53 protein-coding genes (1 of these 53 only partly in view) are annotated in these 57,671 nt (G+C 33.1%); 11 read left to right on the forward strand and 42 right to left on the reverse strand.

Annotation, left to right across the window (positions count from 1 at the left end; translation table 11 throughout):
* The first annotated feature begins 21 nt into the window (after window positions 1-21).
* On the forward strand, window positions 22-1,296 hold the full coding sequence (gene tyrS, locus OL234_RS05580; RefSeq protein ID WP_275468260.1) for a tyrosine--tRNA ligase: 1,275 nt from the start codon (window positions 22-24) through the stop codon (window positions 1,294-1,296).
* Between the two features lie 103 nt (window positions 1,297-1,399).
* Here tyrS and OL234_RS05585 read toward each other — a convergent pair whose 3' ends face one another.
* A complete protein-coding gene (locus tag OL234_RS05585) occupies window positions 1,400-1,924 on the reverse strand; it encodes a phosphoglycerate mutase family protein (RefSeq protein WP_275468261.1) in 525 nt (174 codons plus the stop codon).
* Window positions 1,925-2,126: 202 nt separating this feature from the next.
* On the opposite strand from OL234_RS05585, the gene OL234_RS05590 reads away from it, so the two are divergent.
* A complete protein-coding gene (locus tag OL234_RS05590; protein ID WP_275468262.1) occupies window positions 2,127-2,561 on the forward strand; it encodes a GNAT family N-acetyltransferase in 435 nt (144 codons plus the stop codon).
* 9 nt (window positions 2,562-2,570) lie between these two features.
* Here OL234_RS05590 and OL234_RS05595 read toward each other — a convergent pair whose 3' ends face one another.
* From OL234_RS05595 to OL234_RS05610, 4 genes are all read right to left on the reverse strand, one after another.
* On the reverse strand, window positions 2,571-3,476 hold the full coding sequence (locus OL234_RS05595) for an ROK family protein (RefSeq protein ID WP_275468263.1): 906 nt from the start codon (window positions 3,474-3,476) through the stop codon (window positions 2,571-2,573).
* A gap of 100 nt (window positions 3,477-3,576) precedes the next feature.
* A complete protein-coding gene (locus tag OL234_RS05600; protein ID WP_275468264.1) occupies window positions 3,577-4,299 on the reverse strand; it encodes a hypothetical protein in 723 nt (240 codons plus the stop codon).
* Window positions 4,271-5,164, reverse strand: a complete 894-nt coding sequence (locus OL234_RS05605; protein ID WP_275468265.1) for an ATP-binding cassette domain-containing protein — start codon at window positions 5,162-5,164, stop codon at window positions 4,271-4,273. Before OL234_RS05605 ends, OL234_RS05600 begins: the two co-directional genes overlap by 29 nt.
* Window positions 5,142-5,528, reverse strand: a complete 387-nt coding sequence (locus tag OL234_RS05610; protein WP_275468266.1) for a GntR family transcriptional regulator — start codon at window positions 5,526-5,528, stop codon at window positions 5,142-5,144. Before OL234_RS05610 ends, OL234_RS05605 begins: the two co-directional genes overlap by 23 nt.
* Before the next feature lie 219 nt (window positions 5,529-5,747).
* Between OL234_RS05610 and OL234_RS05615 the strand changes: the two genes are divergently transcribed.
* The 5 genes from OL234_RS05615 (at window position 5,748) to OL234_RS05635 (ending at window position 12,811) form a co-directional block, all read left to right on the forward strand.
* Window positions 5,748-6,593, forward strand: a complete 846-nt coding sequence (locus tag OL234_RS05615; protein WP_275468267.1) for a VOC family protein — start codon at window positions 5,748-5,750, stop codon at window positions 6,591-6,593.
* A 370-nt stretch (window positions 6,594-6,963) separates the two neighbouring features.
* The gene (locus OL234_RS05620; RefSeq protein WP_275468268.1) at window positions 6,964-9,828 is read left to right on the forward strand and encodes a collagen binding domain-containing protein; all 2,865 of its coding nucleotides are present in this window, start codon (window positions 6,964-6,966) and stop codon (window positions 9,826-9,828) included.
* A gap of 250 nt (window positions 9,829-10,078) precedes the next feature.
* Window positions 10,079-10,672 carry an MptD family putative ECF transporter S component gene (locus OL234_RS05625; protein ID WP_275468269.1) on the forward strand — a complete coding sequence of 198 codons (594 nt, stop codon included), beginning with the start codon at window positions 10,079-10,081 and terminating at the stop codon, window positions 10,670-10,672.
* Window positions 10,673-11,344, forward strand: a complete 672-nt coding sequence (locus tag OL234_RS05630) for an energy-coupling factor transporter transmembrane component T (protein WP_275468270.1) — start codon at window positions 10,673-10,675, stop codon at window positions 11,342-11,344.
* 12 nt (window positions 11,345-11,356) lie between these two features.
* Window positions 11,357-12,811 carry an ABC transporter ATP-binding protein gene (locus OL234_RS05635; protein ID WP_275468271.1) on the forward strand — a complete coding sequence of 485 codons (1,455 nt, stop codon included), beginning with the start codon at window positions 11,357-11,359 and terminating at the stop codon, window positions 12,809-12,811.
* A 42-nt stretch (window positions 12,812-12,853) separates the two neighbouring features.
* Here OL234_RS05635 and OL234_RS05640 read toward each other — a convergent pair whose 3' ends face one another.
* Window positions 12,854-13,057 carry a hypothetical protein gene (locus OL234_RS05640; protein ID WP_275468272.1) on the reverse strand — a complete coding sequence of 68 codons (204 nt, stop codon included), beginning with the start codon at window positions 13,055-13,057 and terminating at the stop codon, window positions 12,854-12,856.
* Between the two features lie 289 nt (window positions 13,058-13,346).
* Window positions 13,347-13,736, reverse strand: a complete 390-nt coding sequence (locus OL234_RS05645; RefSeq protein ID WP_275468273.1) for a hypothetical protein — start codon at window positions 13,734-13,736, stop codon at window positions 13,347-13,349.
* Window positions 13,737-14,015: 279 nt separating this feature from the next.
* On the opposite strand from OL234_RS05645, the gene OL234_RS05650 reads away from it, so the two are divergent.
* Window positions 14,016-14,990 (forward strand): FUSC family protein, encoded by a 975-nt coding sequence (locus OL234_RS05650; protein ID WP_275468274.1) that lies wholly within the window; start codon window positions 14,016-14,018, stop codon window positions 14,988-14,990.
* A 96-nt stretch (window positions 14,991-15,086) separates the two neighbouring features.
* Here OL234_RS05650 and OL234_RS05655 read toward each other — a convergent pair whose 3' ends face one another.
* The 4 genes from OL234_RS05655 to OL234_RS05670 all read right to left on the reverse strand — a co-directional run bounded on the left by OL234_RS05655 (window position 15,087) and on the right by OL234_RS05670 (window position 17,785).
* On the reverse strand, window positions 15,087-15,518 hold the full coding sequence (locus OL234_RS05655; RefSeq protein WP_275468275.1) for a hypothetical protein: 432 nt from the start codon (window positions 15,516-15,518) through the stop codon (window positions 15,087-15,089).
* 200 nt (window positions 15,519-15,718) lie between these two features.
* Window positions 15,719-16,606, reverse strand: a complete 888-nt coding sequence (locus tag OL234_RS05660; RefSeq protein WP_275468276.1) for a fructose bisphosphate aldolase — start codon at window positions 16,604-16,606, stop codon at window positions 15,719-15,721.
* A gap of 247 nt (window positions 16,607-16,853) precedes the next feature.
* Window positions 16,854-17,417, reverse strand: a complete 564-nt coding sequence (gene efp / locus OL234_RS05665) for an elongation factor P (RefSeq protein WP_275468277.1) — start codon at window positions 17,415-17,417, stop codon at window positions 16,854-16,856.
* A 167-nt stretch (window positions 17,418-17,584) separates the two neighbouring features.
* Window positions 17,585-17,785: a hypothetical protein gene (locus tag OL234_RS05670; protein ID WP_275468278.1), complete on the reverse strand. Its 201-nt coding sequence runs from the start codon at window positions 17,783-17,785 to the stop codon at window positions 17,585-17,587.
* A gap of 401 nt (window positions 17,786-18,186) precedes the next feature.
* Here OL234_RS05670 and OL234_RS05675 point away from each other — a divergent pair, with 401 nt between their 5' ends.
* On the forward strand, window positions 18,187-19,692 hold the full coding sequence (locus tag OL234_RS05675; RefSeq protein ID WP_275468279.1) for a helix-turn-helix domain-containing protein: 1,506 nt from the start codon (window positions 18,187-18,189) through the stop codon (window positions 19,690-19,692).
* Window positions 19,693-19,701: 9 nt separating this feature from the next.
* Here OL234_RS05675 and OL234_RS05680 read toward each other — a convergent pair whose 3' ends face one another.
* From OL234_RS05680 to OL234_RS05735, 12 genes are all read right to left on the reverse strand, one after another.
* Window positions 19,702-21,015, reverse strand: a complete 1,314-nt coding sequence (locus tag OL234_RS05680) for a hypothetical protein (protein ID WP_275468280.1) — start codon at window positions 21,013-21,015, stop codon at window positions 19,702-19,704.
* 118 nt (window positions 21,016-21,133) lie between these two features.
* Window positions 21,134-22,444, reverse strand: a complete 1,311-nt coding sequence (locus tag OL234_RS05685; RefSeq protein ID WP_275468281.1) for a hypothetical protein — start codon at window positions 22,442-22,444, stop codon at window positions 21,134-21,136.
* Between the two features lie 142 nt (window positions 22,445-22,586).
* Window positions 22,587-24,023, reverse strand: a complete 1,437-nt coding sequence (locus OL234_RS05690) for an MFS transporter (RefSeq protein WP_275468282.1) — start codon at window positions 24,021-24,023, stop codon at window positions 22,587-22,589.
* A 265-nt stretch (window positions 24,024-24,288) separates the two neighbouring features.
* Window positions 24,289-26,451 carry a Mur ligase family protein gene (locus OL234_RS05695; RefSeq protein ID WP_275468283.1) on the reverse strand — a complete coding sequence of 721 codons (2,163 nt, stop codon included), beginning with the start codon at window positions 26,449-26,451 and terminating at the stop codon, window positions 24,289-24,291.
* A gap of 135 nt (window positions 26,452-26,586) precedes the next feature.
* Window positions 26,587-27,480 carry an ABC transporter ATP-binding protein gene (locus OL234_RS05700; protein WP_275468284.1) on the reverse strand — a complete coding sequence of 298 codons (894 nt, stop codon included), beginning with the start codon at window positions 27,478-27,480 and terminating at the stop codon, window positions 26,587-26,589.
* Window positions 27,481-27,492: 12 nt separating this feature from the next.
* Window positions 27,493-28,371: an ABC transporter ATP-binding protein gene (locus OL234_RS05705; RefSeq protein ID WP_275468285.1), complete on the reverse strand. Its 879-nt coding sequence runs from the start codon at window positions 28,369-28,371 to the stop codon at window positions 27,493-27,495.
* Window positions 28,372-28,373: 2 nt separating this feature from the next.
* Entirely contained in the window at window positions 28,374-29,204 is an 831-nt protein-coding gene (locus OL234_RS05710) for an ABC transporter permease (protein WP_275468286.1), read from the reverse strand.
* Window positions 29,204-30,163 (reverse strand): ABC transporter permease, encoded by a 960-nt coding sequence (locus OL234_RS05715; RefSeq protein WP_275468287.1) that lies wholly within the window; start codon window positions 30,161-30,163, stop codon window positions 29,204-29,206. The genes OL234_RS05710 and OL234_RS05715 overlap by 1 nt, the downstream gene beginning before the upstream one ends.
* A gap of 98 nt (window positions 30,164-30,261) precedes the next feature.
* Complete coding sequence (locus OL234_RS05720) at window positions 30,262-31,827, reverse strand: ABC transporter substrate-binding protein (protein ID WP_275468288.1); 1,566 nt, start codon at window positions 31,825-31,827, stop codon at window positions 30,262-30,264.
* A gap of 347 nt (window positions 31,828-32,174) precedes the next feature.
* On the reverse strand, window positions 32,175-33,524 hold the full coding sequence (locus OL234_RS05725) for a gluconate:H+ symporter (RefSeq protein ID WP_275468289.1): 1,350 nt from the start codon (window positions 33,522-33,524) through the stop codon (window positions 32,175-32,177).
* A 17-nt stretch (window positions 33,525-33,541) separates the two neighbouring features.
* On the reverse strand, window positions 33,542-35,089 hold the full coding sequence (gene gntK, locus OL234_RS05730) for a gluconokinase (protein WP_275468290.1): 1,548 nt from the start codon (window positions 35,087-35,089) through the stop codon (window positions 33,542-33,544).
* 144 nt (window positions 35,090-35,233) lie between these two features.
* On the reverse strand, window positions 35,234-35,917 hold the full coding sequence (locus tag OL234_RS05735) for a FadR/GntR family transcriptional regulator (RefSeq protein ID WP_275468291.1): 684 nt from the start codon (window positions 35,915-35,917) through the stop codon (window positions 35,234-35,236).
* A gap of 345 nt (window positions 35,918-36,262) precedes the next feature.
* Between OL234_RS05735 and OL234_RS05740 the strand changes: the two genes are divergently transcribed.
* The gene (locus OL234_RS05740; protein ID WP_275468292.1) at window positions 36,263-37,786 is read left to right on the forward strand and encodes a helix-turn-helix domain-containing protein; all 1,524 of its coding nucleotides are present in this window, start codon (window positions 36,263-36,265) and stop codon (window positions 37,784-37,786) included.
* A gap of 130 nt (window positions 37,787-37,916) precedes the next feature.
* On the opposite strand, the gene OL234_RS05745 is transcribed toward OL234_RS05740, so the two are convergent.
* From OL234_RS05745 to OL234_RS05785, 9 genes are all read right to left on the reverse strand, one after another.
* Entirely contained in the window at window positions 37,917-39,335 is a 1,419-nt protein-coding gene (locus OL234_RS05745; protein ID WP_275468293.1) for a glycosyltransferase, read from the reverse strand.
* Between the two features lie 16 nt (window positions 39,336-39,351).
* Window positions 39,352-39,969: a hypothetical protein gene (locus tag OL234_RS05750; protein WP_275468294.1), complete on the reverse strand. Its 618-nt coding sequence runs from the start codon at window positions 39,967-39,969 to the stop codon at window positions 39,352-39,354.
* Window positions 39,970-40,104: 135 nt separating this feature from the next.
* On the reverse strand, window positions 40,105-41,304 hold the full coding sequence (locus OL234_RS05755; protein WP_275468295.1) for an ABC transporter permease subunit: 1,200 nt from the start codon (window positions 41,302-41,304) through the stop codon (window positions 40,105-40,107).
* Window positions 41,301-42,212, reverse strand: a complete 912-nt coding sequence (locus OL234_RS05760; protein WP_275468296.1) for an ATP-binding cassette domain-containing protein — start codon at window positions 42,210-42,212, stop codon at window positions 41,301-41,303. The genes OL234_RS05755 and OL234_RS05760 overlap by 4 nt, the downstream gene beginning before the upstream one ends.
* Complete coding sequence (locus OL234_RS05765) at window positions 42,181-42,594, reverse strand: GntR family transcriptional regulator (protein WP_275468297.1); 414 nt, start codon at window positions 42,592-42,594, stop codon at window positions 42,181-42,183. Before OL234_RS05765 ends, OL234_RS05760 begins: the two co-directional genes overlap by 32 nt.
* A gap of 123 nt (window positions 42,595-42,717) precedes the next feature.
* Window positions 42,718-43,035, reverse strand: coding sequence for a nitrous oxide-stimulated promoter family protein (locus OL234_RS05770; RefSeq protein WP_275468298.1), 318 nt, complete (start codon window positions 43,033-43,035; stop codon window positions 42,718-42,720).
* 105 nt (window positions 43,036-43,140) lie between these two features.
* Window positions 43,141-43,776 (reverse strand): YfbR-like 5'-deoxynucleotidase, encoded by a 636-nt coding sequence (locus OL234_RS05775; protein ID WP_275468299.1) that lies wholly within the window; start codon window positions 43,774-43,776, stop codon window positions 43,141-43,143.
* Between the two features lie 97 nt (window positions 43,777-43,873).
* Window positions 43,874-45,874 (reverse strand): penicillin-binding protein PBP4(5), encoded by a 2,001-nt coding sequence (gene pbp4, locus OL234_RS05780; protein WP_275468300.1) that lies wholly within the window; start codon window positions 45,872-45,874, stop codon window positions 43,874-43,876.
* A 231-nt stretch (window positions 45,875-46,105) separates the two neighbouring features.
* Window positions 46,106-46,915, reverse strand: a complete 810-nt coding sequence (locus OL234_RS05785) for a GNAT family N-acetyltransferase (protein ID WP_275468301.1) — start codon at window positions 46,913-46,915, stop codon at window positions 46,106-46,108.
* A 332-nt stretch (window positions 46,916-47,247) separates the two neighbouring features.
* Between OL234_RS05785 and OL234_RS05790 the strand changes: the two genes are divergently transcribed.
* On the forward strand, window positions 47,248-48,408 hold the full coding sequence (locus OL234_RS05790) for an iron-containing alcohol dehydrogenase (protein WP_437184418.1): 1,161 nt from the start codon (window positions 47,248-47,250) through the stop codon (window positions 48,406-48,408).
* Window positions 48,409-48,432: 24 nt separating this feature from the next.
* Here OL234_RS05790 and OL234_RS05795 read toward each other — a convergent pair whose 3' ends face one another.
* The 10 genes from OL234_RS05795 to OL234_RS05840 form a co-directional block, all read right to left on the reverse strand.
* Window positions 48,433-48,726 carry a hypothetical protein gene (locus tag OL234_RS05795; protein ID WP_275468302.1) on the reverse strand — a complete coding sequence of 98 codons (294 nt, stop codon included), beginning with the start codon at window positions 48,724-48,726 and terminating at the stop codon, window positions 48,433-48,435.
* A gap of 347 nt (window positions 48,727-49,073) precedes the next feature.
* Window positions 49,074-49,601, reverse strand: coding sequence for a lytic polysaccharide monooxygenase (locus OL234_RS05800; RefSeq protein ID WP_275468303.1), 528 nt, complete (start codon window positions 49,599-49,601; stop codon window positions 49,074-49,076).
* A gap of 381 nt (window positions 49,602-49,982) precedes the next feature.
* Window positions 49,983-50,543 (reverse strand): BMC domain-containing protein, encoded by a 561-nt coding sequence (locus OL234_RS05805; RefSeq protein WP_275468304.1) that lies wholly within the window; start codon window positions 50,541-50,543, stop codon window positions 49,983-49,985.
* Window positions 50,543-51,898: a 4Fe-4S dicluster domain-containing protein gene (locus OL234_RS05810; protein ID WP_275468305.1), complete on the reverse strand. Its 1,356-nt coding sequence runs from the start codon at window positions 51,896-51,898 to the stop codon at window positions 50,543-50,545. Before OL234_RS05810 ends, OL234_RS05805 begins: the two co-directional genes overlap by 1 nt.
* Before the next feature lie 369 nt (window positions 51,899-52,267).
* Window positions 52,268-53,443: an acetate/propionate family kinase gene (locus OL234_RS05815; protein ID WP_275470116.1), complete on the reverse strand. Its 1,176-nt coding sequence runs from the start codon at window positions 53,441-53,443 to the stop codon at window positions 52,268-52,270.
* Between the two features lie 27 nt (window positions 53,444-53,470).
* Window positions 53,471-54,172 (reverse strand): MIP/aquaporin family protein, encoded by a 702-nt coding sequence (locus OL234_RS05820; protein WP_275468306.1) that lies wholly within the window; start codon window positions 54,170-54,172, stop codon window positions 53,471-53,473.
* 14 nt (window positions 54,173-54,186) lie between these two features.
* Entirely contained in the window at window positions 54,187-55,311 is a 1,125-nt protein-coding gene (locus OL234_RS05825) for a 1-propanol dehydrogenase PduQ (protein WP_275468307.1), read from the reverse strand.
* 2 nt (window positions 55,312-55,313) lie between these two features.
* Window positions 55,314-56,717, reverse strand: a complete 1,404-nt coding sequence (locus OL234_RS05830) for an aldehyde dehydrogenase family protein (RefSeq protein ID WP_275468308.1) — start codon at window positions 56,715-56,717, stop codon at window positions 55,314-55,316.
* A gap of 4 nt (window positions 56,718-56,721) precedes the next feature.
* Complete coding sequence (locus OL234_RS05835) at window positions 56,722-57,192, reverse strand: GlcG/HbpS family heme-binding protein (protein ID WP_275468309.1); 471 nt, start codon at window positions 57,190-57,192, stop codon at window positions 56,722-56,724.
* Window positions 57,182-57,671 carry the 3' portion of a cob(I)yrinic acid a,c-diamide adenosyltransferase gene (locus OL234_RS05840; RefSeq protein ID WP_275468310.1) on the reverse strand. Its footprint extends 104 nt past the window's final position, so the window shows 490 of its 594 coding nt (coding positions 105-594); its start codon lies off the right edge, out of view — the gene reads right to left on this strand; it ends in the stop codon at window positions 57,182-57,184. Before OL234_RS05840 ends, OL234_RS05835 begins: the two co-directional genes overlap by 11 nt.

Here is a 57,671-nt window from a genome sequence, read left to right on the forward strand (position 1 = left end):
CTATTAAGGAGAGATTGTATAATGACTATTATTGAGGAATTAACTTGGCGTGATGCCATTAACCAACAAACAGATGCTGAGGGCTTAAAAGAATTGATTAACGAAAAGAAAATTGGCTTATATTGTGGAGTTGATCCTACTGGCGATAGTATGCATATCGGCCACTTAATTCCTTTTATGATGATGAAACGTTTCCAATTACATGGTCATCATCCGCATATCGTGATCGGTGGGGCAACTGGAACGATAGGCGATCCTAGCGGTCGTACATCTGAACGTCAATTACAAACTTTAGAGCAAGTTCAAGCGAATGTTGATGCCTTAACTGCTCAAATGCAACACTTATTTGATTTTGATGATGTGACTTCTCAAGGTAGCTTGACAATGGTTAACAACTACGATTGGACTCATGATATGAGTTTATTAGATTTTCTACGTGATTATGGTAAAAATTTTAATATTAATACTATGTTGGCTAAAGATATTGTTTCAAGTCGGTTGGATACGGGTATCTCATTTACTGAGTTTACTTACCAAATTTTACAATCTATGGATTTTTTACATTTATACCGTAAACATGATGTTCAATTACAAATTGGTGGTGCTGATCAGTGGGGAAATATTACAGCAGGACTAGATTTAATTCGTAAAAAAGAAGGAACAGAAGCAAAAGCCTTCGGTTTAACTATCCCATTAATGTTAAAAGCTGACGGAACTAAGTTTGGTAAAACGGCTGGGGGAGCCGTTTGGTTAGACCCAAATAAAACATCACCTTTTGAATTTTACCAATTCTGGTTAAATCAAGATGACCGTGATGTTGTAAAATACTTAAAATTCTTTACCTTTTTAACACAAGCGGAAATTCAAGCTCTAGCAGAAAAAGTTGAAAACGAGCCACATCTAAGAGCAGCTCAAAAAACTTTAGCCGCTGAGATGACACGTTTTGTTCACGGACAAGAAGCATTAGATGAATCTCTACTAATTACGCAAGCTTTATTTTCCGGTGAAGTTAAACAGCTGACTGCCGATCAAATTGGTGAAGGGTTTAAAAATATGCCTTCTGCTGAACTTACGCTGTCTGAAGACTTATCTTTAGTTGATTTCCTAATTGAAACAAAAATTGAACCTTCGAAACGTCAAGCTCGAGAAGATATTAAAAATGGTGCGATTACCGTCAATGGTGATAAGCAAACAGATGTAGACTTTATGATGACGCGTAGTAATTCATTTGATGAACGCTTTATCCTAGTTAGAAAAGGTAAAAAGAAATATACTTTAATACATTTAACTAAGTAAATAAAAAAGACAGCCTATTAGGTTGTCTTTTTATTTACTTTCGATAGACTCTAAAACTTTTGTGAGTATTCAGTAATGGGTGAGTTACCTGCTTTATCATCAGTTAAATCAGATAACTTAAATCATTTATTTTATGAATGATATGTTGACCTGTTTCAGTTATTTCTAAAAATGACACACCGCCTTCTACTCCAGAAAATGTTGCCTCTTTTAAACCGTGCAACTCTCTATCTAAAAACATAGCGTGAAAAAGTGATAGAATTTCTCCATGAGATACAATAATAATTGTTTTGTACTCGAAGGTTAATACTTTTTGGTAAAATGGCACGAGCTGATCCCAAGCCGAATCCACAATATTTTTGTCAGAAATATTAGTCCTCAGCCCTTTTTCATAACCGACTTTGACTATATTTAATAGATTATTTAAAGCAGCTGTGGTATTTTTAGCTCTTAATAAATCAGATGTATAAAGAACTATTTCCTCATCACCAAGTTCTTTCAACAAATTTTCAGCAATTTTATTAGCCTGTTCTTTACCAGTATCTGTTAAATCCCAGTCTATTAGTGATTCAACCTGATGATTATAATTATTTACTGCTTCTGGGTGTTGAACTGTTATGATTTTCATAGCCTTCCCTCATTTCAACCTAATTTTAACGTTTCTTTATTTTCAGATTATCACATCATTGAAATTACAACAAGCCTTACCCTCCCTTAAGAAAATATATCATTTATTCAGAAAAAGTTCCCTTGCTTTCTACTACTATAAAAACTATGATAAAATAGTAGTAGTGATGATTACGAGTTATTTTACAGGAGGTTATGTTCTCATGATTATTTTAAAAACAGACGATATAAACAGTCAAATTTATCAAGATGCGCTGGCTATCCGTAAACAAGTCTTTGTAGCCGAACAAAATATTCCTGAAACCATTGAAATTTCAGAAGAAAACCAAGCCGTTTATTTTGTCTCCTATAACCACCTTAAACAGCCCTTAGGAACATGTCGTATTAAATTGGTTGCCAATAATACTTATAAAATACAACGTTTTGCAGTCTTGAAAAGTGCTCGTAAACGACATATTGGCACACGTCTTTTAGAAGCTGTCGAATCATATGCAAAAAGTAAACATGTTACAGCCATCAAATTAGAAGCACAGTGTAGCGCTCAAGGCTTTTATGAACGATGTCATTACAATCCTACTAGTGATATTTTTTACGAAGCTGGGATTCCTCACCAAGAGATGAAAAAAGAACTAGTCTAATTTATTAGACTAGTTCTTTTTCTCTAAGTAGTTAAAATTAGCTACTGCGCCTAGTAAATTAGCACGATTTCCTAACTTAGACTGTTTAATTATAGGTTTTACCAAAGGTAATTCGGAAATTTCCATAATCCTATTTATTTCTTGTTCTAAGTAGTCAAACAATAAAGATTGCCTACTAATACCGCCACCGATAGAAATGATTTCTGGATCTATAATTGTTTGTAGGTTAAATAACTGCTTAACAAAAACTTTAATGTAGTTTTCAAATAATTTTACTGCATATTTATCGCCTTCAGTTAGTTTTTCAAAAAAGTAATAACCGTCGACTTCTGTTTTTTCTTTCCCTATTAAATCAGCGTAGTGATGACATAGCATTTTAGAACTACAAATCATAGCAAAAGAATCTTTCTTAGCGTCTGAATCTGCTTGTGTTTGAATCGATGAAAATTCACCTGCACTTAAATGATGACCTTTTAGCAACGTATTGTTAACGATAATTCCACCACCAATACCTGTTCCAATAACTAAAGCGATGCCAGTCTCTGTCCCTTGTAAAACTCCTAACCATTTCTCTCCTAAGGCTGCACATTTTCCATCATTTTCTAAAGCGACTTTTGTTTGACAAGCTTCTTCTAATAATTTTTTGACATTTTGTTGATGGAGAAATTTTAAAGCGCCACCATGTAGCATATAACCCGTTTTTGAGTTCACCACCCCAGGTAGACTAACAGCAAGTGGTAAAGGTTGATTGCCTGCCAATAATTGATAGATAGCGCTTATTTTTTCTAAAAACATCTGTTGATCTGTTGGTGTTGGACAATTATTTTCTTGCTTAATATTTCCTAAATCATCAATTAAAGCGTATTTAATTGCACTACCTCCAATATCAAGACAAACATAGTGTCTTACTCCCATAAATCACCCTCCTTTATTCATCATAATATTATAACATATATCCAGCCGTAAAAAATACCAGCCAACCAACTAAAAGATAGGTTGATTGGTTGGTATTTTTTTATCTAAGCGATAATTTTCGGGTAAGTAATTTTATTATGACAGTCAAAGCTAAACTAATGACTAGAGCTATAACCATCACAGACCATTGATTATTCTCAATAAAATACAGCATATCATTAATGATTGGATAAATTCTTTCCGCTACAAAATCTGCTGCAGCTATAATAATACCCAGTATCGTGATTATTAGGATAATAGATGTTATTATGACACTTTTAATTGAAAATCGCTTGATTAGTGCGACAAAAAACCAGGCTATAAGGCTAAAAATAAACAGTTTTAATGCTTCATAAACTATCTGTGCTATCGGATCAAGTAGTATACTATCAATAAATAACCATTTGTTACTAATTGGTTTGACAGCAACTATGAAATTTAGCAACCAGGGATACACTATCATCTGGATGATAGATACAGATATTGCTACAAAAATCATCATTAGCAAGTTACCAATAAATTGTGTTTTACGAGAAATATTAAACTGGGAAAAAATTGTCATACCTTGATTAATAACACTATACCATAGTAAAAATACCATTAAAATTATTGTATTTTGCATAGCTGATTCCGCGATAGAAATTGTTAGTGGCTTAGTGTCCCCAGTTAGGAAATTAAAAATAAGCGGTATGATAAGATCTAATAAAATCCACATTGTTAATGTCACTACTACCCAAGGACCTAGACTTTTAAGATTATACTTTAATACTTTGCTTAATTTCACGCCAATCACGCTCCTTCATTGAAGTTAATTCGATAAATATTTTTTGCAAGTCAACACTTTTAACTTGGATGGATGGCGGGATATCACCAACATTTCCGTAAACATAAATAGTTTGTTGATTCCCTATAGCTTCGCGACCCACAATTGATAAGCCTTTAGAGATTTCCTGGATATCACGAATCGCTCCTGTTAGTGCCCAAGACTTTTCTAAAATAGTTTCAGCCGTTTCATTTACTGAAATAACCCCTTCATTTAAAATTAGAACCGTATCAATCATATGTGATACCTCTTCAATTAAATGGGTCGAGATAACAAATGTTCTTGTTTTTTTTGAAAAATTATCTAATAATTCTTTATAAAAAAGCTCTCTGTGATTAGCATCTAAACCTAAGGTTGGCTCATCAAAAAAGATAAATTTAGCTGGAACACATAGACCCAAAATAACATTTAAGATAGAACGATACCCTGTAGATAGCTTGTCAATTCGTTGCTTAACATCTAATTCAAACACCTCAACTAAATGATCACATAAAGCCTCATCAAAATCTGGATAAAAACTTTTAGCTAGTTTAAAATATTTATTCACCTTCAAATGGTCACTATTATTAAATAGTAGCGTATCATTTATTAAAAATAGTTCTGCTAGTAAGTCATCCTTTTCAAAAATGACCTCGCCATCTAACTTAACTTCTCCTTTGTTTGGGAGAACACGATTATTAATTATATTTAATAAGGTACTCTTCCCTACCCCATTCCGCCCTAATAAGCCGTAAATATGCCCCTCTTCTAAGGTACATGAGATATTTTTTAACACATCTATCCCGCTATATTTTCTTTGAATATTACGAATTTCTAATTTGGTCATTATCAAATCCCCTTTCTATTAAGTTAATTAGCTCTTGTCTCTCCAAACCTAAACGTTTTGCTTCTGTTATTAATTTATTTATATCATGTTGAATAAATTGATTACGCCTTTTTTGATAAATGGTATCACTCCCAGAACTAGTGACAAACATTCCTATTCCACGTTTTTTTTCTAAAATATTATCTGCTACCAAAAGATTCATCCCTTTTAAAACTGTTGCTGGGTTGATATTGTATGCTTTTGATATTTCAGTTGTGGATGGTATCTGTTCACCTATTCCGAAACTGCCCCGTAAAATTCCTTCCTCAATCTGCGATGAAATTTGCTGGTACAAAGGGATATTACTATTAAAATCAAAATCCATTATTATGACACCTCTTTTCAAAAATAATCAGAAGTTACAAGCTTAAGTAGGTAATTAGTCAATTACTCATGTAACTAACATTACAACATCTACAAAATAAAGTAAACCATTTTTCTATTCTTTTTTTATAAAATTAAGTTAGTCAGTACAAAACTTATTTTTTGTAAGTTTGTTGTTTTAGAGGTATAATTTACTTACTAAAAGAAAGCAGGTGTTCTTATGAACTTAAATAATTTAAAAATAAAAGAAGTCACACTAAATGTTACTAGTATAGAAAGGATGATAACTTTTTATACTGAAAAAATAGGCTTACATATTGGGAAACAAACTATGAATACTGTAGAATTACTCCTACCTGGAGAAAAAGAACCCGCATTGATTTTAAAAGAAACAAAAAAAAAGAACCGACATGTCCCTGGTTTATATCACATAGCCTATTTATTACCAACACGTCCTGCTTTAGCCACTATTACTAAACACTTACTCGACCTAGATTATCCCCTAATTGGTGCAAGTGATCACGGTTATAGTGAAGCTATTTATTTAAATGACCCAGAAGAAAATGGAATTGAATTATATTGGGACAAACCTGAAAGCCTATGGAACAAACAGCCTGGAGGGAAGATAATCGGTACAACCAATTATCTAGATATTCAATCCTTACTTGAAGAAAGTCAGGATACTATCACTCCACTTCAGGTTGGAACAATAATGGGTCATATTCATCTTAGTGTATCTGACTTGAAATCAGAGTCTGATTTTTTTACAAAAGTATTAGGTTTTACCGTAACATCCAGCTTAAATCAGTCAGCTGATTTTTATGGTATAGACGGCTATCACCATCAATTTGCAGCAAACAATTGGCATTCTAACTATCCACGAACAGAAGAAGAAGAACAGAATCAAAATGTTGGACTGAATCAAATAACTGTCCTTGTATCTAAAACGATGTTTAATCAAACGAAAGCTAATTTAGAAAATAAGAATGTTAAATACAAATTTTATAATAACACCTTACAATTTAGCGATCCTAATAACATAGTATTTAATTATGTTACAAACTAATAAAAAAAGAACCTGACGTTCAAATTGTTCGTGAGGTTCTTTTTTTGTTTTTTGTTTAGAAAATAAAGTAACAAAAAAATGATGCTTAGACCAGACCGAACGATTGATAATATTATCATTTAAGTTAATTAATCATTCGATAAGTTAGTTTTATATGCTTTTTTACAAAAAAAATAAGTCAAACATTATTTTTTTTGTCAAATTTTATGTTTCAACAATTCATCTTATACTTCTAAAAAGGCGTTTACAAATCGATAGATAATGGCTTTGTTCATTTTTTTAATATCTATATGCAATAGTTGATTAGAATAATTATTATTAAACCATTAATATTAGATATAGTAAATATACTATTTTCAGGAGGAATTATATGAAACATATCGTAAAATCAACTATTTTTTTATTAATGGGGGTTATATTTTTTATCGTGTCCCCTCTTTCAATAAAAACTGAAGCGGCTGTTGACCTTACTAAAACTGATTTAATTGATTCATTTGATTTATCAAAAAATTATATTGAAGACGGAGAAAAATTAACTGCTTCTTTTAACTTTAGTGAAAAAAAAGATACTATTATTAAAGCAGGGGATTTTATAAAATTAGAAATCCCCTACTCTCAGCAAGTTTCACTTACTGGTTATCGTGCAACAATGTCATTGAAAAACTCAGAAGGGACCGTGCTAGGTGATGTCGTGGTCAACGAACATGACGTCCGTGTTACTTTTAATGAGACAGCTGAGAAACTAGAAAACGTGTATGGATTCTTCAGTTTTGAAGCTCAAGCTAGAAATTTTACTGGCGATATTAATCTTGAAAATATCACTACTATTTCAACAAATTTCGGGACAAATCTATCATCACACGATTTAGATATTCATCGTGGGCCATCAGGCGAAACAACTGATACCTTTTATTACAAAACAGGGGATATGCTCCCTTCTGATACTGAACATGTTCGGTGGTTTTTATCAGTAAATCCAAATAAAGAATATGTAGAACGAGAAATTGAGATTCAAGATCAAATTCAAACAGGCCATGAATTACTAGAAGATAGTTTTAATATTTCAATTTCAGGTCGTGTTTATAACGGTTCTTATTCTCTAAAAGAATTTAATGATTTAGGTATTGGTTATATTTCGGTTTCAGGAAAAAATTCATTTTACATTCGAATTTATCACGAATACACAGATCATACTCTTGGTTTCTTCTATCTAACAAAAATAATTAATAAAGATCAAAAATCTTTTGAAAACCATTCGCAAGCAACTTTCCAAACAGCTAAATCTAAATCAGAACAAGGAGATTTTAATTTTAGTGTAGATAATATTAGCCTAAATGCTGGTGCTGATGGAAATAATAAACCTAATAAAAAACCTGGTGAAATTGAAGAAAAACCTGTAACACCAGAAGAAGTTCCAGATGAAAATGAAACACCTCCAGTAAAACCTGGTGACAAACCAACAACTGATGGCGGTTCTCAAACTGATCCTGAAGAAGAAAACCCTTCTGTCGGTACAGAAACAGACGTACCTGAGAAAAAACCAACAACTGATGGCGGTTCTCAAACTGATCCTGAAGAAGAAAACCCTTCTGTTGGCACAGAAACTGACGAGCCTGAGAAAAAACCAACAACTGACGGCGGTTCTCAAACTGATCCTGAAGAAGAAAACCCTTCTGTTGGCACAGAAACTGACGTACCTGAGAAAAAACCAACAACTGATGGCGGTTCTCAAACTGATCCTGAAGAAGAAAACCCTTCTGTTGGCACAGAAACTGACGAGCCTGAGAAAAAACCAACAACTGACGGCGGTTCTCAAACTGATCCTGAAGAAGAAAACCCTTCTGTTGGCACAGAAACTGACGTACCTGAGAAAAAACCAACAACTGACGGCGGTTCTCAAACTGATCCTGAAGAAGAAAACCCTTCTGTTGGCACAGAAACTGACGTACCTGAGAAAAAACCAACAACTGACGGCGGTTCTCAAACTGATCCTGAAGAAGAAAACCCTTCTGTTGGCACAGAAACTGACGAGCCTGAGAAAAAACCAACAACTGACGGCGGTTCTCAAACTGATCCTGAAGAAGAAAACCCTTCTGTTGGCACAGAAACTGACGAGCCTGAGAAAAAACCAACAACTGATGGCGGTTCTCAAACTGATCCTGAAGAAGAAAACCCTTCTGTTGGCACAGAAACAGACGTACCTGAGAAAAAACCAACAACTGATGGCGGTTCTCAAACTGATCCTGAAGAAGAAAACCCTTCTGTTGGCACAGAAACTGACGAGCCTGAGAAAAAACCAACAACTGATGGCGGTTCTCAAACTGATCCTGAAGAAGAAAACCCTTCTGTTGGTACAGAAACAGACGTACCTGAGAAAAAACCAACAACTGATGGCGGTTCTCAAACTGATCCTGAAGAAGAAAACCCTTCTGTTGGCACAGAAACTGACGAGCCTGAGAAAAAACCAACAACTGATGGCGGTTCTCAAACTGATCCTGAAGAAGAAAACCCTTCTGTTGGCACAGAAACAGACGTACCTGAGAAAAAACCAACAACTGATGGCGGTTCTCAAACTGATCCTGAAGAAGAAAACCCTTCTGTCGGTACAGAAACAGACGTACCTGAGAAAAAACCAACAACTGATGGCGGTTCTCAAACTGATTCTGAAGAAGAAAACCCTTCTGTTGGCACAGAAACTGACGTACCTGAGAAAAAACCAACAACTGATGGCGGTTCTCAAACTGATCCTGAAGAAGAAAACCCTTCTGTCGGTACAGAAACAGACGTACCTGAGAAAAAACCAACAACTGATGGTGACTCTCAAATACATAAATTAAATTCAGATAAAAAAACTTTAGTTAATAACTATCTTCATAGCGCTAATAGAGAATCTGTTAAAGAAATAATTAATAAAAAAGCATCTGCAAACAATATCTCTGTAGCTAACGATGAGGATAAAGAAAAAACAATAACAGGTTTATTCAACCGAGCTAACGTATCTAATAGTCAAGATAGTCATACAGAGAAATTTCCTAGCCGAGCTACCTCTATTAATAATAAAGAAATAAAAGGAAATTCATCAAATAATATGAAACGAACAAAATCGGATAATAATATCACTAGTAACAAGAAATTACCGCAAACGGGTGAAGAAAATCAAAAAGATCTTCTTTTTGTAGGAGTACTACTCACTCTCTCTGCCTCAATTGCAGGTATGATACGTTATAAAAAATAAGTAAAAAGCTAATTGTCTATTTAAGATAATTAGCTTTTTTATTTATTAAACTAGCTAATTCACAAATAGCCTAAATTAGCTAACAAAAACTCAAAAAATAATCTTTTAATAGTAAAATTCTCAATAAAATAGTGTTATTATACGATTTTGACAAATTCACAAGCACTGATAATGATTTTCAATAAGCCTTTATGTTAGAATGAATTAGCTTTATATGTGTCATATTATTATTATTTGAGAGGAGTTCATTATGAAATTCACATTAAAAACAAAAGACTTAATTACTGCAGGTGTTTTTGCAGCTTTATATTTTGTTGTAGTCGCCCTTGTTACCTTCGCTTGTATGATTTTATTACCTGGATTAGGTAACTTAATTATTCCTACCGTCGTTGCCTTAATTGTTGGTCCTATATTTTATTTGCTAATCAACCGTGTCCCTAAATTTGGTGCTGTCACTATTTTAAGCTCAGTCATGGGAATATTTTTTATGTTTTCTGGTCATTTTCCATTATCTTTCATACCAAATTTTGTATTTGGAATCTTAGCAGATATTCTGTTATCTTCAGGTAAAAGGACAGCTAACCGTGAGCTAGCTGCTTTCACAGTCTTTAATTACGGTCTAATCGGTCCCCTGGTCACCTTATGGTTCATGAAAGCTAAATATGTCCAATCATTGGTAGATAGAGGGAAAGGCGCTGACTATATCAATGGTTTATTAAAATATGTTAACTGGAATATTTTCATTATCTTAATGATATCAATTTTAATCGCTTCTATTATTGGCGGGCTATATGGTAAAAAAATGATGGCTAAACACTTTTCTCACGCAAGGACTATTAATTAAATGATAAGTGACAAACTGAGTGCTTTCACAAAACTTTTTTTATTAGTAATTGCCAATTTTTTCTTTATCTTTCCTTTTGAATTATTAAATGAAATAATTTTCGTTATTTTATTAACGCTGTTGTTAAGTTTTAGCAACCATCTAAAAATCGCTTTTCGCTTTATACTTTTTTATATTTTCATGTTAGTAATCCATGAATTGGCTCTAGAGTATTATACAACTTTTGTGGGGGCAACTATTGCCGGATTTAGCCTAGGATTTACATTGATTGTTCCTTGCATGATGGCCGGTACTCTATTAATCAAAACCACTTCTATTTCTGATTTAATCAACGTTTTAGTTAAATTACATGTACCCAAATTTCTAATTATACCTTTTATTGTTATGATACGCTTTATCCCTCACTTTTTTGAAGATATAAAAAGTATTCATAGTGCCATGATTTTACGTTTGGCCAAACAAAAAAAAGGACCCGCTGCTATTTTAAATCGAATTGAATACTTTTTAATTCCATTATTAAACTCAGCCATCAATGCTGCTAATCAATTAGCCATTGCCGGTTTGTCGAAAGGAATAGATTATATCAAAACTAGAACCATCCTGACTCCTTTAAAGCTTGGATTAGCAGATATAATTATTTTAGTTATTAGTAGTATTATTATTTTGAGCTAAGGAGATTTAACGATGATCACATTTGAAAATTTTTCATTTACTTATCCCAATAGTTCCGCCGGTCTAAATGATATTAACTTATCAATAGAGAAAGGGGAATTTGTTGTCCTTTGTGGCCAAAGTGGCTGTGGCAAAACTACCCTATCACGCTGTATCAATGGTTTAATACTAGAAACAAACGAGGTCGACCTATCTGGTAAATGCCAAATTGGTGAAAACATCTTAGGGGACAGTCCCTTTAAAGAATTTACGAAACTAGTAGGCTCTGTTTTTCAAAATCCTCGAACGCAGTTTTTTACCAATACAGTAGCTGATGAACTAGTTTTCACTTCAGAAAATCTTGGGCTACCAGCCGATCTTATTAGGGACAGGTTTAATGAGACCGTTAGTTTATTCGATTTAACACATTTACTAAAACGAGATATGTTCTCCTTATCTGGTGGTGAAAAACAATTAGTAGCTTGTGCAGCAGCCTTTATTCATCGTCCACCCATCTTTGTTTTCGATGAACCAACTAGTAATCTTGATACTTTAGCTATCGCAAAATTAAAAAAAGCGCTCAGCACCTTAAAAAATAAAGGGTGTACAATTATCGTCTCCGAACACCGTTTAGCTTACTTAACCGATTTAGCAGACCGTTTTATTATAATGGACAATGGGACAATTGATACGATCATGTCAACTAAGGCTATACTGGCTCTAACAGAAAAACAACGTGAAACCTTAGCACTGCGACATACGTCTTACCATAATATCTATTTAGACACGTCTAGTGTCCCTAAAAAAAATAATTATTTGAAACCATTGATAGGAACTAACCTAACTTGCTCTTATAAAAGAAAGAAAGACTGTCTAAATATTTCAGAAATAGTATTTGACCGCGGTTGCGTCACGACCTTAGTCGGCCCTAATGGTGCAGGAAAAACAACACTTGCAAAAACTTTAACCGGTTTGAAAAAACTTACAACAGGTAACTATCGTTATGACGATCATGTTCTTAAAAAGCGAAAACTTAACCAACTAAGTGCAATGGTTATGCAGGATGTACAGCTCCAACTATTTTTTGAATCTGTACAAAAAGAACTAACTTTCCAAGTAAACGACGACATGTTAGTCACATCAATTGCTGATTTATTTGATTTAACTGACCTGCTTTTACAACATCCTAGTAGCTTATCCGGTGGTCAAATGCAACGAGTAGCATTAGCTACTGCATTTTTATCAGATAAAGAAATTATTGTGTTAGATGAACCTACTAGTGGTCTTGATTGGCTCCATATGGCCCAAGTTGCTCATGCTATTAATCAGCTAAAAGAAACGGGTAAAGTTGTTATTTTGATAACTCATGATCTGGAATTATTATCACTGACTACTGATAAAGTCATCTCTTTGGATCATGGCAAAGTAGTTAATACAACTACTCTTACACCTCAAACTTTTGAAACTATCAAAAAATACTATCTCTAAAAAGAGAAAAGCAGACGGATATAACCATCTGCTTTTTTCTTTTTATTTTTTTATCCAACCATAACGTGATATTTCGTGAACTTGGACTTCTGCTATCTCTCTATTTTTCATAAATAGATTAAAATAATTTGTTATTGTTTCAACCGTGTCATCTAATGTCCCAGAGATAAAACGTTTATTTTTACTTCCTTTAATAGTGAACTCAACTTCATATAATGACATGTCTTTCCAAAATTCTTCAACCATTTCAGATGCACTCCTTTTTTACTTGCTTTATTATATTAAAATATTAGCATATTAGTCTCAGAAAATCGTATCTAAATTCTTATGATTTTCTAGTATTAAATAAAACAAGAAATAAAAAGATTTTCATATCAAGATTCACTCTTTATTTTTAAAATCAATAAGGTAATCTTATATAATAATTTAATAAAAACATATTTTTATCAAATTAGTTTTTTTAGACAAAAAGAAAAAGACTGTTTCTCCATTTCAGTCTTTTTCTTTTTGTTTGTTAAGAATAGTTTTATAATAATTAGTCTGTTACTAAGGAAAATGAGCCTGTTTCTGCATCAACTGTTACATACGGTTTTACTCCTGTTTCCAATTCATTCACATAAATGCCATAGTAGTCGTGATCATTAAAATTCCCTGCAAAAACATATTTTTGCACGGTTACTTGATACATATTATATAGATTTTGTTCAAATAAAGGTTTCCAAGTCTCATCAGTACTTTTAGGTTCTTTCTTTTCTTCCTGTGGTTGTGGTTGTTTTTGTTTAGGTTCTTTTTTCTTTTGTTTAGGTTTACTTTCCTGACTTACTTCTTTTTTTTCTCCTAAAAATGAAGTTTCTGTCTTTAAATAGGCAATACCTGCCAAAACCAAAAACAATAACACAATTGTTGCTAATATTTTTTTATTCATCTCTAATTCCTTTCACCAATTCTAACTCATTAATTTTTACTCGGTTACTTGAGGATTTTATTCCATTATACCCTATAACCACCTTCAATTTACTTATAAAAACTATGATTTTTTAAATTTTTCAAGACAAACTTTTTTTATACAAGTTTACCATTTTTACTAACAGTCACTTTCGCTTGACCTGTATTATATATAGAAATATATGCTAATATTTTCTTTATTATTAACACACACTATGTTATATTGTTCAATGCTAATAATTTATAGGAGTGAGTCTTAATGAAAGAGATCAATCGTACCACAATGAAAAACAACTTTTTTATGATTGCAAAAATAATTTTATTCATCACAGCTATTACTTTTATTTTTACAAAGCAGGAGACACTCGATGCCGTGGCAGTAGTCACTGGTTTTCTGATGTTTAGTTATAGTCCTCTCCCTTTTAAATATAAACATGCGACAACTTTTCTTGCTCTTTCTTTTCCCTTGATCGGTTTCCTAACATTTCTGGCCTCATTAAATATCTGGTTTGGTCTACTTATTAATTTGATTGGTATATTTTTTGTTACATTACTGACCAGTCAACCATTTAATTATAAACTCTTTATGCCATTTATACTACTCGTTATTTTTTCTAACTCAGGTATTTATTCAGGTATCATTCTAAGTGTTAGAATGGTTTTTCTACTAATATCTGGTATTGTCATAGCTACTATTTACAAAAAGAAACATCCTAACACTGTCGATAAGCCTTCATTGGCAACATGCTTGATTGCTAATTTTAAAAAGGTTGAAATTAGAAAATTCAGTATTAAATTAACTTTAGCTTTAACAACCGCCTTATTCATTAGTCAGTATTTTCAGTTAGAGCGCGGAATGTGGCTATGTATGACTGTTTTATCTGTGACACAATTGACTCAAAATGATATGAAACGTCGAATTGGTGAGAGAGCTTTAGCAACGATAATTGGTTGTGCTGTTTATTTCTTACTCTTTCATTTATTAGTTCCCAGTGATTATACTATAATTTTAACCTTTAGTTTAGCCTATATTTATCAATTCCTAGATACTTATTTATTACAAACCACCTTCAATACTATGAATGCTCTCTCTGCTACAAGTCTTATGTGGCCGACTACTATAGCTATTGAAACGAGAGTGTTATTTCTCCTAGCAGGTATTTTATTAGTACTTATTGTCTATCTAATAATAGAACTACCTAAATGGGAAAGACTACAAAAACTTACAAATTAAAAACACCCAATCTCTTACTTATAAGAGATTGGGTGTTTTTAATGTTATTTCTGTACTATTCTACATTATCATTTTTAAAATAAGACGATCTCGATTTTAACGAATGTATCTGCCACTGTAGCTTTGATTGAACTCAGATTCAAATTGTTCCTTTATCCAATTCTCCCAATCTTCCATTGTTCGTTTAGCATATTTTCCTAAATTTGAAGATTCTGTATAAAAATAATCAATTTTTGCTTGATGCCAAATGATATTCTCTAAATAGGCTTCTTTATCATCCCAAGATTGGTAATGATCTAATTCAATCGGATCTAGCAAAATAAATAACTGCTCACCTGTTTGAAAATTTTCTGCCGCAATATATTCTCCCTCTTCATAGCCTTCACCATCATTTTCAATTTGACTAAAACGTGGTGGGCATTCTTTTAAGAAGAATTCTTTCATCTCATTTCTTTTAGTAATATAGGTCTCAGCTTCATCCACTGGAATATCCCAAACATCAACTAATACAGTTTTTTCTTGTGCCATATTATTGCCTCCTAAACGCGTACATAGATATCTAAAATCACATTGCTCCATACAGTATACACTATCCTAAAAAGATAAGTAAGTCCTCCTATTAGTGAAATAGAAGGACTTACTTATCACTACTATAAAAAAATTGTCTGTGAGTTTTTCAGTATACGCTTAGATGAAAATAATACTAGAGTTAGAAGGTTACTAATAAATTAGTTGATAGAGGCTTGATAAATACCCTCAATAGATTGTTTTAAGCTTTCATTGAAGCTATCCTCTGATTGATTAGCTGTCAGACCTTCTGTTAAGGCGCGAGAAAAACTAGCAATCACGCCTTGATTTTTAGCTAATACTTGATTTGCTTCTTCTCTTGCATAACCACCCGATAAAGCAACAATTCGAATAATATTCGGATGTGTTACTAACTCTTTATATAAATTAATTTGTGTTGGAAGGGTCAATTTTAACATAACTTTCACATTAGGTTCTAAGGCATCTAATTGTTTTTTTAATTCCTCGAATAAGATAGTTTCTGCTGCCTCTTTTTCAGGGCTATCAATAGCTACCTCAGGTTCAATAATCGGTATTAGGCCTGCTCTTACTACTTTTTTCCCCAAATCAAATTGCTGGGAAACGACTTCTGTTATTCCTTTTTTGTTGGCTAATTTAATAACTGAACGTTCTTTAGTACCAAATATATGATAATTTTTAGCTTTTTCTAACAGTTTATCTAAATCAGGAATTTCTTTTAATAATTGAACCCCATTTTGTTCTTCTTGTAATCCTTTATCTATTTTCAAAAATGGAACTATTCCTTTTTCTTTCCATAAATAGTCAGCAGCTGGCATATTGGAAACATTTCTCTCCATCGTACCTTCAAATAAGATGGCTCCTACCACTTTTTCGGAAGTAAAAGCTGGGCTAGTCATAATTCTAGTTCTCATCTTGTGAACTAAATCAAACATTTCTTCCTCATTTTTGTAGCTATCTTCGGATAATCCATAAGTTTTTAACGCTTTCGGTGTACTGCCACCACTTTGGTCTAATGCTGCAATGAAGCCTTTACCATTGGTCATTCTACTTAGTTGTTCGTTATTCATTATAATTCTCCTTTACACGATAGTCTTAATAAATAAGTTTATAATTACTTACAAAACAAATTGTACCTCATTTTTCACAAAAAAACACAAATAACGCTCACATTAAACTTATTAAGACGTCTTATTTAATCGAAAGTCTTCTATATCAGCATTACTAGGCTTTCTTTTTTATACTAAAGGAGCTATTTATAAACTATTAGTCCTGATTTCATCAAAAAAACCAACTCTATTTAGAGTTGGTTTTTTATTATTTAGAAATACGTTTAAGATAAGTACATTCTTGCGTATTAATTTCTAATTTTTCACCTGCTTCGATGAAATCTGGAACGTTTACAACAACACCAGTTTCCATAATAGCTGGTTTACCAGAACCTGACACCGTAGCGCCTTTGATAGAAGGTTGCGTTTCTTTTACTTCTAACACAACTGTTGATGGTAATGTGATCCCAATTACTTCAGTTCCATAAAATTGAATTTTAACTTCCATGTTTTCCAACATAAATTTCAATTCATCTTCAATGACTGATGTTGGAATTTCATATTGTTCATATGTCTCTAAATCCATAAAATTAGCCATATCATCTTGTGCATATAAATATTGAACATCTTTACCTTCAATATAAGCTTTTTTTACTTTATCATCAGGTCTCATTGTTGTATCTGTTGTAGAACCTGTACGTACATCTTTAAGTTTCATACGCATTACTGTATTACCTTTACCAGGTTTGTGATGACTAGCTTCCATAACGCGGATTAATTTTCCGTCTTGTTCGAATGTCATACCTGATTTAAGATCACTAATTGCAATCATTTTAAAATTCCCCTTTTCTTAATTAAATAGAGATTATGTTAAACTATTCCTACATCATTGTAGCAAATTACACTCCGTTATTCTAGGGAAAAACGTATGAACCTTTATTATTTTTCTTATATTTTTACTTTTTTAGAAAGAAATTTTCGCTCCCTACTCATTTACTACTAAATAAGCCAAGCCTCTTCTTCTCTCTCGATGCTTACTAAGACTATGAGTTCTTTTTCAAAGATTGGTATTAAGGAAGTCATAAGCTCTTCTTTTGTTACTTCATAATTAGTCAACATAAAACGGGTAGTCTGTCTTTTATTTTTTCCTTCTTGCCACACCACTTTATAAATAATTTTCTTTTTATCTAATTCAAACATTCTACTCACTCCTTTAATTAGTTTTATGATTTAAATTTATACAAGAAAAAAAACCTTACAAAAGGTTTTTTACTATCACTAGTTATTATGAAGTAACTTACTTCTCTCCCCTTAAATATAAGTTACTTCATAACATATCCCTCATAACCTTAACTAGTCTTTTATCTTGATAATGATAATCTTTCTTACCATTAAATAAAACACCTCTGAATACAATATCAGAGGTAGCTACTTATAATCTCTAGTAGTTGATTAAGAAATTATACTTACATCATAACAATTCATTCACTTTAAAACATGCTTTTTTTTTGGTTAAATCTAACCATTTAGTGGGATTCATTTCATTTGTTTTTTGTTCTCAAACTATGATAACATTACTCTATTAATCTCGATAAACAGGAGTGATAACTATTTTTGAACTATTTTTAAAAAAAAATGAGATCAAAACGATTACAACCCTATCAAAGTTACATGAAAGTCACTATATTTCTAAATATGATTTATGCCAAGAGTTATCAATACCTTTAACCACGCTCAATCGTTACCTAGATGAAATTGATTCTATTTTAAAAACAGGACCTAACCTCCCTTATATCGAACGTGAAGGTCATATGATTAAATTATCTAGAAAACCTCAATCAGGTTATCGAAACGAATTGTTGCTAATAGTATTACAAACCTACCTAACTAATTCTTATGCCTATCAAATTATCCAATTAGTCTTAGCACATCAACACAGTACTATTGATGACATGTGTCAAAATATCTTAATTTCTCAAACCCATTTGTTACGACTGGTCAATAAATTAAATAACTATCTAAAAACACATCGCTTGATGATACGGAGCCAAAATAATAAACTTTATCTTGATGGAAATAGCATGGATACTTTTTTATTTTCTTTTTTAATGCATGACTATCATACTAAAATTTTTAAAACTTCTCTTTCTTCAAATGAAATTAATTCTCATACCCTGTATCAGCACTATTTTTTACCAGAAAGAGTTCTATCCTTTAATTCTGCCAATCAGCGCCGAGCTAAAAATTTTAAATACCTTATTGAAAATCACCTATCTGAGTTAAACAAATTAAGTTTTCCAGATTCAGAAACAGAGATACTTTTACAAATAATTGGCAAATACTTACCTATCTATAATCCTTTGACTGTCTCTTTTAACAAAAATGAGGTCACCTTTAATTATTTATCCTTTATGACTAATGTCTTATTTACAGAACTTCGACCGAAAGAAATAACTATTATGGGATTTGAAAAAATTGTAACACATTCGAACTCTTTTATTAAAGATGTCATGGCAATAGCGAAGCAAATTGAATATTTACTTCCTAAGTTGACCAAAGAACAGAAAATCTTATTTAGAGGAGAGTTTTTACTTTATTTTATCTACTATAAACTGTACCCTAGCGATTTGAAGAAAATATTTACTGCTGATCACCTGATTCAACATGCGAGAAGTCCTAAAGATTGTTTTTCCTATTTATCACTTTCAAAAGAACTTAAAAAAAACAAGCTTGTATTGAAAAAAAATTGCTTAGCTTCTAATTTATTCGCAGCTAATATCGCCGTTTTTAATCATTTTATCAATATTTTTTACTATAGCATCCATCAACAAAAGCTTTTTATTACATTAGATTTTGAAAATAATCTGGCATTTGAAAATTCTCTAAAGACACAATTAAAGCAACTTTTTAATGAAGATACTATTATTATTAATAACAGTCTAGCTCCTGCTGACCTCATTATTTCTGACCAATTATATCACTCTCCTGAAACAACTAATTTTTTTTATTTGCCAGATCCTTTTTCTAAAACCTGGAATAGAAATTTGTTAGCTTATATTAGTACCATCTACTTTGAAAAAATCATGCCAGAAATAAAAGAGAACTAACAATAATTGTTAGTTCTCTTTTATTTCTCCTAAGGTGAATTCGCCCACATCTGAAAGACCATTAATTTTTAAAAGGAGCTGATAGCGTTTTTTCTCATTAGCAGTGTTCACATAATTTGTCTCGATATAGGTTAAATACTCTGCTAATGTAGTAGCCTTGCTCTCAATCATTGCGAGGTACATAATACCTTCAGCCAATTGACTTTTTTTTGCTAACGTTACTGTATCAAGTTTAAAACTTTGCGTGATATCGAATGTTTCATCAACATTACTTTTATCAAATAAATCCATTAAGATACCTCTAACGGTTTTGTTCGTAGAGCGGCCATATATGGGCATCCCATCATCATTTATCAACGTTTGAACTTGTAAATCATGCCGTTTAGCCCAATGATAACCGTTATTGTATCTTGTTGTTTGAAATAATGCCCAGCCTTCTTTATAAGAAACACCAGTTATATCATTATAAGTATTGTGTTTTTGATAACCTTGAGGGGCCATCTTATCTCCTAGTAAACAAAACATGTTCCAATGGGCCCATTCATGTAAGATTTCTTTCAGAAGGTAATCATCTTCAAAATTATCTCCATTTCTAACAACAATATTTGGTTTACCTGCTTTTTGATAGCCTTTTCTGTAAAAGCCATTCCCCCGCCCTTTCTCAAAATCATACTCCCAAACAATATCAATTGGTTTGAATCTGACATCTGTTTTATTATTTAAGATTTTCTTTGCCAAAGAAACGCTTGCCACTTGATCTTCATACACCTGCACATAATAATTCAAAGCACGATTTGCTGAATGATAACGAAAGGCTAGTTTTTTCTTTTCTGATTGTTTGAAAGAAGTGAGAAACTCATCATTTATTTCACTAGTCTTGTCTGTTATGGTATACGGTATGACAAAATTATAAGGAGAATTATTAGGCTGAGTAATGTAACCCATTTTTTTATTTCCTAATTTAATAGAAAAATAGAGTGTCTGAACTCCTTGAGGAACATCTTTTAATAGTTCATTTTTCAATTCTCCCTGTTGGTTAAATTGTGTGTGCAAAAGTGGTTTAAGGGCTTTTCCTACTTTATAGAAAATAGTGACCTCTGCTTGTGAAAAAGGATAGGTTCGTGTTTTATTTTGAAAATATTCTTTAGGTTTAAATTTTATAATAGTAACTGTTCTTGTCACATCATCTGTTATTTTATCTGTTTTAACAGTGCCCAGCTCTGCTATGTCACTAATAATCGGTAATTCTTTTTCCAACAGACCACAGGAACTCAAGCAAACTAAACTAAGAAACAGCACGATCATTCGTGTCACTCTTTTCATAAATGACCAACTTCCTTCTTTAATATGATATTATTTTATTTTAACACCTGTCTTCTATTGATAACAAAAGCGATAATTCTAATATTTACAATTTTTGGATAAAAAAACAGATCACATTCTAGTGATCTGTTTTACTATCATTAAAGGTTCCGTCTTCATTTAACCCATTAATTTTTAATAAGTTAACAAATTTCTTTTGTTGCTCAGGTGTTTTAATATACATTTTTTTTATAAAAACTAGTAGCTCGGATAAATCACTAGCTTGACTGTCAACCATAGCTAGATACAGTAAGCCTTCAGCAAGTTGATCTTGTTTTTTTAAATTAATTAAGCCTGACATAAACGGACTAGTTATTTCAAAAAGGGTGGTATCATTTTTTACGCCATACAAATCTAGTAATACCCCTCGAACAGTGTTATTGGTTGATAAGCCTAAGAGTGGTATCCCGTCTTCAGTTTTTTGGGTTTGTACCCACGTAATATTTTTTTTTGATAAGCCATATTGGTATAAGTAGCGCATAGTTTGGAACTGTGCCCACCCTTCTTTATAGGACACGCCAAAATCGCTATTGTAACTATCATGCGATTCATAAGAGCCTGTGGCCATTTTATGATGACCAATGGCTTGATACATAGTCCAATGCGCCCATTCGTGAACGATATTTCCCTTTAGATAGGTATTAGTGAAATTATCTTTATCTCTGATAACAATGTTAGGATTTTGAGCCTGTTTGTAACCTTTTCGATAAAACCCGTTTCCCTGATTTTTCTCAAACCCTTTTTCAAATACGATATTAATAGGAGAAAATCTTATTTCGCGTTGATCGTTTAGTAATTTTTGTGCCATTTCTATGCAATTTTTTTGATCCTCCACAACTTCTACATAATAATTTAATGCCCGTAAAGCTGCACGTTGGGCTAAAGCGACTTGCTTATTATAATGCAAACTAAACGAGGTTAAAAAAACTTGTTTGATTTTAATTGTTTTTGATTTAATCGGAATTCTTATCTTGTACGTATAGGGATAATTTTTAGAATTGGTAATATAACCCAATTCTTTATTTCCCAGTGTCACCAACAAATAAAGATAATCTGTTCGTCTAGGAATTTGTGATAACTGAATCCCTTCTAAATAACCATCTTGATTAAAACAGGTACTAGCTAGATGTTGGAAATGACCATTGTTATTATAGCCTATTTCAACATCACATTTTTTAAATAATAAAAAGTCTTTTTTATCTCGTTGATACTCTTTAATCATTAATTTTTGAATCAAAATATCACGCATGTCAGGATGAGGATTTAATTCTTTTTTATCTTGAGGGATAGTTAGATACAAATCAATTCTGACTTGCTTTTCAACAATAGAGTAACGAGAGAGTAAGATTAAAAAAATGAAACATAGCATTATAAAAAATAATTGGGTCATAAATGGCCTCTTTCTTAATTACTATTGATTTTAATACCTTTATCTTAACGTGAATGACAATATCTTTCAAAACAAAAAATATAAAACAACAATATTTTGGATAATGACTGCTAGGTTAAAGGTAGCATCTTGTCTATTTTCATTATAACTTATTTTCAGTTTTTTTAAAAAATAAAAAAACAAGTATCTGAGTTAACATAATAAAAATACAGACTACTAGAAGCGAGTAACTAAAACTTTTCTGTATCGCCATATTGTTACTTTTTTCTGAAACGGATAATAAATTTATACCATAATTAAAGATAATACCTATCAAACAGACACCTAACATATTTGCAAAGTACATAATGGTATTTAACAGACCTCCACCAATTCCAGAAAATTTAAAAGGCAAGCAATTCAAAACTAAACCAACTAGAGGCGTAGTGCTCATCCCTAATCCGATACCATAACCACTGAGTGCTAGGAGTCCAACAGGCGTTAATAGCTCCCCATAATAATAACTCCAAAAACTAAGAGCAAGCACACTAAACAGCATTAGTGTCACTCCTAAATAAAGTAATTTTTTTTGTAATAGCCTCAATAGTTTAGCTGACCATAGTGAGGATAAAATAAAACCAATCCCCAAAGGTAAGAATACGAGACTAGTTAAAAGAACATCATAGTTTAATCGCCACTGAGAATAATAAGTGATGAGGAAAAAATAACCAAACATATTTATATATACTGCTAAAATGGTCAATAATCCCCATGTAAACCCTACTTGTTTAAAAATAATCATGTCTAATAATACAGTTTTTTTTAATTTTACCATTCTTTTTTCATGCTTTATAAAGTAACCAATCATGCCTATTCCACATAAAATGATGAGAAGTGATGTGCTAGCCGATTGTCTAATTTTAAAATAAAATAATTCGTATGCGATTAACGTTACGCCAATCATCAAGATAATAGCTCCCGTATAATCAATCGCATCTTTTTTCAAATTTGTAGATTCAGAAACTAACCCTAGGCCTACTAATATTAAGAAACAAAAGGGAATATTTATTAAAAAAATATTACGCCAACTTAAATTCCATAAATTCAAGTGCATGATTAGCCCTCCTAATATTAGACCAAAAGTAAAGCCAATTCCTGTTAATGCACCATAGATAGCAAATACTAATGAATGCTCCTCTTTTTTGAAATTACTTCTCATCAATACTAATACTTGTGGCTGAATACACGCACCAAATATCCCTTGTAACAGTCTAATGAAAATTAACTGCCAAGCAGATTGAGCAATACTTCCAAGCACAGCGGTCAACATAAAGCCAATGACTCCCCATTTTAACAAGCGTTTTTGACCAAATAAATCACCGAGTTTCCCACAAACAATAAGTGTTGCAGATAAACCCAAAGCATAACCACTAAGAATCATTTGTGCCTCTGAAAAACTAGCTATTATTTCTTTTTGAATCATAGGTAGTGCAACTTGTAACATATATGTATTAAGAGAAATCATTAAATTGGGTAATAAAATAATAGCCAAACACAACCATTTTTTGATTTCTTCTACTTTTTTATTGTTTAGTGACATGGATAACAACCTTTCCCTATATACATTATTGATCTGGGCTCATTGATGACCTCAATTTATTTTCTAACTTTCAACCGTTAGAAAATCAACATAACCCTATCCAATTTTTTTATTAAATATTCCGCGCGCAAGACTATTTAATACAAAAATATAAATAAAAACGACAGTAATTGAGAACGATTCTCAATTACTGCTTTATTCTATCTCACTTACACTTATCAGTCAACAAAAAAAGCAAACGAGAGTCTCGTTTGCTTTTTTGTTATTATGTCATGTTTGCCAGTAATAAACGATTAGTATTATTGTACATTTCTTTGTCTATTTCCCGTATCATATCCATATAATTTTGATTATTAAATACAATAATTACCTCTAATTTACCCTGTATTATTCTAAATAACAAACCTGTACGTAATGTTTCTCCCCAAACAATAGAAGATAATGTATAGTTTATTTGATCAATTGGGGATTGAACAGAATACTCTTTATCATTAATTATTATGGGATTATTTTGAAGTAAACTTATGTTTGCAAGAGGTAATTTTTTAAATTCACTAGCGATAATCTGTAAGTCTACTAATCTTGTTTGTTGTTCCTCTTTACATTTCCTACCAGTAATATTTTTAACAGTTATTTGTCCTAGTCCTTTTTCAAGCGCCATTTTTTTCAAGCCATTTTTAGCTTGAGAACGCGACCCCCAAATAGATTCTGCTAAACAGATCAATGCATCGGGTGCATTTAAATTAGCTGAATATTTGAGTAATTCTAAAATAGAATAACTGCTTCCTTGAACCAAACCTACTGAACGTTTACTTTTACCTGATTTTGGTGGATTTTCACTACAGATAGTAACATCTGATAATTTTATTTTATTTAAATTAATTAACTCTAATGTTTTTAGTACGATTAAAATATTTCCCATACCTAACTGATTATGTTTTAAACATTCTTGTGGCGTCAAGCTATCGGTTTCTTTTTTGATAATCGAGATTTTCTTTTTAGAATCACTCAACTTTGTTACCAAATTTGGTCGTATTTTTTTTATATCACTGTTACGACTAGAACCTTTTAAAAGAATATATGAGTTTTCTTGACAATTATCAACTACATAACTCAACAACAATTCTTGATTTGTAAAATGACCACCTCTCATTTTTGGAGGCAGCTCATCTTGCAAACAATCTATCTCTGGACCATATGTATAAACACTGTCAAAACCAGCATCTATCAATAGTGGTGCTAACGAACGATGGACTTCTTCACTATATTCACGTAAATTAATAATTCGTCCTAAAATAGCTATTTTATTTCCTTTAAAATTTGATAACTCTTTTTTTGAATAAGAAATAGCATTTTTCATTGATAATTGTTCTGCATTATACGTATCATCAATCAAAAGTGAGTTGTTGGGTAGAAATTGTTTTTCCAAAACATGTTTTGGCAATTTAAACTGATTAAATAATGAGAGATAACTATTAACATCTTCATTCAAAGCATACAAGGTACTTATTGTAGCTAATACGTTTGAAATAAAACCATCATCTAAATAAGGAACACTGAAACAATACTTGGTATTTGCTAAATTATTTTTGACTGTTAAGGTATAGGTATCATCTGTTTTCTCACTTTTCTCTAAAACAATATCCCCTCCATGTAAGCCATATGTCATAATATTAGTTGTATATTGTGACACCTCTTTTAACAAGCAATCAATCACCTCAATGTCTTGATTGATAATTACTACGCCATTTTCTGTTAAGCCTGAAGCAATTCTTGCTTTATAACTAGCCGTTTTTTCTTCACTTGTTCCTCTTTGTCCGATTCCTATTTGCGTAATCAAAGCAATATCTGGTTTGATCTCTTTCGCAATACCTGTTTTTCCATACCATAATGCTGCCATAGCTACTTCCAAAACTCCAAATTGATAATCAGATGATAACTTTGCTAACCCTGTTCTAACGGCTGTGCGACTATTTCCATAACCCATAACCTTATACTTGCTACGCAACAACTTTAAAATGAAATTTTGTGTACTTGATTTTCCAACAGTTCCAGTGATGGCAATTATTTTGCCTTCAAATTCTTTTCTGCACTGTTCAGAAATTATTGTTAAGGCTTCATAGGTATTTTTCATAACAAATTGAGGAATTTCTTTTAATTCTTCAATAGGTTTCTGCACAATCAATAATGACACATTTTCCCTATAATTTAAAACTAGTTCATGAGAGTCTGTCCAACTATCGTAGATACTTCCTTTTTTATTTCCGCTCCCTTTTAACCATGTTTCATGATCCATTGCAATAAATAAACTATTCTTTAAGCTGGCTAACTTAGTGGCATCAATAATAGTTTGATTGATAATTTCATTTCCCTTAGGCTCAATATACCAATATCCTTCTAAAAGTTGTTCAATTAACTTGACTTTCATTTTTCATGTCCCTCCATTAATCAATCTATTTTACTTTTATAATATTATATATGTTGCTAAGAGGATTTAATAAATCTATTTTTTTAAAATAAATTGGATAATAAAAAAAGCTACCTTTAGGTAGCTTTTTTTATATCAAACCATCACGAAATGATTGGATTCAACCTCAACCCATTTAGGTTCTTTTGTTCGAGGAATATTAGTAGGTTGTACTTTTTTATTTTTTTGCTGCTCTCTAGCCTTTATTGGGTCTGCAATAGTCATGGCAGATAATAATTTTTTAGTATAAGGATGCTGAGGGTTATCAAACAACTGCTCGGTAGACCCTATCTCTACAATTTGTCCCAAATACATGACCGCGATTCTATCTGAAATGTAACGGACCATTGATAAATCGTGGGAGATGAATAAATAAGTCAAGCCTAAATCTTGTTGCAATTCTACTAATAAGTTGATGATTTGTGCTTGAATTGACACATCTAAAGCAGAAATTGGTTCATCACATAAGATAAATTCTGGCTCAACTGCCACAGCCCGTGCAATTCCAATTCTTTGACGCTGTCCCCCACTGAATTCTCGAGGGTATTTAGTAAAATCAGATTCTGTAAACCCTACTTTTTTTAAGATATCTTTTGCCTTTTCTTCAGCTTCCCTCTTATCAAACAATAAATTTAATGGTTCTTTAACTTGATCTAACGCAGTTCTTTGGGGGTTTAATGACGAATAGGGATCTTGAAAAATAATTTGCATGCGCTTATGATAAGTTTTTCTTTCTTTTTTTGATAAATGACGTAGTTCTTGGCCATTAAAGTAAAGTTCACCACTATCGAGTTCTTCTAATTGTAAAATACTTCTCCCTAAAGTCGTTTTTCCACTTCCCGACTCTCCTACTAACCCTAAAGTTTCCCCGCGATCAATTGTTAGTGAAATATTATCAACTGCTTTAACAATCGTTTCAGTTTGACCAATATTATTTTTTACTGAGAAATATTTCGTTGCATTTTCTAATTTGATTAATTCTCGTGTCAATTGACTCAGCTCCTAACTTAAATAACGATGGGTCTCAGATAATGTCTGAAACTCACCCTTTTGATTGATGGTATCACTGACTAATTCTTGATTAGAAACAGCATATAATTTCCCATTTTTATCCCCAGAAGGAATTGCTCTTAGTAATTCTTTAGTATAAGGATGGGCTGCTTCATAAAAAATTTCATCAGTCGTTCCTTCTTCAACAATCTGTCCTTGATACATTACCTTTATACTCTGACACATCCCTGCTACAATACCAAAATCATGAGTAACTAAGACAACGGTTAGCTTTTCTTCTTGTTGTAAGTGGCGAATCAAGTCTAAAATTTGTGCTTGAACAGTTACATCTAAAGCTGTTGTTGGTTCATCAGCAATTAATATTTTTGGCTTAGCTAACAACGCCATAGCAATTAGGACACGTTGACGCATCCCGCCAGAAAGTTCATGAGGGTACTGGGTCATACGTTTTTCTGGTAATGAAATGCCTACTTTAATGAGCTCTTTAACGGCTATTTTTTTGGCTTCTTGTTTCGTAACTGAGCTGTATCTTCTCACCACTTCAATCAAATGATAACCTATTGTTCTTAAAGGATTTAGAGCCGTCATTGGATCTTGAAAAATCATAGCACCAGGTAAACGTTCGTTGTTTAAATTTTTGCCATCAAAGCTAAAAGAATCGACAGTCATTTTTGCATCTTCTGGTAAAATTGACATTAAACTTTTCATCGTCATACTTTTACCACTACCTGACTCACCAACAATACCGATAATTTCTCCTTTAGGTAAAGCTAAATCAATTCCTTTAATAATACTGACTTCCGGTCGATTTTTTTTAGTGATAGTGACCTTTAAATTTTTAATATCTAACAAATTATTTTCTGTTGCCATAATTAATTCTCCTCTCGAACAATATCACGGAAAAAATTACCCAGATTATTAAATGAATAAACTGTCATAATGATGAATAAACCTGGTAAGATTGCCATGTACGGTGCTGTCTGCAAATTACTTTGAGCACTTTGTAATAAACTCCCCCACGACGCAACAGGTGGCTGAATCCCAATCCCTAAGAAACTCAATGCTGATTCGGTCATAATAGCACCTGAAATACTCCCAGTAGCTGCCACCAGTAAAGTTGGGATAACAGATGGCAAGATATGTCTCTTAATTATGTTAACGTTGGTTTCACCAATAAAATTAGCATAAATAACATACTCTCTTTCTTTAATTGATAAGGTCTCAGCACGAATTAAGCGAGATATACTCATCCAAGAAAAACAACCGATAACAAAAATAATTGTTGTTAACCCTGGCTTTAATAAAACACTTAAGACGATCACTAATACCATCCAAGGAATTGAAGATAAAATATCGACAACTCGCATTAGCAAGCTATCTAACCATCCTCCGTAATAACCTGATATCAACCCAACTAAGGTTCCGATTAAGGTTGAAGCTATCATGGCTAATATCCCTACTAACAATGAAATACGTCCCCCATAAATGACTCTTATAAAATAATCTCTACCAACTTCATCTGTTCCAAATATATGTTGCAAACTTGGTTGTGCTGATATATTTCCTACATCTGTCATGTTAGGATCAATTGGTATAAATGGTGCGAATAGAGCTAACAATAATAGCAGGCTCAAAAAAACAATTGAAATAAAGTATCTTGGTTGATTTTTTAATACACGACGCCACTTTGTGTCTTTCCACATTATTTAGTCCCCCTTTGATTGATTCTTGGGTCAATTATTGTATAAAGAACATCAGATAATAAGTTACCAAGAATAACTAAGGTTGCAGACAGTAACATAACTGCCATAATTACAGGATAGTCTAATCCTTTAGTAGCTGTCATTAAAAACGGTCCGATACCTGGCCAGCCAAAGATACTTTCTGTAATGATGGCGCCAGTTACTAGCATGGGTAACGCCAAACCAATTTGAGTGACGATTGGTAAAAGGACATTTTTACTGATATGTTTCATAAATATTTCTTTTTTACTTGCCCCAAAAGATTGTTGAACCATCACATAATCCTCAGATAATTGAGAAAATGTTGAGGAGCGGACGTATCTTGTTAGATCAGGAAAAAAAGCGACTACAAGAACAAAATAAGGCATAATAAAATGTTTGAAAAAATCAATAAATGACCCCTCTTGCCCTACTGTATGCATGCCAATAATTGGCAGTAAATTTAGACGATAACCAAATAAATAAATCATAAGCATAGCAAACCAAAAAGTTGGCATTGAGATACCAATGGAACAGATACCATCAATCAAGCGATCAATAACTTTGCCTTTATTTGCTCCTGCCAGTAGTCCTAAACTAACCGCAATGATTAGTGCGGTTAAATAAGCAGGTAAAATAAGTTTAATTGTGTTAGGAATACGGGTTAGTAACTCTGAGCTAATACTTTGTTGCGTTACTAATGAATAACCTAAATCTCCACTTAAAATATTTTTCAACCATAAAACATATTGCACCAAAAATGATTGATCCAAACCATAACGTTGCCGTAAAAGATCAATTGCTTCCTGGGACATATTTGGTGTCGTAATTGCATCAATAGCATCATATGGTGCTAAATGTATCATAAAAAAAACAATAAATGATACGATTAATAACATTGGAATCACTTGTAATATCCTTCTAGTAATATACTTTACCATGTTAACACATCCTTTTTTTAAATAAAAAAGCTTCACAAAATGCTCTAGGCTAAATTGTGAAGCTTAAATTTATTAACAGTTAAATCTTAAGTCACTGTTTATTTAATTTTGATTTTGGATAGGTCTTCAAAGGTATAAATTGGGACTAAACCTGATTCCTTAATGCCCTCTATCCGATTATTGACAGCTAAAACCTTCCGACTATCGACAATCGGATAGATAACTGCTTCATCCATTAGCTCTTTTTGTAAATTTTCATAAATGATATGGCGTTTTGCTTCATCTAACTCTATGGCGCCTTGGTTGAATAAGTCATCAACCTTTTTATTAGCATAATGGAAATAGTTTGCCGAACCATCTGATTTAAATAGTGAGGTATATAAATCTGGATCTGTTCCCATAATATAACCACCGATAAACAAGTCATATTTTGTTGTATCTGATTTTTTTAGCTCAGCAAACATTGCTGTCCCATCACCACCAGCTAATTCGACTGTAATACCCACTTGCTGTAATTGCTGTTGCATTAAAGTAGCTTGTAAAGTTTGAATAGGATCATCTGAAGCAAATGCTAAATTTAATTTTAAATCTTTTGCATCAGCTTCACCTAATAAAGTCTTAGCTTTAGTTATATCTGTTTCATACTTTTCAACTTTGTCAGAATAAAAAGGGTTGTTAGGTGGTAAAAATGAATAGGCATTTTCATAATATTTATCTGACAAGTAAGCAGCTTTATTTAAATCATCTTTATTTAGAGCATAAAAAATAGCTTGCCTTACTTTGACATCCTTTAATTTTTCTGAATTGTTATTTAAACCTAAGTAACCGACACGATTTTCACTATATTCATACGTATCTAGCTTAGTCCCATCTAGATCTTTAATATTGTTTGGAGAAATATATGAGGCATCTACCTCACCTTTTTGCAACGCGACTTTTGTAGTATCCGCACTACTGATGATTCTTAAATTCACCTTAGGAACGGTTGCTTTATTACCATAGTAAGTTTCATTAGCACTAAATTGTAAATATTCACCACGTTGATACTTATCTAATTTATAAGGTCCAGTTCCAACTGGTTCTCCTTTTAACTCGCTACCAGAAAAATCCCCTTCTTTTTTAAAAATATGCTCTGGAATAATATAAGTTTCTGTCGCTATATTATTGATAGCCGCAGCATTTGCTGAGGGTAAGTTAAATTTAACTGTATGTTCGTCAAGTTTCTCGGCTTTGATCGGCTTGTCATCAATCCATAGCGTATCAGCTCCGCCATTCTCTTTTTTCACTTTCTGTTCATAAGTAAAGACAACATCATCCGCTGTAAAGGGTTGCCCATCTGACCACTTAACATTTTCTTTTAATTCAACGACTAAAGCTTTACCTTTGTCTGTAGGTTCAAGCTTTTCTGCTAATTCCATCTTTTGTGTTCCGTCGCCTTCAACTCTCACTAACGGTGAATAAATCATGTTCGTCACAGTTAATCCCCAGCGATCACTTACATTGATTGGGTTTAGAGACGTTGGGTCTCCATTAATAGCATAGGTAAACGTATCTTTATCTGTTACCTGTGCTTTATCTGATTTCTCAGATTTCTGATTGGTAGAACACCCCCCCAACACCAAAGCTCCTAACATTAGTATAGGGATAATCTTTTTCTTTTCCATCAAATCTCCTACTTTCTAGATGATCAATTGATTTAAAGGATCTTTTAATCATTTTATTATAATAGACCTCAGTATAACTGACTCTTAATTGCTACGTCAATTAATTAGGTGCTATTTGCTTACAAAATGTCAGAAAAATTATATAAGAGCTATAAAGCACTCTTTTTATGATTAAACCAGAGGTTTAAAACGTTTTTATCAAGAGGACCGGCGATATTATCAGAGTTAATTTTCTTATAAATACAATTATTGCTTTTGAAAAAAACATTAAAAAATAATGAGTTAAATTACGAATAAAAAAGATAGCTATGCCACTTATCACGTTCAGTCGCATAACTATCTTTTTATTAAACAATTAGATTTAATATTAATGCTCCCGCTAAACCAACAACAGAAATAATTGATTCTAACATCGTCCAAGTGGCAAAAGTTTCTTTAATAGAGAGGTTGAAGTACTCCTTAAACATCCAAAATCCAGCATCATTAACATGGGAAGCAATTAAACTCCCAGCTCCTGTTGCAATAACCATTAAAGCTGGATTGGTCCCTGTAGCGGTCATTAAAGGTGCTACTAAACCAGCTGCTGTTAAAGCAGCTACTGTCGCTGAACCGAGACAGACACGTAAAACTGCTGCGATTAGCCAACCTAAAATCAATGGCGATAAGCTAGAACCAACAAATAAACCAGCTACATAGTCACCTACTCCACCATCGATTAGCACTTGTTTGAATGCTCCGCCACCGCCTATAATCAATAACATCATGGCGATTTGTTTGATTGCATCTTCAGCAGATTTCATAATCGTTGTCATTTTTTGCTGACGTCTAATTCCCATAGTATAAATAGCAAATAATAAGGAAAGCAACATGGCCATACCTGGCGTTCCAAGAAAAGCAATTACTTGATCTAACATCGGTGACTCTTCTGTTATTTTCCTACCAATTGCTAATTCGTAAGCGGTTGCAAGAGCCATTAAAATAACTGGAAATAAAGAAGTAAGCGTACTTATACCAAAACTAGGTGTCTCTTCTAATTTAAATACTTTTTGTTTGCCTAGCGCGGTGATATTTCCTTGTTGTGAAAAGGCAGCTGGAACCAACTTTTGAGCGATTTTTGTATAGAGTGGCCCGGCGATAATACTTGTGGGAACCGCTATCACAAATCCATAAACTAATACCATCCCAATATTAGCGTCATAAATTCCTGAAATTGCTGTTGGAGCAGGATGAGGTGGTAAAAAACCATGTGTTACTGATAAAGCCGCTGCCATAGGGATTCCTAAGTACAAAATAGAAACCCCTAACTCGCTAGCAATTGTGAAGATGATTGGTATCAACAAAACTAAGCCAACTTCAAAAAATAAAGCGATCCCAATAATAAACGATGCCACCAATACAGCTAGCTGTATTCGTTTTTTACCAAATTTACTGATTAAGGTTGTCGATATGCGATAAGCTCCACCCGCATCAGCTACCAACCGACCTAAAATAGCACCAAAACCAAAAACTAGTGCTAAATGTCCTAATTGACCGCCAATACCATTTTCAATCGTAGTGATTATTTGAGTCAAAGGCATTCCTAATCCTATAGCAACTACTAATGAGACAATAACTAGTGAAACAAAAGTATTTAATTTAACCTTCATAATTAAAAATAATAATAGCAATATACCTATACCAACAATGATTAACTCCATTTTATTGACCCTCCATTTTATTCATGACTTCCATGTTTTCGTTGAAATGCTGAGATGGCTGAAAATTCTTCCTGTAATAAGCGTGATGATCTAATGAAAATAGGAAATAATTCGCGATAAATCCCATAATTGTCCTCATTAGGGATATGTTTTTTTGTAACACCTACCATCTTGTCTACCTCAGTTAAATCGGCGATTAAACCTAAACTCTTCATCCCTATTACAGCTGCCCCTAGACAAGAACTCTCATAACTTTCAGGGATCGTTACTTCTTGTTCAAAAATATCTGCTAAAAGTTGTCTCCATAACGCTGAGCGTGCAAACCCACCTGTTGCTTGGATTTTTTCTGGTCGTCCTACTAATTCTTCGAGAATTAACATCACAGAATACAAGTTAAATACAATTCCTTCTAAGGAAGAACGTACCATATGTGCTCTAGTGTGACGTGTAGTTAATCCGATAAATGATCCCTTCGCATTGGCATCCCAAAGAGGTGCTCTTTCTCCACCTAAATAAGGATGGAAGAGTAAACCTTCCGATCCAGCCGGGATTTTTTCAGCAATTTGGGTCAAGATTTCATAACTATCTACTTGCATCTGTTCAGCTGTTATTTTTTCTGGAGCAAACAATTGATCTCTCACCCACCGGAAAACAATTCCACCATTATTAACAGGCCCACCGACTACCCATTTGTCACGTGTCAATGCATAACAGAAGGTTCTACCTTTAACATCTGTTACAGGTTTATCTGTCACCATTCGTACAGCCCCGCTTGTCCCAATTGTTAAAGCAAGTGTCTTACCATCAATAGCATTTACTCCTAAATTAGATAAACAGCCATCACTAGCTCCTATAACAAAAGGAACCGTTTCAGGCAAACCAATTACCTCAGCATATGATTTGTTTAAACCTCTTATTTGTTCAGTTGTATCAACTAATTCAGACAATTGATCCTCATGTAAACCGAGCTTTTCTAATATTTTATTATCCCATGATAATGTCTGATTATTAAATAAACCAGTTGCTGAGGCGATCGAAATATCCACCTTGAATTGGTTAAACAACTTAAAAAAGACATATTCTTTAATACCGATAAAATGCGCTGTTTGTGCATATAAATCTGGTTGTGTTTCTTTTAACCACAGCATCTTTGATAATGGAGACATAGGATGAATAGGCGTCCCTGTCCGATGATAGATGGCTAATCCTTCTGCGCTATCTTTTAAATTATCTGCTTGCTTGTAACTACGATTATCAGCCCATGTCAGACAACGTGTTAATAGTTGGTTCTGATCATCCAATAAAATCAAGCTATGCATCGCACTAGAAAAAGCAACACCTGAAATCAACTCTTTTTCTTCGCCTGATAGTCTGATAACTTCTGTTAAAACATCAATTACCGTTTCGAAAATTTCATCAGGATCTTGTTCTGCCATATCTGGTATCTCTTGATATAAGGGGTATCCTTTATTAGCAGATGCTTTCACCGTTCCTTTTACATCGTATAGTACAGCTTTAGTGCTAGTTGTTCCTATATCTACACCTATCATGAGCTTGTTCTTCATTAAATCCTTCCTCCTGTTACGTAATTAAATTTTATACTATCATACAGCAAGACGTATGACGTCGTATCTCTAAAGAGAATGATAACGCTTCCTAACTGATTAGTCAATATAAAAAACAGCCTCTTTATATAAAGAGGCTGTTTTTTATATTGATAGTTCTTTTTTATTATATTGTAAATGTTGATACATTGCTTCTTTTGCCGCTTCTGAATTCCCAGATTTTATCGCGTCAATTATTTTTCGATGCGTTTCAATTGTTTCTTCTTTCAAACTTCGATGAGTTAAATCAATAAATAAAGAGATAGCACTTTGAATAATGGGAATCAAACTAGGAACAACAAGATTTTTACTGGCCTTAGCAATCAACGTATGAAACTCAATATCCTTCTCCTCATGATTTTTATTATTTTGAATTAAATATTCAATCTCTAGACATAATTTCTCCATCTCAATAATCTCATCATTAGTCGCATACTGGGCAGCTAAGGCAGATATATTAGGTTCCACCATTAACCTAACTTCCATTAGATCATGACTCAATTTTTTTTTATCTGTTATAAAAGTTAAGCCTAAAGGATCCTCAGTTAAGCCAGGGTTATCTGAGACAAAAGTTCCTAAACCTCGTTTTATAACTACAACATTTCTAGCAGCCAATAGCTTGATTGCTTCACGAATCGTCCCTCTACCGACATCTAATTTACTAGCTAAGTCAAATTCATTAGGTAGCTGATCTCCTACTTGATATTCTTTAGTCATAATCAATTCTTCAAGTTGTTTCGCTACTTGTTGGGCTAATGATTGATTTAATTTTTCTTCTTGTTTCAACATTATAACTACTCACCTCATTTTTAGTACTCACGCTCTATAATAAAATAACCTCTGCAGTTGAGCGGACTACAGAGGAGATAGAAAAATCTTGGATTATTATGAATCTTACATATAGTTTAACAAAAATATAAAGCCCTTTCTATATAGATTGATGGTTGTAAACAATTTGTAATATATCTTAAAAACAAGCTAAGTATTTAACTGATTAGCTATTATGTGGTTATTTTTATTGAAATAATCGTTTTCATAAGACACTTGCTTTAGCTTTTATATATAGTATAATATTGTAATGATTACAATTATCAAAAAAGAAATCGAGGGTTTTTCATGCTGATTAACTTATTCTTGAAAAAAAATGAAATCCGGCTTATCTTAATTTTAGCTAACTTATCTTACGATAAACCAATGTCTAAAACTAAGCTTTGTACGATGTTAAAAATTAATCCATCTTCATTAAATAGAGATCTATTGGCCTTGCATGCTTTTTTAACCAATCAAGTTATTTACGACTTACCGAAATTAACTATTGTGGATAATCACATATTGTTAGAAAAAAAAGCAACCTATATTAATAAAAATACATTGCTCACCCTTTTATTAAAAGAGTTACTTCTCGACTCTTTTGTATTTCAGATTATTGACACCGTTGTTAGAAATAAGAGTGTTTCTGCACTTGAAGTTTCCGATAACATTTCTATTTCTTTAAGCTATTTAAATCAATCACTTACAAGCTTAAATAAATTTTTAAGTCCCTATAAAATCAGAATACGAAACAAACAAAACCAACTTGAAATCATAGGTGCTTTAGAACATGTCTTTTTTTTCTCTTACTTGTTTATTGAAATGAGTAACAAACTTTTTGAAGAAAAACGGGAAAAAATTATTTTTGAAAAAGTTCCAATAGCGACATTTTTACATAAACCTGAGATGATTAGCATGAATTCACGGGAAATGTATCAATTTAATACATTTATAAAATTAGTTCAGCTTTATGAACTAGAGTTCAATCAATTTACTTTAGACAATCCAGATATTGAACAAGCTATATCTGATTATACTGATAATGTCTATTTTTTTAACTCTAAAATGAATGATTCCATCAGAAATCAAGAGGCCTGTAATTTTCTGAATTTTCTATCTAGTATTTTATACGCACCTATCAATCATCGTCGTTTTCATTTGGAACCTTTTGAAAAAATGAAAGTAGAAAAAACAAATTTCATGGGTGAAACATTGAAACTTAGTGCCTTTCTCTTGACTTATGTTCCCTTTATTTCAGAGGAAGAAACAAAATTAATAGAGTATGCCACTTATCTATATGGGTTGTATCTATCTATTTTTGGTGTTAATATATATGAATTATTTGACCCTACTTTTTTAATTAAGCAATCAACTTCAGCCGCTCAAAAAACATTTCCAACTATTACGTTACCGGATACCTTTGAAAAAAATGCTGATCATTCTGAGCGATTTGATGAAAATAGTCTACTTTATCCTATCTACCTCAAGCATTCTCTTCTTTTTTCTGAATTAATTACTTATTTACATAGAAAAGAACTCGCTACCTCGCTCTCTATTGTCTTATATTTTCCTGACAATCCAGCATTTCAATATTATTTAACACAACGGTTGTCACAGATTTTTCAAGCTGATACATTTACGTTGACACAAGACACATCTCAAGCTGATATTATCGTCTCTGATCAATTTCATTTTAATAATACTTATCAATATTTTTATTATTTTCCAGATCCCAAATCGGAGACCTTACTAATTGATCTTTGTCACTTTATCTCTAAAACATATCTGACAATCATCTATGAAAAAGGGCATCAAAACATCGCCTTATTAAATCATTCTATGATCTAATAAAAAAAAACCTCCTTAATGAAATAAGGAGGCTTTTTTTTATTAAACTATTTTTGAAATTTCTATTTGTTAAAATTAACCTTTTTATCCCGAGAATTTTGGTCATTTCCATGTTTGAATCAGGATATCTTTAAGTTAATCCCGCTAGTAATTTTTGCCACTTTGCTAGAATCAACTCTTCTGAATAATTTTCAGCTTGTTTAAGACATGCTTCCTCAACAACTTGATAAGCAGCTGGACAATCTTTATAAATAGAAATAAATTCCACCATAGCCCGACCGATTAATTCATAATTCCCTTCTGGAGCTAGAAAACCAGTTTCACCACTTTTAATAATTTCACTCGGTCCATACTTAATAGCATAGGCAAATGCTGGACAACCATTTTGAAGACTCTCCAAATAAGTCAAACCAAAGCCTTCGCGATTACTCAAGTTAATACAACATAAAGCAGACCTAAATATCTCACTGATGTTAGTAATAAAGCCATGAAAAAAGACCCGATTTTCTAAGCCTAACTCCTTGACTAAGGCTACTAATTGATGATAATAATTACAATTTTTATTCGTTCCATAAATATTCAAATTAACGTCGTCATAATACAAAGTTACTTTATGAAATGCCTTGATCGCGTCCTCTAAATTTTTATCAGGATCTGTTCTGCTCAACATAACAATATCCTGACGGTTTCGCCCATAAATAAAAGGGGTACTAACTGGTAGAAGGAAGTGCCCGATTGTTTCTAATGGGAGTTCATATGGCAAACGTTCTTGAATATCTGTTTTTTGTTGTTCAGTTAGTACGACTATTTTTTGATAGATTTGTGGAGATTGCGTTAATACAATTCCGTAAACATAGGCGAAACGTCCAATCTGGGAATTTTGATGTGGCATTAGATGCGAGCTATGAAACTGAGCAATTAGGTTATAGTGGGGAAAGCTCTTAAACAAATAATTATATTTATTTACACGATCAACAATAAATAAGCCATTTTCTCCATCAAACCATCTTCTTAACCACTCTAATTTAAGCGCTGCTTCATTATGGAATATTTTTTTGACGACGGGTTGCTCTTGATCATATAGATAGGTTTTAGTCGGACTTAATCTATTAGTAGGGTGTTCAAAAAAGAAAGTAGCGGCTAAATACCCCTGAATATGATACAGGTCTATCTTATATAAGCGACCGTCCTTAACATATTTGATTAAAGATAATGTTCCGTCAGAAAATGTTATTCTATCAATACTTAGATTATCTTGTTTAGTTATATTATGTTGTAATGTACCAGTAAATTTATCCATTAAATCAGAAGTTGTAATTCCTTGAAAATCAAGATACATATTTTTAAATTTTAGTTGAGGATGAAAAATCTCTTTGTCAATTAGCATTTTTCGTATGTTTAAACTATCCGTTGATAAACTGTCATTGGTAATAGTTGGAATAATCCCACCTTTCTCAATGAATAATTTTGCTCGTCTTAGTACAGAAATTTCTAATCCGGCCATTTTTGAACTCAATGCCGCCACCATGAAATATAATGGTCTATCCATTTTTAAATTGCCTCCTTTATAAAATAACTACCGGTATATCTGTTGTCTCTTTTACGTTAAAATTAGCATTGAGTAACCAATTTTTTTGAATAACTTCCAAATTTGCGACTATATTATTAACCTGATCATAAAATAAATTGGCTTCTTTTAGATGAGTTAAGACTGGAATTCCAGCTTGAAAATAATTATCCTCATTTTCTTCAATCGTCTTAAAAAGAATCCCCTTCGATAATAACTCTGTCCTAATTAATTTCCCTCTATTTAGATGGTCTACTTTGATAAGCTGATTATCCATCTTACGAACTAAGGCTTTTTGGACCAGACGTTGGACATCATCATAAATATCATACAAGATAGTTTGATCCGTTTGTTCTATGACATCGTAACAATATGTTCTATCGAATTCTAAAAATTTAGGAGCTTTGATAACTTCTTCTCCAAAATAAAAAGAAATAATCTGTATCGCATTCAATGAGGATAATTGTTTGCTTATATTGGCTTTAGCTTTTTCATAACTTTCAATATTATCGCTATCTATTGTAAAAATAGTTAAATCAGTTATTTTTTCTTCCGTTAAGTTTTTTTGAATATGTTCTGTCATCTTTAACTCTTTTAAAAAAATGGTCTTCTTCAAAATTAAGCCTCCTTCTAAAAAAAATTACTTACTTATTAGTTATAATAACAATAATTTGTTTGTTGGAATTATCTTATTTTTTTAAAAATAAGATAATTGGATAATAAAAAAACAGATGAAATGATTCATCTGTTTTTATTTATTAAAACCTAATAAATGAGAACTTATTTTTAACTGACGGTAGACTAATAATTGAGAAATAACATAGGATACTACTAGACTAATTAATAATTTGATACAAAAGTAAGTTGGGCTAAAGGTGACATTCGTCATATACATATAGCGACTCACCCCTGTTACGGAAACCGTAAAAGTAATATAAGTTACTAACAAAATAACAGTCGGCTTTCTTAAAAAACTAAAAGCTAAATACTCACCATTATGTGTCAAATCTTGCTTATTAAACAAACTAAAAGAAATAACTAGCATAATCAAGCTAATAACTACACTCAACAATAACAATTTCCAATTAAATTGATACCCTTGATAGATTTCCTCAACTCTCATTAAAAAAGTACGACTATTTAAAGCGTCTTCAAGCTTTCTCCCTAATAGTTCATACCTTACGACAGCCACTAATTCAGTTAGAGCATTATTTAGAAATAGTAAAGAGAACCAAAATAAACTGATGGTTAAAAGACCAGTCACCCACTCTGCCAATACTATCCCTGCTAAACAACTTGTAAGATACACAGTTACCGTCAAGATGCTACTTGCCAACACACCTAGTAGCGCCTGTCCCATATCAACTTTGAAATATTCCATTGGAATTTGCCACCATAGGTTCAATAAGGCAATCGTTTTGGCAGCTATAACCACAATAAAAAATCCACCACCGATAAGTATTAACTTAGTTTTAAAAATATCGCCTCTTTTGAACCTAGAACTAAATAATAAGGTATTAAATCCAGTCTTGTAGTCTAAGAAAAAAGTTAAAAAGCCAACGACGATTGCACAGACAAGGTATACGGTAATATTCTGACTAAAGTAAATGTAACCATTCCCACTACCATATATTTCATTAGTTAAATAAAATTGCAGTTGATGGTCACGAAATTCTTTAAAATCTTTAGTGTACGTTTCCTTTTTTCCCTCCCCATGATATAACATGACCTCTCCTGGATGTTTTTCTTCCGGACTGGTGTCTGCTTTTGAGTACTTGATTTGTTCTTCAAAAGTATTTTTTGCCACTTTTTCATTATGATACTCTGCTTGCCAATTTTTAACACCAGTCTGTGAATTCATCACAGCAAATCCAAGTACTAAAGCTAGCATCAAAAGCAGATAAATTTTATAACGTTGCCATAGAATAGCTAGTAGTTCACGATTAATCATACTTGATTCCCCCTTATAAAGTCATCGTCTGAAATAAATATTTCTTCATCTGCCAAATCGGCTCTAAATAAATCTTCCAATAAAACTGGTAATTTTTCCATAACAATTGGTCTTAACGCTCGTAATTCCTTATCTAGTTCAGGAGAATAAGGATTAAATATACCTACAATAACCCTACCTTGTACGTCAATTACTTTGGCATGATCCCTTACCAGTTTTGGTAATGTATTTTCTTTAAATACCAACTGTAACTTAACCGCCTCTGAACGCAGTTCCTCAAGGTGATATTCTTTAGTAATTGTTTGATCTTTTAAAAACAAAACTCGGTCAATAAGTTGCTCTAACTCCACTAAATTATGAGAAGAAATTAAAATAGGACGCTGATTTAAGCTGACCTCATTTAAAACTAACTGGATTGCCTGTTTTTTTATAAGAACATCTAAGCCGTCAAAAGGTTCATCTAATAAAAGATAATTAGCACCACTTGAAATAGCCAAGATAATCATCAGCAATCCTTTCATCCCTTTAGATAAACGTTTGAATACTACTTGCTCTGGTAGACGATGCTTTTTTATTAAGCCAAAAAACTTTTCTGAATCAAACCCTAAATATAATTTTTTATAGTAAGATGCTATTCTATTTACAGTTAAATTTGCTAAAAAATTATATTGATTATCTAAATAAAAGATTTCTTCATAATTTAAGCATTCTTTTTTTAAAGACGTACCATTAATTATCACTTCACCAGAGTCTTCTTGATAGTGATTGGCAATAGTTCTAAAGAGTGTTGTTTTACCAGTTCCATTTCGACCTACTAACCCGACAATTTCCCCTCGATTGAGAGTGAAATTAATATCTGAAATAATCTCTTGATGATTAATTATCTTCGCTAGATTTTTTACTTCCATCGCTATTTCCTCCTAACCCTTCACTTATCTCAGCCAACCATGATTGCAATTCAGGTAAACTGACATTCAGATAGCTTGCTTCAATTACTATTTTTTCTAACGCTTCTTTTAATTTTCCAACTTGCTGTTCATTTCTATAATGTCTTTGTTGTTTATCACTAACAAATGTCCCCTTTCCTCGAACCGTAACGATGACACCTTCCGATTCTAAGGTTTTATAGGCTTTACTTACAGTATTAGGATTAAGCATTAGGACACTAGCCATTTCCCTAACCGACAGTAACTTATCTCCTGGCTGAAAAATCCCCTGAACAATATCTTCTTTTATACCTAATACAACCTGTTCGTAAAAAGGATAAGGACTATTTTTATTGATAATCATGTTGCACCTCCATTCAACTGTTCTACGTGTATTAGTATACACAGTACACTTTGTTTTGTAAAGCCTATTTGCAAAATAAAAAAAGTAGCGGACTAGCTACTCTTTTTTATGATAATAGTTAATTTATCTATGGTGTATCATTCCCCTAAGACCATGTTTAACTGTTAAAATAGGGTGTTTTAAAATCATTTTAGGTCCAGAAAATCTCATGATTTTTTTCATCTGTTCACGGTAATTTTCTTGATAACAATGAATAGGACATCTTTGGCAGGTTGTTTTCGATTCGCCAAATCGGCAATATTCCAAGCGTTTTTTGGCGTAACTTAACATTCTTTTTTCAGAAATAGGAGCGGAATTTTCTGTTTTATGATAATATGTTTTAATCATTACCTCAATCAGTTGAATCTCTTCGCTAATAATTGGTCCGGTATTCTTGTTCATTGAAGTCTCCTTTTTATCAAACGTTGTTTTATTGTTTAGTTTATCACAAAATAGATTTCAAAAAAACCTGACTAGTTGATAAAAACTAGTCAGGTTTTTTTTAATTTAACACTCGTCGATGGCACGATTTAACGCCATTAAAAATTCAGCTTTTCCATAAAAATCTGGTTTCAATAACTCTGGAAAAATTTCAGCAAAGAAGTAACGGACCGAAGCACAGTGTTGGTGCTTTTTGATTGTTTTGACGCCTTCAATAAACATCTCTTTAAAAGCTTGTTCGGGATTTCCTTTGACAATTTCTTCAAATGACTCGTATAGTAAATCTATCTTGTCGGACACGGCTAAGATTTCACCCTCTAAAGAATTGTCCTTACCATCAGCTAAACGTCTACGAAAAATATCTTGAAATTCATCTGGAATCTCTAAGTTGATAAATTCATCCGTCATTTTTTCTTCAACAGTTTGTAACATACCACGTAATTCTTTGTTAGCATATTTAACCGGTGTTTTAATATCACCAATAAATCGCTCAGTATAATCATGATTTAGTGATTTTTCATAAAGACTTTTCCAATCAATTGTTTCACCATTTAATTCTTCAATATCACCTAATACTTGTGCAATTGAAGCAACACGGAATGAATGAGCTGCAACTGTATGCTTGGTATATTTAAAGTGCCCTGGTGCACGTACGATTGTTTCAAGGTTATTTAAACCTAACAGATATTCATTTAATCCCATCTTCATTCCCCCTACTAATTTTTATTATCATACCATTATATTCATAATAGTCAACTAATAACCTGTTAAGTGAACTTAGCTGACATCATTTAACCATTCATTTTAATGTTTCGGCTACATTTAAATTCAAACTAACCGCTGATTCGTTATCTTTGTGGTCTTCTACCATCGAAACAAGTAGCTTATCTGGATTCTCTGGGTTGAAAGCAAAAACGAAACTATTTTCAATTCCTTTAGTATCTTGCTTCTCTTTGATTTCAGCTGTTCCTGTTTTAGCTGCTAATCCTAAACCTAGTTGATCAAATTCATGGGCTGTCCCTTGGGGATCAGAAACGACTTGTTTTAACGATTCTGTCACTTTTTCAGCTGTTTTTTTAGAAATGACTGCAGGTAATTCTTTTGTTTTGTCTTTTACTAATAATTTAGGTTCGGACAATTTTCCTTCGTTGGCAAATACACTATACATACTTGCCTGTTGGATGGGATTGATTAATAACTGGCCTTGTCCGTACGCTGTATCCGCCAACAAAATATCATTTTCAAATTTGGTTGTATTTGAAATTTGAGCAGGTTGCATCTCAATCGGAACATTTAGTTTTTTACCAAAAATAAAGCGGTTCAATCCTTGTCTAAACGTTGCTTCTCCCATTTCCAAGCCTTCTTGAGCGAAATAAATATTATCCGAATGAACAAGTGCTTGTGTCATATTAACCTCAGGAGTCTCTGTAACTCGTGTTACCCAATAATCACCCCAAGAGGCATCTTTTTGCCACTTCAAACCAGAAATAGTTCGCGTTTTAGATGGTGTCGTAATGCTAGCATCTAAACCAATTGCTGCAGTGATTGCTTTAAAGGTTGAACCAGGGGCATAACCTGTTGCAAAGCGAGCTAAAAATGGTTTATCTGGATTACTCGCGTATTTTTCATATTCTTCTGAACTAATCCCATTTGCTAGCTTATTAGGATTAAACGATGGTGAACTGACCAAGCTTAAAAGACTACCATCTTGAGGATTCATGACAACCGTTGCCCCTTTATTCTCTTTTAAAGCCTTATAAGCCGTCTGCTGTAAATCCGAATCTAGTGTTGTTTCAATGTCTTGACCATCACTCTTTTTCTTTTCTACTAATACTTTCTTTTCCTTACCATTTGTGGCAACAATTGCGATTTTACCGCCTAGTTGTCCTCGTAGATTTTCATCGAAGCGATACTCTAACCCCGCTTTACCAATTAGGCCATTCGGATCTAAATTTGGTTTATCTTTAAGATCTTCCGCCGTGACGTTTCCAGTGTAACCAATTAATTGGGCTGAAGCCTCCTTAGTTGGATAATAACGAACCTCTTTTTGCACAATCGAGACACCTTTTAAGTTTGTCAATTCTTCCAAATCAACATCTGTATCAACTAGTGTTTTGAATGGTACAAACATCTCTGGTTGTACCCAGTCAGCTGTTAATTTTTCTTTTATATCCTCGACCGACATCTCAATTAGAATACTTAATCTAGCTATAGTCTCTTCTTGACTTTCACTATCTGTCATTAAACCTGGTGTCACTCCGACTTGAGGCACTTCTTTATTTGTAGCCAATGGCTTACCAGTGCTATCTAATATATCACCACGTTTTGGTGTCATTTCAGTCAATCTGATTTGATCTTTTTTAATCATTCCAGGAAAAATCAAATCAGGACGCCAATTGATTTTATAGCTACCTTTCACCTTAGTTAACTCAGCTTCATAAGATTGTTTTTTTAACTTACCTAATGGGGATGTCATCGTTAAATTATAGTGTAACTGACGTTTTCCGTCTTTTTTATCCACTGTTACTTGACTGGCTTTAACTTTATTAATTTCTAAGTCAGAAAAAACAGTCTCATATCGTTTAATTAACTCATCTTTAGTATAGCCAGCTTCTTTTAACGAGGAAGTTGTAAGATAGTTTGATAGCTTTTTGTAATTTTGTTTTTCTAAAGTAGTGATAAATTCGTCTGCTACTTTTTGAGGCTTCATTTGATTTTGAACGTACCAAATCCCACCGCCTATAAGACCTAAAACGCTAACGATACTCCCCAATAACATTCCATTTTTTTTACTTATCATTATATTTCTCCTAAGATATTTTAGTTTTATCTACTAGCTTTTTGCAATTATAACTCAAAGGTCAGTCTTAATTTTAACCCCCATGAGAATAAAAGTGAACTAAAAAAGTATCAGTTAGTTTATATCACACTAACTACTTTATTATACCACTCTCTTAGTATTTTTATATCGTCATCATTCAGAAAAAACAGTGAATAACTACCTATTAAGTTAGTTATTCACTGTTTTGTGTTAGAGATTTTTTAGCAATTGCAACTGAACTAATTCCTCCGTAATATTTAGACGCGTCAACTCTGTTGCTAACGGCGTCGCCAAATCAACATTACTCCAAGAACAATTAATTTCACCGTATTTTTTATATAAAGCACTTATCACACTTGAAAGATTTTCGATATTTTTTAATTGCAGTTGTCGAATTACAATCCCCTGTACACCTTCATTTGAAAGGGATTCTTGATAGCCAATAATGCCTATTGTTTCATCCTTATCACAAATTTGTTCAATAATTTGGCAAAAAGTAAATCTGTTTTGCCAAGGTGTTGTATCTGGTTCACTGACTGCTTGAGATGGACAAAAAACTAAAGCTTCTTCGGTTAGATTTAGCAATGGTGCTTGATAAAATCCTAAAGTAGTCAGTGGGATATAGCCCACCCCTAAATAAAGCTCCCTAGCACGATCATTTGATTTAATCACTTCAAATTTAATTTGATCGACACCTTTTTCTTTTGCCTCTTCTTCCATTTTAGCCAATAATTTTTGAGCCACACCTTGTTTTCTAAAACTTGGAATGACACCCATGCCACCCACCCAAGCTATATGTTGCTCATTAAAAACTTTAGAACCTGTTAATAGTATCCCAATTGGTTGATTTTCATCAGAAATAGCAATTAAAGAATCCTCAGGTGATAAACCGAAACTTTTCAGACGATTATTTAACCCCTCTACTGTCATTTGGATAGGAATACTATAATCTAAAAAAGCTTCATTCCATAATGCTGTTACTTTTTGATTATCTAGTTCTTTATATCTAATTATTTTCATTTTAAGCCCACCTTTTAATTATTTTATAAAATAGTATTGACTTTACTCTGTCCTATTAATAGTAATCTAATTGAAATGAAATGTAAATTGATTCAAATAATATATATATAATAAAAGTGCACAACATCACATGTAATTATTATGTTACGTGCACTAATTGCCGTTTTGTATGTTTTTATCTTTTTTTAAACAGATAAAAGCGAATTCTCTCATTAAAAACTATACAAATATAGATATCTGTCCGTTCATTTATTTTCAAAATAAGCGTATTATAAAAGTAGAGTTAAAGAATCTGATTAACTACTAGAAAATTTCAGAAATGAGGAATTAACATGCGTTATTTTGATTATTTTTTACCTAATGTAAACTTTTTTGGACCAAAATCGGTTGAAGTGATTGGTGAACGTGTTGAATTACTAGGGGTTAAGAAAGCATTGATCGTAACCGATACTTTTTTAAGAACGTTACCTGATGGACCAGTCGAACAAGTTGAAAAGCATTTAAAAGCTAAAAATATTGATTATGTCTTCTATGATGGTGTAGAACCTAACCCCAAAATTGCGAACTGTTTAGATGGGTTAAAAGTATATACAAAAAATAATTGTGATTCTATTATTACTGTAGGTGGCGGTTCAGCACATGATTGTGGTAAAGGAATTGGTATTGCTGCTACTCACGATAAACCGTTAACTGAATTAGCTGGTATTGAAACATTAGAAAATCCGCTACCTCCAATTGTTGCTGTTAATACGACAGCCGGTACGGCAAGTGAAATTACTCGTCATTGTGTGTTAACTAACTCAGATACTCATTTGAAATTTGTGATTGTTAGCTGGCGCAATGTCCCTGTCGTTTCAATCAATGATCCCTTATTAATGTTAGATATCCCAGCAGGACTGACAGCTGCAACAGGTATGGATGCCTTGACTCATGCGGTTGAATCATATGTATCAAAAAATGCAAATCCTGTAACAGATGCTGCGGCAATTCAAGCAATTAAATTAATCAGTACTAATTTGCGTCAAGCTGTGGCCAATGGGCATAATGTGGAAGCACGTGAAAATATGGCCTATGCCTCATTATTAGCAGGTATGGCCTTCAATAATGCAGATCTCGGCTACGTCCATGCCATGGCACATCAATTAGGTGGCCAATACGATATGGCACATGGCGTTGCCAATGCTATTTTATTACCCACTGTTGAAGAATACAACATGATTTCTAACTTAGATAAATTTGCTGATATTGCACGTTTTATGGGTGAAGACGTTACAGGCTTATCACAACGTGATGCAGCGGTATTAGCAATCCAAGCTATGAGAACTTTAGCAACGGATGTCGGAATTCCTGCTACCCTTAAAGAAATGAATGTCAAACGTGAAGATTTTGATTTGATGGCAACAAATGCTCTAAATGATGGGAATGCTTTCAGTAACCCTCGTCAAGGAAATAAAGCTGATATTATTAAACTATTTGAACAAGCCTACGAATAAAACCAAAAGAACTTGTAGCTATAGCTACAAGTTCTTTTGGTTTTTTCTTATCATGGATTGCTTTGATTTCGACAATAACATTGAGATTAACTGATATTCTTTTTGGACTAGTAATACTTGTTCCTGAACATCAATAGGTATTGACTTATTATCTCTTCTCTTGATCTCTTCTAATTCTAATTTGGTAATGGCAAGTGATTCAATAGCCTCTTCATAGGCAAAAAGACCTATTAAATCTAACACATCAACTAATCGAGCTTGATTGATTTTAAGACACGTCAAAATATTGGGTTCTAAATCGTTATAATTATTTTCCATAACTACCCCGTTCTTTCTCTCTTGCTACGCTAGCTTGACTTTTTCCCTAAACCCTAATAACCGCTTGGCTTAATAAAAATGATTTTTAAGTATCAATTTGATTTTTTATAGTAGTATCTTACTGTTGAGGCTATTATAGTAACCCTGTAAGTAAATAGTCAAGAACTATTATCTAAGTTCAAGGTTAAATAACATTTATCCTAATGAAGTTAAACTAACCTCTGAAAATCACAGGACATCATACTCTTACTTAAGTTATAGAATAACTATTCATATAACCCAACCTGGTTTATTTATTAAAAAATAAAAAACAGGCAGGTACAAAAACGACCTAACTGTTTTTTTAATTAAAGCATGATTTCAATCACATGATAAAAGCCTTTTTTAACCTCTATATCATCAGACATCGCCACAATTAAATGTTTGCCCTTACGATCACTCGGAAAAGCGATTGCCTGAGTTTGTTTTGGCAATAAATGCTGATTAATAACTTCAGCCTCACCGATCAATTCTAAGTTATCAGCACTTAACTCTCCAAAATTTTGCCAATTATTTTTAGTCATGTAATAACTCCATACCACTTTATGTTCAGAGGTTTCCTCAGCTGTTGATATCACATTATGTAATTTATTTTGGACTTCCTTTTCGATGTTTCTTGTCTTTTCTCTGGCAATCTCTTCCTGACTTTCACTAACTGTCATACTTTCTAACACTAAGTTTGATTGAATCTCTAAAGCATCTATGTTTTTAGAAATTTGTTTGTGATTTTTCTCTTCCAAATACAACCAAATACTCTGATTAGAAGAGGGTTCATAAATTGTTGCTTCCACTGGCCGTTTCTCTTGTGCGGTATTTGTATAACTCTTTTCTTGCATTACTCTGTCTCCTTCAACCTATCGTTATTTATCTACAAGTAAGATAAATGACATAACACTTTCAATTATAGCATCTTTATCTTTATATATGTTATTTTATTAACCTATTTTACATTAATCATTAAAAAAAAGCATACTGTAATTTATTCATTTCACCTAGTTTATAAGAGATTATTGATAATAAAAGAGACTATTTAGAGCAGAAATAAAAATAAGCTAATTCTGACTGTTCTTTTAATCTAGCATAGAAAAATATAATATTTTTTATACTGAATTAAAAAACAGTCCATTTATCTAAGTATTATGTATTATTTTTCAGCATATCTCTATTATTTTCTAATCAAAAAGCAACTTGGTAGAAGATACCAAGCTGCTTTTTGATTAAAAGACTAAACTGTTTACTAACTCAGGACACGGGTTGGCCAGAACGATATGATTGATGATCATCGCTTCTTCCTTAGCTCCTTCAACACCAGCTTCAACTGCGGCTCTGACAGCATCAACATCACCTGTAAGAACCACAAATGATTTACCAGCAATTCCTGTACCCAACTGTAAACTTATTAAATCGACATTGGCTGCTTTGACTGCATAATCAGCGGCGATAATTGAGCCTGCTGCTGAATAATACTCAATAGCCCCTATAGCAGATGAGTTATCTGGTATATGAGTCATATTAATAGCTGTAATAACTTTAGGATCAATTCTTGGAATTGTAAGCTTACCAACCACATGCATTCCCCCAATACGAGACCCTTCCTCAATTGCCCGTTGAATAGAATCTACACGACCGGAAATAATAATATAATACTTACCCGGACAGCTTGCTTTAGCAGAGATTAACTGACAATCCGCTGCTTTTAGCATAAAGTCTACTGCTTCAATTCCTTTTGCAATACTATTTAATTCCAAAAATCCTAGCGTATCAATATTGTTACTCATTATACTGCCACATCCTTTTTAATATGAATTAGTTGCTCGCCAACTGATTGAACTGTTCCTGTAATACTAGCATGAATTGGGGCACCTAATTGCTCATCTGATAACGTGGCAATGACATCCCCACTCATAACTTTTTGACCTTTTTCAACAATAGGCTGACAAGGTGCGCCAATATGCATTTTTAAAGGAATAAAGACTTCTTCAGATTCGTACTCCATCATCTCATCGAATTTATAATTGACATACTTTTCTAAGCCCATTTTTAATAAAATATTTTTAGGTGGCGTCTTAGCATATTCTCGCATTGGCTTAGGTACTAATTCTTCCCCATTGTATTTATAACGAATGCCTTTTTCAGCTAAACGATTTTTGACATAGATATTAACCTGACGTGGCGATAAAGACATCGGACAGGCAATCACCTCACAAATACCACACTCACAACATAAAATAGCCTGTTTCCAAACCGGATCATCGTCAATATCATCCGGAACATCTGTTAAAGAAAGATGTCGCATCACTTGGTGAGGATGTAACGGTATCCCAATTTGATAACGCGGGCATAAATCAGTACAAAGAGTACACTGGATACACGATGATTTCGCTTGATTGATAATTTGACTAATTTGTCTTTCATGCAAGCTATATAGATACTCTTTTTCTTCTAATACAATAATACCAGAGGTAGTTTTAGTCACTACTTGATCATCAAAATTATTATGATTGCCAATTTTCCCCATCATAGGTCCGCCATTTAAAAAGATGAATTGTGTCAATGGCGTGCCGCCTGCTAGTTCTAAACATTTGGTAAATGAAGTCCCGATTGGTACGGAGATTAATTTAGGTTCATTAACTTCTCCTGTAATAGTTAGGAGTTTGTGAGTCAAAGGCTTATCTAAAATCATCGCTTCATAAACATTTAACATCGTTGTTATGTTTGAAACGACACAACCTACTTGTAATGGAATACCCCCTGGTGGAACTGTTCGCCCTGTTACTTCATAGACAATTACTTGTTCATCACCTGCTGGATAAAAATTCCCCATTTTAAAAATGGTTATGTTAGCATTTAATTCACTAATAGCTGCTTCTAAAGCCGCGATTTCTTCATGATAATGTCCTTTCGTAGCGATTACAACATTTTCTGCTTGAACCAACTCTCCCACACTAGTAATTGCTTCAATACATTTTTTAGCATGATTTTTCATCACATAATGATCTGTTTTCAATAACGGTTCACATTCAGCCGCATTAATAATAAAATATTCAGCTTGGGCATTTAATTTTTTTGCGGTTGGAAAACCGGCACCTCCAGCTCCAACTATTCCTGAGTTGTGAATTTTTTCTAATAACATGAGTTCACCTACATTTCTTATTTTTTTCTATATATAACTGTAATAGACGTCATTGTCTCCTATATTGTAAGCTCTTTCACTCTTCTTTGCAATATTTTTTTACTAGCAAACAGCTAACTTTGTGAAAAAAATATTTTTCATAATAAGTTAGTTATTTAATTAAACTAGCCATTTTTCTCTATATAAATCTGAAGAAGCAGATATTTTTTTAATAAAATAGCGATAGTTAAACTTTCTTTGGCAGAAGAAAAGTTAACTATCGCTGACTTGTTATAATTATTTTATTTATTTTCTAGGAGAATTGATTTGTATCATCGTTATTAAAACAAACGCTGATTATGAAAACGTACGATAAGTTATTTTCTTATTTTATAAAGCGGCAATACGTATCACATCACGTGCGATAATTACCTCTTCGTCTGTTGGTATTACTAAAACTTTCACTTTACTATCAGCTGCTTCAATCGAAAGACTATCTGTTGCATTTTTAGCCTCATCAATTTTAACACCTAGATACGTTAGAGAATCACAGACAGCTTTTCGTAAGCGATCAGAATGTTCTCCCACACCTGCTGTGAAAACTAACGTATCCAAACCATTCAAATCAGCCGCATAGGAACCAACATATTGAATAATACGACGAGCAAAAACAGTCAAGGCCATTTCAGCTTGTTTATTACCCGCATCTGCTGCTTCTTCTACGTCACGATAGTCATTTGAAATACCTGAAAGACCTAATAAACCTGATTCTTTATTCATTAAATCTTTGATTTCTTGTGAGTTTAGACCTTCTTGTTCTTGGATAAATGGTAAGATCTGTGGATCTAAATCACCGGTTCTAGTCCCCATCACAAGCCCTGCTAGAGGGGTAAAGCCCATTGACGTATTGATTGACTTACCATCTTTAATAGCTGCAATACTACCGCCACTCCCCACATGACACGTAATCACTTTACTAGCTGCAGGATTGATTTTTTTAGCTTCTTCAGAAACATATTGATGGCTTGGTCCGTGGAAACCATAACGACGAATACCATAGTTTACATAATATTTATATGGTAAAGCGTACATGTGGAATTCTTCCGGAATCGTTTGATGGAAAGATGTATCAAAAATAGCAACTTGTTTCGCATGTGGCAAAACTGCTTTAAATGAACGTATCCCGATTAAGTTTACCGGATTATGTAAAGGGGATAAGGTACTTAGTTCGTCAATGTGCTGCTCGACTTGTTCGTCAATTAAGGTCGCATCTTGATAATAAGTCCCACCATGTGAAATACGGTGTCCTACACCTGAAATATCATCATATGACTCAATGATATTCTGCTCAGTTAAGGTATCTAATAATAAATGTACCGCCGCTTGATGATCTTTAATGGGCATTGTTTGGCTAGTTTTGCCATTGTATTTATATGAAAATACAGCTTCATCTGATCCGATACGCTCGATTGCCCCTTCAGTTATTACTTCTTCTTGGGGCATTATGAATAATTTGAATTTCAGAGAAGAGCTCCCCGAGTTAATTGCCATTACTTTCGTCATGATTTTTCCTCTTTTCACTTAAAACTTAAATTAGAAAATACTAAAGATTAGAGTAGCTAACATTGCGCCACAAATTGGACCAACGATTGGAACCCAAGCATATGCCATATTAGCATCGCTCTTATTAGGAATTGGTAAAATAGCATAAGCTAAACGTGGTGCAAAATCACGAAATGGATTTAAAGCGTAACCCGTTGTTGAACCTAAAGCTAAACCGACTGATGTGATAACTAAACCAACTATCAACGGTTTTAAACCGTCCGTAAAATCACCTAAGTTTAACATGATGTAAACAAAGAAGAATGTTGCAATAAACTCACCTAAAAAGTTAAATAATTTATTAGGAATCGCGCCACCACTTGCGAAAACACCCACTGTGTTCCCCTCTTCTGGTGTTGTTTCTTTAAAGTGAGGGTAGTAATGAATAGCAATAATCACTGCTCCTAAAAAGGCGCCGATAAATTGTGCCACTAGATACCCCAATACTTTACTTGCTGGGAATAACCCAAAGGCTGCTGAAGATAATGTTACCGCTGGATTTAAATGTCCTGCTGCTCCTAAGAAACTTGAAACATAGACACCAAAGGCGACAGATAGTCCCCAACCAAAACAGATATATAACCAACCTGAATTTTTACCATATGCTTTGTTTAAATTGACACTGGCTGTTAACCCAACCCCTAAAACGATTATAATCACTGTTCCTATAAATTCACCGAAATATTCTTGCATAAATAGACTCCTTATTATTTAATTATAGACTCAACAATGTGAGCTAATTCTTGATTTGTTGGTACAACTGGATTTCCTGGAAATGTACCATCTTCACGAGCATGTGAAACGATCCATTCCATATTTTCACGAACGTCTGATTCAGAAATGCCAAATTCTTTTAAAGTTTTCGGACATTTCATCGCTTTCATCATAGTAAAAATTTGTTTTTGTAGTCGTTTAATTAAGACTTGATCATTGGTACTAAATGATGCTGAGGCCAAGTCAGTTTTTCCAATAGCAGCGGCGTATTTAGCAGCAACTTGTTTATCACGTGCATTAAATTCAACAACGTAAGGGAGCAACATTGCATTTGCTAAACCGTGTGGGACATGAAATTTAGCACCAATTTGGTGAGCTAGAGAGTGACAAATACCTAAGCCAGCTGTATTAAATGCTAAACCAGCAGCACATGAAGCATCATGAATTTTATGACGTAAGTCAAAATCTGTACCATGCTGATACGTCTCTACTAAATGAGCAATAATAACTTGAATTGATTTTTCTGCTAAGGCATCTGTATACAAATTAGCATCATTGGCTACTAGTGATTCTAAGGCATGCGTTAACACATCTAATCCAGAAAAAGCTGTTACGCTATTTGGTGCACTCATCACTAAAGTTGGATCTAAAATAGCAATATCTGGAATTAAATGATCCTTAATAATTGGGAATTTCACACCATTTTTAGTATCTGAGACTACTGCTGTATTTGTAACTTCTGACCCTGTCCCGCTAGTCGTTGGAATGGCGACAAAATTTCCCACCTTTTGATTTGTTAATTTTTCGCCAAAAAAGCGAATGGCTTTGGCTGTATCAATCGCTGATCCCCCACCAACTGCAATAATCACTGACGGTTGAACCTCTTGATAGACCTCAACCCCACTCATGATATTTTCTAGCGGTGGATCTGGTTTAATGTCAGAAAATAATCTTACTTGATTGGTACTAGCAAGTTGATCACAGATGATATTCAAACTGTCAGTACCAGGCAAGAATGAATCACAAACCATTAAAATACGCGCATTTTGGATATCTCCTAGAACCGACAGACTGTCGGCTCCAGAATATATTTTTGTAGGAACAACCAATTTTTCCATTATTAATCTCTCCAAACTCTCATTGAAAATCCTTGAGGTGAATTTAAACGACGACGACGAGTAAATGTTTTCGCAGTAGTTGTTCCTTCACCAGTTGGTGTTGAAATTGTTAAAGCTGAAGCGCCGGTGAAGCCAACCCCTGTTCCGGCAAATGTAGGACCATTGACCACAAAGATAGACGTATTCATACGATGAGCTGCTTTATTAATATGTTTTAAATCACCTGAATGGATAGATGAGGTATGATGGTTACCACCTTCTGCTTCAAGAGCGATTTGTAACATATCATCAAAATCTTTCGCACAAACAACTGGGACAATTGGCATCAACATTTCTTTTTCAACAAATGGATGATCTTTTGCTGTTTCCATAATGATTAGATTTGGTTTACCTGTATAGCTAATCTTAGCTTCATCTAAAATATAAGTAGCGTCTTTACCGATAAATTGACGACTAGGTGTGCCATTTTCACGTAAAGTTAAAGCTAATAAAGCATCGATATCTTTTTGAGCTGTTAGTAAGAAAGCTCCTTCTGCTTGCATTAAACGAATTAAGTCATCTTTTACGCATTGAACAGCGATCACTTCTTTTTCAGCTGTACATAAGATATTGTTATCAAAAGCAGCTGATTCAACAATATTACGCGCTGCTAAAGCTACGTCTGCTGAAGCATCAACCATAGCTGGTGGGTTACCAGCACCGGCACCAATTGCTTTTTTACCGCTAATCATCGCTTGATGAACCACACCAGGACCACCTGTTACAACTAGTGCATCAATATCTTTATGTGCCATCATTTCTTGAGCAGCTTCAATTGATGGTTTTTCAATTGTTACAACTAAATTTTCTAATTTAACCGCATCGTAGATAAATTCATTCACTTTTTCGACTGCCCAACGTGAAATGTTTTTAGCTCCTGGATGAACACTAAAGTAAACTGTGTTCCCACCAGCTAACATCATAATAGCGTTGGCAATAACTGTTTCAACTGGGTTAGTACTTGGTGTCACCGCACCAATCACACCATAAGGTGCATACTCATACATGATTAATCCGCCATCACCTGTTTGAATTTCTGATGTTAAATCTTCAGTTCCTGGTGTGTTGAATAAAGCATTTTCTAATTTTAAAACCTTAGCATCAGCTGTACCCATTCCAGTTTCTTTTAAAATTTCTTCAGCAATATAATCTAATGAACCTGCGAAACCATCTTTGATTGCATCAATGACTTTGTTACGAGTTTCGATTGAACAATCCACAAAGATTTCTTGGGCTTTTTTAGCGGCACCAACAGCTTCATCAACCGTTTTGAATACCCCTTTATTGCCTGAAGCTGATGTTGATGCTTCTTTACTTCCTAATTCTTCTGATAAAATTTTTCTGATTTGTTCTTCTAAAGTTGACATAATGTTATTCTCCTTTTAATAAAGCTGCCACAGCAGTTTCACAAATTAATTGGTCTTCTGATACTAAGCCACCGCTGACACCAATTGCCCCAATGATTTGCTCTTCATAAATGATTGGTAACCCACCAGCAAAAGTGACTAAGTCACCCGCCATCATTGTTTCGATTTGATATAAATCGCCACCAGGTTGTGTCTCTTTGTTTAAATCTTTTGTTGGAGCTTGCATTAATAAAGCCGAATTAGCTTTTTTAGGTGCTAATGTTAAACTCACTAATTTAGCTTCAGGCATCCGATAAAGCATACGGGCATTTCCTGCTACATCACTGATACAAATAGTAACAGGTACCTTTATTTCACGAGCTTTAGCTTCTGCTACGTCAATCACACGCATTAGATTTTCTTTTGAAAATAGAACGTCAGCATGAACCATTTTAATCGCTTTTTCAATTGCTTCATTTAGGACATCATTTCCCATTAACTTCAGCCTCCTGTTGTAAATAGCGTTGAATAATTTCATCAATTCTTTTTTCTTCTTTGTCATGATAATCTTCATCACGAGCTAGAATATACATACAATCAGATAAGCGATTGACATATTTTAATAACTCTGGACGAATTACTATACCTTGCTCTTCAGAAAGACGGACCAACATTCGTTCACCACGCCGACAGACAGATCTTGCTAAATGTAAATGTGAGCCTGCCAAACTTGAACCTGGTAAGATAAATGTCGTAATAGCCGGTAATTTCTTAGTATAATTATCAATAACTAATTCTAATTCCTTAATATCAGTTTCTGAAATCTGTTGACTTTTATCTGAAAATTTTGTTTCATCCACTGTGGCAATTTCACCAGCCAATTGAAACATTTTATATTGAATTTTCACAAGTAACTGTTTATTTTCATCACATTGACAGAATTTTTCTGCCACACTAATAAATGAATTACATTCA

Source organism: Vagococcus intermedius, from assembly GCF_029144185.1.
GTDB classification, from domain to species: domain Bacteria; phylum Bacillota; class Bacilli; order Lactobacillales; family Vagococcaceae; genus Vagococcus_D; species Vagococcus_D intermedius.

Bases quoted from the DNA above. Each gene is read 5' to 3' on its own strand.
- OL234_RS05640 (WP_275468272.1), bottom strand. From the start codon at position 13,057: ATGGTTGAAGAATTTTGGAAAGACATGTCATTATATGAAGTTGAGTTC.
- OL234_RS05810 (WP_275468305.1), bottom strand. From the start codon at position 51,898: ATGTTATTAGAAAAAATTCACAACTCAGGAATAGTTGGAGCTGGAGGT.
- OL234_RS05705 (WP_275468285.1), bottom strand. From the start codon at position 28,371: ATGGCAACAGAAAATAATTTGTTAGATATTAAAAATTTAAAGGTCACT.
- OL234_RS05660 (WP_275468276.1), bottom strand. From the start codon at position 16,606: ATGAATAACGAACAACTAAGTAGAATGACCAATGGTAAAGGCTTCATT.
- efp (WP_275468277.1), bottom strand. From the start codon at position 17,417: ATGATTGCAATTAGTGATCTTAAATCAGGTATGACATTCGAACAAGAC.
- OL234_RS05615 (WP_275468267.1), top strand. From the start codon at position 5,748: ATGAACTTAAATAATTTAAAAATAAAAGAAGTCACACTAAATGTTACT.
- OL234_RS05835 (WP_275468309.1), bottom strand. From the start codon at position 57,192: ATGGGAAATGATGTCCTAAATGAAGCAATTGAAAAAGCGATTAAAATG.
- OL234_RS05595 (WP_275468263.1), bottom strand. From the start codon at position 3,476: ATGGGAGTAAGACACTATGTTTGTCTTGATATTGGAGGTAGTGCAATT.
- OL234_RS05625 (WP_275468269.1), top strand. From the start codon at position 10,079: ATGAAATTCACATTAAAAACAAAAGACTTAATTACTGCAGGTGTTTTT.
- OL234_RS05760 (WP_275468296.1), bottom strand. From the start codon at position 42,212: ATGGAAGTAAAAAATCTAGCGAAGATAATTAATCATCAAGAGATTATT.
- OL234_RS05805 (WP_275468304.1), bottom strand. From the start codon at position 50,543: ATGAGTAACAATATTGATACGCTAGGATTTTTGGAATTAAATAGTATT.
- OL234_RS05635 (WP_275468271.1), top strand. From the start codon at position 11,357: ATGATCACATTTGAAAATTTTTCATTTACTTATCCCAATAGTTCCGCC.
- OL234_RS05715 (WP_275468287.1), bottom strand. From the start codon at position 30,163: ATGGTAAAGTATATTACTAGAAGGATATTACAAGTGATTCCAATGTTA.
- OL234_RS05585 (WP_275468261.1), bottom strand. From the start codon at position 1,924: ATGAAAATCATAACAGTTCAACACCCAGAAGCAGTAAATAATTATAAT.
- OL234_RS05755 (WP_275468295.1), bottom strand. From the start codon at position 41,304: ATGATTAATCGTGAACTACTAGCTATTCTATGGCAACGTTATAAAATT.
- OL234_RS05650 (WP_275468274.1), top strand. From the start codon at position 14,016: ATGAAAGAGATCAATCGTACCACAATGAAAAACAACTTTTTTATGATT.
- OL234_RS05830 (WP_275468308.1), bottom strand. From the start codon at position 56,717: ATGTCAACTTTAGAAGAACAAATCAGAAAAATTTTATCAGAAGAATTA.
- OL234_RS05775 (WP_275468299.1), bottom strand. From the start codon at position 43,776: ATGGGATTAAATGAATATCTGTTAGGTTTAAATAACCTTGAAACAATC.
- OL234_RS05770 (WP_275468298.1), bottom strand. From the start codon at position 43,035: ATGAACAAGAATACCGGACCAATTATTAGCGAAGAGATTCAACTGATT.
- OL234_RS05735 (WP_275468291.1), bottom strand. From the start codon at position 35,917: ATGTTGAAACAAGAAGAAAAATTAAATCAATCATTAGCCCAACAAGTA.
- OL234_RS05745 (WP_275468293.1), bottom strand. From the start codon at position 39,335: ATGGATAGACCATTATATTTCATGGTGGCGGCATTGAGTTCAAAAATG.
- OL234_RS05690 (WP_275468282.1), bottom strand. From the start codon at position 24,023: ATGTCACTAAACAATAAAAAAGTAGAAGAAATCAAAAAATGGTTGTGT.
- OL234_RS05645 (WP_275468273.1), bottom strand. From the start codon at position 13,736: ATGAATAAAAAAATATTAGCAACAATTGTGTTATTGTTTTTGGTTTTG.
- OL234_RS05610 (WP_275468266.1), bottom strand. From the start codon at position 5,528: ATGGATTTTGATTTTAATAGTAATATCCCTTTGTACCAGCAAATTTCA.
- OL234_RS05620 (WP_275468268.1), top strand. From the start codon at position 6,964: ATGAAACATATCGTAAAATCAACTATTTTTTTATTAATGGGGGTTATA.
- OL234_RS05825 (WP_275468307.1), bottom strand. From the start codon at position 55,311: ATGGAAAAATTGGTTGTTCCTACAAAAATATATTCTGGAGCCGACAGT.
- tyrS (WP_275468260.1), top strand. From the start codon at position 22: ATGACTATTATTGAGGAATTAACTTGGCGTGATGCCATTAACCAACAA.
- OL234_RS05655 (WP_275468275.1), bottom strand. From the start codon at position 15,518: ATGGCACAAGAAAAAACTGTATTAGTTGATGTTTGGGATATTCCAGTG.
- pbp4 (WP_275468300.1), bottom strand. From the start codon at position 45,874: ATGATAAGTAAAAAAAATGGAATGTTATTGGGGAGTATCGTTAGCGTT.
- OL234_RS05725 (WP_275468289.1), bottom strand. From the start codon at position 33,524: ATGGAGTTAATCATTGTTGGTATAGGTATATTGCTATTATTATTTTTA.
- OL234_RS05785 (WP_275468301.1), bottom strand. From the start codon at position 46,915: ATGAAAATAATTAGATATAAAGAACTAGATAATCAAAAAGTAACAGCA.
- OL234_RS05695 (WP_275468283.1), bottom strand. From the start codon at position 26,451: ATGAAAGTCAAGTTAATTGAACAACTTTTAGAAGGATATTGGTATATT.
- OL234_RS05670 (WP_275468278.1), bottom strand. From the start codon at position 17,785: ATGTTTGAATTAGATAAAAAGAAAATTATTTATAAAGTGGTGTGGCAA.
- OL234_RS05630 (WP_275468270.1), top strand. From the start codon at position 10,673: ATGATAAGTGACAAACTGAGTGCTTTCACAAAACTTTTTTTATTAGTA.
- OL234_RS05605 (WP_275468265.1), bottom strand. From the start codon at position 5,164: ATGACCAAATTAGAAATTCGTAATATTCAAAGAAAATATAGCGGGATA.
- OL234_RS05795 (WP_275468302.1), bottom strand. From the start codon at position 48,726: ATGGAAAATAATTATAACGATTTAGAACCCAATATTTTGACGTGTCTT.
- OL234_RS05685 (WP_275468281.1), bottom strand. From the start codon at position 22,444: ATGACCCAATTATTTTTTATAATGCTATGTTTCATTTTTTTAATCTTA.
- OL234_RS05720 (WP_275468288.1), bottom strand. From the start codon at position 31,827: ATGGAAAAGAAAAAGATTATCCCTATACTAATGTTAGGAGCTTTGGTG.
- OL234_RS05800 (WP_275468303.1), bottom strand. From the start codon at position 49,601: ATGCAAGAAAAGAGTTATACAAATACCGCACAAGAGAAACGGCCAGTG.
- gntK (WP_275468290.1), bottom strand. From the start codon at position 35,089: ATGAAGAACAAGCTCATGATAGGTGTAGATATAGGAACAACTAGCACT.
- OL234_RS05710 (WP_275468286.1), bottom strand. From the start codon at position 29,204: ATGTGGAAAGACACAAAGTGGCGTCGTGTATTAAAAAATCAACCAAGA.
- OL234_RS05790 (WP_437184418.1), top strand. From the start codon at position 47,248: ATGCGTTATTTTGATTATTTTTTACCTAATGTAAACTTTTTTGGACCA.
- OL234_RS05820 (WP_275468306.1), bottom strand. From the start codon at position 54,172: ATGCAAGAATATTTCGGTGAATTTATAGGAACAGTGATTATAATCGTT.
- OL234_RS05765 (WP_275468297.1), bottom strand. From the start codon at position 42,594: ATGATTATCAATAAAAATAGTCCTTATCCTTTTTACGAACAGGTTGTA.
- OL234_RS05590 (WP_275468262.1), top strand. From the start codon at position 2,127: ATGATTATTTTAAAAACAGACGATATAAACAGTCAAATTTATCAAGAT.
- OL234_RS05680 (WP_275468280.1), bottom strand. From the start codon at position 21,015: ATGAAAAGAGTGACACGAATGATCGTGCTGTTTCTTAGTTTAGTTTGC.